Source organism: Pseudomonas sp. GM102, assembly GCF_000282555.1.
GTDB lineage: Bacteria > Pseudomonadota > Gammaproteobacteria > Pseudomonadales > Pseudomonadaceae > Aquipseudomonas.
On sequence record NZ_AKJB01000020.1, the window covers coordinates 1 to 57,671 of the forward strand.

Here is a 57,671-nt window from a genome sequence, read left to right on the forward strand (position 1 = left end):
ACGCCCATGGCCGGCAGGTGCAATTCGGGTACGACAGCTACGGGCGGCTGCAAACTCTGATCAATGAGAACGGCGAAAGTTATCGGTTTGCCTGGGATGCCGGCGATCGGCTGACCGAACAACAGGATCTGGATGGCAGCGCCAAGCGCTACACCTATGACCTGCTGGATAACGTCGCGGCGGTGACGGCTGTTCCGGCGCCTTTCGGCAACGGTTTGGCCATCGTCCCCGAGACGCCTCTGGCCCCCATCGTTCATCGAATGGAACGCGACGCCGTCGGCCGGCTGATCGCCAAAATCACCGACGATGGCCGCACCGACTACACCTACGACCCATTAGACCAGCTCACCGCCGTCACCTTCACCGACCACCACGGCAACGCACAAACCCTGAGCTTCGCCTACGATGCCCTCGGCCAATTGCTCGAAGAACAAAGCGCGGTCGGGAGCCTGCACTACCACTACGACGAACTCGGCAACCTGATCCAGACCCAACTGCCCGACGGCCGCTGGATCAATCGCCTCTACTACGGCAGCGGCCACCTGCATCAGATCAACCTCGACGGCCAGGTCATCAGTGACTTCGAACGCGACCGCCTGCACCGCGAAGTGCTGCGCACCCAAGGCCAGATCAGCACCCGCAGCGAATACGACCGCAGCGGACGTTTACGCTCACGCCAACGCCGACACAGCAGCCAGCCCTCGCTGATGCCGGCCGCCGTGCAAAAACATTTCGAGTACGACCCCGCCGACAACCTGATCGGCAAACTCGACCAACAACCCGCCGGGCAACACCGCCAACTGCTGCACTACGACGCCACCGGCCGCATCATCGCCAGTCAGGACAGCCTGCACGGCCAGCGCGAAACCTTCGCCTACGACGCCGCCGCCAACCTGCTGGACGGCCCGCAACCCGGCGCCGGGCTGGTGGTGCACAACAAACTGCTGACCTTCCAGGACAAGCGTTACCGCTACGACGCGTTTGGCCGGATGATCGAAAAACGCAGCGCCAAACGGGGCCTGCAACGCTTTGCCTACGACGCCGAAAGCCGGTTGATTGAAGTGCGCAACGAAAACGGTGCGCGGGAAACGGTTGTGCGCATGACCTACGATCCGTTGGGGCGGCGAATCGGCAAGACCGAGCACGACAACAACGGCTATCCGCTGGGTGAAACGCGCTTTACCTGGGATGGCTTGCGCTTGTTGCAGGAACACCGCAATAGCCAGACCAGCCTGTATCTGTATGCCGATAACGGTTATGAACCGCTGGCGCGGGTCGATGGCAGCGGCGGCTTGCAGAAGGTCCGTTACTACCACAACGACCTAAGCGACCTGCCCGAGCAACTGACGGAAGCCAACGGCGCCATGGTGTGGCAGGCCTGGTATCAAGTCTGGGGCAACACCCTCCAGGAGATACGCGAACCGTATTACATCGAGGAACAGAACCTGCGGTTCCAGGGTCAGTACCTGGACCGGGAGACCGGGCTGCACTACAACACGTTTCGGTTCTATGATCCGGATGTGGGGCGTTTTACGACGCCGGATCCGATTGGCTTGGCGGGCGGCCTGAACCTCTATGGTTATGGGCCCAACCCCATTGGCTGGACAGACCCGTGGGGCTGGAGCCCCAGCTCTGTCCTCGATACATCTCTGGGAGGCGTCGTTGGTGACAACATGCAAGCCCAACATGTCATCCCGGTAGCGGTATGGAAGCGGCATGACAAATTCATGAACTCCATTGGTCTGGGCGGCACACGGGACACAGCCCCCAACGGCCTGCTGATGCCCGATAGCCAAGCAAAGGCCGCGGCCATTGGCAGACCGGTTTACCACAATGGTTCACACAAGGACTATTCGGACCTGGTGGACAGAAAACTGGGCAGGATCAAAGCACGCTATAACGCAAAACTTATTACCAAGGCACAGGCACAGCAACAGGTTTCATCACTACAAAGCAGCCTTCGCAAGAAGACTGTTTCAGGAAGAATACGAACCAAATCCAGTACCGGTCGACTTTGCTGACAAGAGGCTTTCATGTTCTATACCCTTGCATTCAAGAAAGACAAAAACTGCCCCACCTTCATTGATGGCGTCATTCATGAGTCGTTCAGCCCTGGCGCCTATGACGATGCGATGGATGCCGACTGGCACGACGCGGGCCCCGACGAAGCTCTCGCTCCCCTCCCGAAAAAGCTGGTGCTGATTACCAAGGACAAGCGCTATGACTTTGACTTTTGCACAGCCTTTGAGGGGCATATTGTCAGTGAGCGCTTCCTGAAAGCCTTCCAGACCCTCAAGACTTCCCGATGGGAGATCGCAGAACTGGAGATCGTCAACCCGAAGGGCGTTTCGGTCGCACAGCGCCAATATTTTTTTATGCGCCAGCAACGAATAGACAAGGAGCCTGTGGACGTGATCGATAAGACACAGTCGAAGATTAATTTTCGAGCGAGCGGCGAAATCAAAAATATCATCAGCCTGACAATCAAAGAAAATGTCAGCACAGATTTTTTTAGTATCGATGAAATTACTTTACTTGGATTCGTATTTCTTTCGCCTCACGCCGCCACTGCACTTAAAGAACTAAATCTGATGGGTGCAGAAGTGGTCGATACGGAGAAGGTCGGCTCAATTGATAGAGCCTAGGTCTCACTCAACATCTGGTAGAGGGACTTCGTTAAAAATTCATCTCTGCGTCCAACAAAAAATGGGCACCCGATTCAATCGGTGTGCCCATTTTTCAATACGGTTCTCCCCGTTTTTCAGGGAGTTCGCCGCAATTATGGATTAACGCTGTCTTTCAAAGACTTGCCCGGCTTGAACGCAACAGTATTACTGGCCTTGATTTTGACTGGCTCACCGGTCTGCGGGTTTTTGCCTGTACGTGCCCCGCGATGGCGTTGCAGGAAAGTCCCGAAGCCCACCAGCGTGACGCTGTCTTTGCGGTGCAGAGCGCCGGTGATTTCTTCGAGAACGGCGTTGAGGACGCGGTTGGCCTGTTCTTTGGTGAGGTCTGCTTTTTCCGCAATTGCAGCGGCGAGTTCTGGTTTACGCATTAGTGAAGCCCCTTTGACGGTTTTTTGTTGTTATGTCCGTGCTGTTCTCGTTGGAACAGCGCCCAAGGCGCCGCAGGTGCTCTACTCTGCGGCAGACGGGAGTGAGGATGGCACGCGCTTCAGAGCGGCGCCAGTCTTCCCGCGACCTTTGTGGGGGCAAAAGCGGGGTGATTCCGACAGAACGACCGCTATTTACGCCAGCAAGGCGGGAAGCTCTTTGTTCAGGGCGAGTTTTTCCATCACCGCCGCGCCTGTCAGGGCATAGCCCAGCAATTTGCCGGCGCTGTCGCGGCATAGCACCTTGATGTCCGCGCCCTGCCCTTCGACCGTCCAGACGCCTTCCGCGCCCCGTGGTGGCGGCGAAACCACCAATGGGCAGACCGGTGTTTTCACGGTGATCGGCATCGGGCCATAACTCACCGCTGTAGGGTTTCCGGCGAGGGTCTGGGCCAGTGCTCTCGCACAGCTCATGAGGGGCATGACGTACAACAGATTCAGCCCGTCGACCTCGGCGCAGTCGCCCAAGGCGTAGATATTGGCGTGAGAGGTTTTCAGATGACGGTCAACTACCACGCCACGGTTGACTTGCAGCCCGGCAGCGGCTGCCAGGTCGATACGCGGGCGCAGGCCGATGGCCGACACCACCACATCGCAAGGAATGACCTGACCATCGGACAGATGCGCTTCCAGGCCGTCCGCCACTCGCTGCAAGCGATTGAGCACCGGCCCGAGGTGGAAGCGCGCGCCCAAGCCTTCTAGCCCGGCCTGGACCGCAGCGGCCGCTGCCGGATGAAGCAAGGTCGGCATGACCTGCTCGCACGGTGCAACCAGTTGCACCTCGTAACCACCGAGGATGAGATCGTTGGCGAATTCGCAGCCGATCAAACCGGCGCCCAGCAGCAATACCCGACGCTTGCCGGCCGCGGCCGCGCGAAAGCGTGCGTAGTCTTCAAGATCATTGATCGGGAAAACGGCATCCGCCGCGTCGCCTTCGATCGGCACCCGCACGGTTTCTGCCCCCCACGCCAGGATCAGGTCACGGTAGATCACCGCTTCTTCGCCGATCCACAGGCGTTTATGGCCCGGATCGATACCGCTAATGCGTGTGTGGGTGCGCACTTCGGCCTTCAATTGCTCGGCCATGGCGCCCGGTTCGGCCATGCTCAGGCCGTCGGCGTCTTTATTCTTGCCGAAGCCGGTAGAGAGCATCGGCTTGGAGTAGGAGCGCCCATCATCTGCGGTAATCAGCAGCAGCGGGGTTTCGCCATCGAGTTTGCGAAACTCCCGGGCCAGGTTGTAGCCAGCCAGCCCAGTGCCGACGATCACGACAGGTGCGTTCATTCCTTGCTCCTTGCTTGTCTTAGTTGATTTCAATCATTTCGAAATCCATCTTGCCCACGCCGCAGTCCGGGCACAGCCAGTCTTCCGGCACGTCCTGCCACGGCGTGCCCGCTGCAATACCGTCGTCCGGCCAGCCCTCGGCTTCGTTATAGATCAGGCCGCAGACCACACATTGCCACTTTTTCATTCAGGTACTTCCTCAGGATTCAGGCTTTTGCCGGCGCGAACGGTCGATAGGTGGAGCGCTGCCGTCCGGCTCAGGGCGTTTTGTACTGATCGCGCCCGGCAGATGCAAGCCTGTTCGGCGCAACGGCAGGCCGGATCAATCAAAATCGCCGTGTGACATGGTAAGCTCGCCGCCTCATTTGCTGCCAATAATGACTCACTGTGCCGCACTCAAAATTCCCCTCCCCGACGCCGCTCTGGCTCTCTCGAAGCCAACTGACGCCCCTCCCCGACACGTCTACGCTCGATTGGTTGTTCGATGAAGGATCGCTGACCCGGCGCCTGATCCGCTTGTCGAATGACGGTTTCAGCGTCACGCCGCTGTTCGAAGGCTGGCAATCGCTGCGCGCCGACGAATGTGCAGCGCTGGAGCTGGCCGAAGGCAGTGAAGGCTGGGTGCGCGAGGTGTATTTGCGCGGCCACGGTGAAGCCTGGGTGTTTGCCCGCAGCGTGGCGGCGCGTAGCGCGCTACAGGGCGACGGGTTGCATATGGATGAATTGGGCAGCCGCTCTCTGGGTGAATTGCTGTTTTGCGATCAGGCGTTTCAGCGCCGGGCCATTGAGGTTTGTCACTATCCTCAAGCATGGCTACCGATGGATGCTCAGGCGCCTGAACTGTGGGGCCGGCGCTCGCGTTTCGATCGCGGCGCCCTGAGCGTGCTGGTGGCCGAGATCTTCCTGCCGACCTTGTGGAACGCCGCCCGCGCCCATCCGGAGAATTGCTGATGTACCAGAGCCTGCTCAAGTCCCTGAACCGCTTGAATCCTCGGGCCTGGGATTTCATTCAGCTGACCCGCATGGACAAGCCGATCGGTATTTATCTGCTGCTGTGGCCAACGTTGTGGGCGCTCTGGATTGCCGGTGAAGGTTCGCCTTCATTGGCCAATATCGTGATTTTCGTGCTCGGCGTGGTACTGACCCGTGCCGGCGGTTGTGTGATCAACGATTGGGCGGACCGTAAGGTCGATGGCCACGTGAAACGCACCGAACAGCGGCCACTGGTGAGCGGCAAAATCAGCTCGAAAGAAGCCCTGGTGTTCTTCGCGGTCCTGATGGGCGTGAGTTTCTTGCTGGTGCTGTGTACTAACGCGAAGACCGTGTGGCTGTCGCTGGGCGGCTTGGCTCTGGCATTCAGTTATCCATTTATGAAGCGCTACACCTACTACCCGCAAGTGGTGCTGGGCGCAGCGTTTTCCTGGGGCATGCCGATGGCGTTCACCGCCGAAACCGGTGAACTGCCGGCAGCGGCCTGGTTGTTGTGGATCGCCAACCTGTTGTGGACCGTGGGCTACGACACCTATTACGCCATGACCGACCGCGACGACGACCTGAAGATTGGGGTGAAATCCACGGCGATTCTGTTTGGCGACGCCGACAGGGCGATTATTCTGACCCTGCAGGGCTTGGCGTTGGGGTGTTTGTTGCTGGCGGGTTCGAAATTCCAGCTCGGCGACTGGTTCCACCTTGGATTGCTGGCGGCGGCCGGTTGTTTTGCGTGGGAGTTCTGGTACACCCGCAGCAAGGACCGGATGCGCTGCTTCCAGGCGTTTTTGCACAATCACTGGGCGGGATTGGCGATTTTCGTGGGGATTGTGCTGGATTACGCGTTGCGCTGACTGATCTGTAGCAGCTGCCGCAGGCTGCGTTCGGCTGCGCAGCAGTCGTGAAATCTGTCTCTGCGGTGTAACAGGTAAACCGCGTGCACAGGATTTCACGACTGCTGCACAGACGCCTCGGCTTGGGCGAGTCCATTCAATTACAGGTGCAATCTTGCGTGCCAATCAGTGCCGATACATGTGCCAGAAGCCGCCTTTACCATCACCCATGGCATCCCCTGGCTTCGTGTCCATTTTGTAGCCATACATTGGCTTGCCTTTATAAGCCCATTGCATCGTGCCGTCGTCACGCTTGATCGGCGTCCAGTCACCTGTGGACTTGGCATCCATCGGCGCCATCAAAGGCGGCCAATTCGTCGCACACTCACCTGTGCACATCGACTTGCCATCTTTGTCCTTATCGAAGGTATAGAGCGTCATACCTTTGTGATCGACCATCATTCCGTCTTTCATCATGGCCGGGTCTGCCGCGAAGGCCAGGGACGGCAGCGTTAGCGCAGCCGTGACCAGCAGGGCCTTCCAGGATTGAGCAATGTGATTCATGGAAACCTTCCTCTTGTGGTTGTCAGGATTCGGACTTAGAGCTTAGTTCAGGATCACGCCAATCGCAGGACGGCTAAAATACTGTCACACGACTGCAATAATTCCGTTATCTAATGCGGCGCAAGACAGTTAAATGACAAGAGGATTAACGCATGGTTGGCAGGAGCATTCTGATCGTCGACGACGAAGCGCCCATTCGTGAAATGATCGCCGTTGCGTTGGAAATGGCCGGCTATGACTGCCTGGAGGCAGAGAACTCGCAGCAGGCCCATGCCATTATCGTCGACCGCAAACCGGACCTGATCCTGCTCGACTGGATGCTGCCCGGCACCTCCGGCATTGAACTGGCCCGCCGTCTCAAGCGCGATGAGCTGACCGGGGATATCCCGATCATCATGCTCACCGCCAAGGGCGAAGAGGACAACAAGATCCAGGGCCTGGAAGTCGGCGCTGATGACTACATCACCAAACCGTTTTCCCCGCGAGAGCTGGTGGCGCGCCTGAAGGCCGTGCTGCGCCGCGCCGGCCCGACCGATGGCGAAGCGCCGATCGAAGTTGGCGGCTTGCTGCTGGACCCGATCAGCCACCGCGTGACCATCGACGGCAAACCCGCCGAGATGGGCCCGACCGAGTACCGTTTGCTGCAGTTTTTCATGACCCACCAGGAACGTGCCTACACTCGCGGGCAGTTGCTGGATCAGGTCTGGGGCGGCAATGTCTATGTCGAAGAGCGCACCGTCGACGTGCACATCCGTCGCCTGCGCAAAGCCCTCGGCGATGCCTACGAAAATCTGGTACAAACCGTGCGCGGCACCGGCTACCGGTTTTCCACCAAGGCCTGAGCCGACCGCCAGACTCGCTGACAAGGACGCATATTTTCCGTGAACCAAAACTGGCATGGCACCCTGATTCGCCACATGCTGTTGCTGGTCACCGCCTGCCTGGTGATCGGCCTGATTTCCGGCTACTACGGCTGGAGCCTCGCCGTGGGCCTGGGCCTTTACCTGGCGTGGACCCTCAAGCAGTTGCTGCGCCTGCATGAATGGCTGCGCCTGCACAAACCCGATGAAGCACCGCCCGATGGCTATGGCCTGTGGGGCGAAGTGTTCGACAGCATCTACCACCTGCAACGTCGCGACCAACGGGTGCGCGGGCGCCTGCAAGCGGTGATCGACCGGGTCCAGGAATCCACCGCCGCGCTCAAAGACGCGGTGATCATGCTCGACAGCGACGGCAACCTGGAATGGTGGAACCGCGCCGCCGAAACCCTGCTGGGCCTCAAGACCCCACAGGACAGTGGCCAGCCCGTGACTAACCTGGTGCGCCATCCGCGCTTCAAGGAATACTTCGAGCAGGACAGCTACGCCGAACCGCTGGAAATTCCTTCGCCGATCAATGATCGCCTGCGCATTCAGCTGTACATCACCCGTTATGGCAACAACGAACACTTGATGCTGGTGCGCGACGTGACGCGTATTCATCAGCTGGAACAGATGCGCAAAGACTTCATCGCCAACGTGTCTCACGAGCTGCGCACACCGCTGACGGTGATCTGCGGCTACCTTGAAACCCTGCTCGACAACGTCGAGGAAGTGAACCCGCGCTGGACCCGCGCCCTGCAGCAGATGCAGCAGCAAGGCGGACGCATGCAGACCTTGCTTAACGATTTGCTGCTGCTGGCCAAACTGGAAGCCACCGATTACCCGTCGGACAATCAACCGGTGTCCATCGACAGCCTGCTGCAATCGATCAAGGGCGACGCTCAGCAACTGTCCGGCCAACGCAATCAGCACATCACCCTGGAAGCCGATCCGACGATTCTGCTCAAGGGCAGCGAAGCCGAATTGCGTAGCGCGTTTTCCAATCTGGTGTTTAACGCAGTGAAATACACCCCGGCCGATGGCAACATCCGCATTCGCTGGTGGGGTGATGATCAAGGCGCACACCTGAGCGTGCAGGATTCGGGGATCGGCATCGACAGCAAACACTTGCCGCGCCTGACCGAACGCTTCTACCGCGTCGACTCCAGCCGCAACTCCAACACCGGCGGCACCGGGCTGGGGTTGGCCATCGTCAAACATGTGTTGTTGCGCCACCGGGCACGCATGGAAATCAGCAGTGTGCCGGGTCACGGCAGCACGTTTACCTGCCATTTTGCGCCAGCCCAAGTCACCAAATCCCGCGTCATTAGCGCCGCCGATTGATACCGGCCAGCACCCGCCACTAGGCAAGTCAAGAGTCAGCCGCTACATTGGCTGACTTGTGCCTGCCCTTCAGGCGCACTTTTTTCTTTCCTTTCGAATACACGGAACCCGCAAACCCCCATCATGGACCCTTCCCCTGGCTTGACCCTCGCGACACTCTTCGCCGATTTCGGCATGATTCTTTTTGCTCTGATCCTGGTTTTGCTCAACGGCTTTTTCGTTGCGGCGGAATTTGCCATGGTCAAACTGCGCTCGACCCGGGTCGAAGCCATCGCTGAACAACACGGCTGGCGCGGACATATCCTGCGCACCGTGCACAATCAGCTCGATGCTTACCTCTCGGCCTGCCAGCTGGGTATCACCCTCGCCTCCCTCGGCCTGGGCTGGGTCGGTGAACCGGCGTTCGCCCATATTCTCGAGCCGGTGCTGAGCGCCGTTGGCGTAGAGTCCGCCGAAGTGGTCAAAGGCGTGTCGTTCTTCACGGCGTTCTTCATCATTTCGTACTTGCACATCGTGGTCGGCGAACTGGCCCCGAAATCCTGGGCCATCCGCAAACCCGAGCTGCTGTCGCTCTGGACGGCGGTGCCGCTGTACCTGTTCTACTGGGCCATGTACCCGGCCATCTACTTGCTCAACGCCAGCGCCAACCAGATCCTGCGGATCGCCGGCCAGGGTGAACCCGGCCCGCATCACGAGCACCATTACAGCCGTGAAGAACTGAAATTGATCCTGCACTCCAGCCGTGGCCAGGACCCGAGTGACCAAGGCATGCGCGTTTTGGCCTCGGCGGTGGAAATGGGCGAGCTGGAAGTGGTCGACTGGGCCAACTCCCGGGAAGACCTGGTGACGCTGGAGTTCAACGCGCCGCTCAAGGAAATTCTGGCGATGTTCCGTCGCCACAAGTTCAGCCGCTACCCGGTGTATGACAGCGAGCGCCAGGAGTTCGTCGGCCTGCTGCACATCAAGGATTTGCTGCTTGAATTGGCCGCACTGGATCACATTCCCGAGTCGTTCAACCTCGCCGAGCTGACCCGCCCGCTGGAGCGCGTGTCTCGCCACATGCCGCTGTCGCAGTTGCTGGAACAGTTCCGCAAGGGCGGTTCGCATTTCGCTGTGGTCGAGGAAGCCGACGGTAACATCATCGGCTACCTGACCATGGAAGACGTGCTGGAAGTGCTGGTGGGCGACATTCAGGACGAACACCGCAAGGCCGAACGCGGGATCCTCGCGTATCAGCCGGGCAAACTGCTCGTGCGGGGTGATACACCGCTGTTCAAGGTCGAACGCCTGTTGGGCATCGATCTGGACCACATCGAAGCGGAAACCCTCGCCGGGCTAGTCTACGAAACCCTGAAACGGGTGCCGGAAGAGGAAGAAGTGCTGGAAGTCGAAGGCTTGCGGATCATCATCAAGAAGATGAAAGGGCCGAAGATCATTTTGGCCAAGGTGTTGATGCTGGATTGAGCATCACATTCGCAGGGTGAAGGGCTGTTTGTGGCGAGGGAGCTTGCTCCCGCTCGGCTGCGCAGCAGTCGCTAACCGGTGAATGCGGTAATGCTCGAGTGACCGCGATTGCGAGCGCGGGGGCCGCTTCGCAGCCCAACGGGAGCAAGCTCCCTCGCCACAAAAGCCCCGTCGCCACATTAGATATCCATCTCCATCGTCTTCACTGCTTGCCCAACGCAAAGTTGGGCAACGCGCCTACCGGTTGATTGAACTGGTACGGAATCGATACCAGCCCCAACCCGGTATTGCGCTGCACCACGAAGTGCAGGTGCGGGCCGCTGCTGTTGCCGGTGTTGCCCGATAGCGCCAGCGCACTGCCCACCGTCACTCGCTGACCTTCCCGTACGCTGACCGAACCTTTCTTGAGGTGCAGGTACACGCCCATGGTCCCGTCATCGTGCAATACCCGCACGAAATTGCCCGACGGATCGTTGCCGCGCCCGGTCTGGCCATTCTCGGTTTTCACCACCATCCCGCCGCGCGCCGCGATGATCGGCGTGCCTTCGGGCATGGCGATGTCCATCGCATAACGGTTCTTCGGTCCGTAGTGGCTGTATTGGCCATTGGCGCCCTGACTCAACCGAAACGGCCCGCCACGCCAAGGCAGCGGGTATCGATAGGCCATGGCAGCCCCTGAGGGGTCACCCAGTGAATATTCGAACCTTGGGATGTAGACCAACGGCTTTCCGGCCTTTGTCGCCTTGAGCAAGGCCAGACGAAGGTTGCTGCGCGCCGGCATGACCCGACGGATCGGTCGGCTCGGTGCACCGCTGACGTTCTTCAGCCCGGCGAAACTCAGCTCGATCTCGACCGGCGCATACAGATCATTGCGCACGAACACACTGTCCATGCCCCTCTGCTTCTTGATATCGAGGTACACCTGCCGCTCAAGGCGCTCGACCATCCGGTCGCGAAAAACGAACACCTTCGCGCCTTTGGTGGGGCGATCGCTGTAAGAGACCACGCCACTGGCGTCGGTGGACCGATAAATCGTCATGGCCACAGCCGAGGTGGAGGCCATGAACAGACCACAGAAAAACAGCAGGCGCGCGAGCATGGGCAAGATTCTGTCGAGTAAGGCCTGGAAAGGAGCCTAGCAGCTGAAATGGACCAGCGTAGTCGACAGATGTTTCAAAATGGACGGTTCAGGGGATGTGCGGTGAATTCGATGGCCCCCTTCGCGGGCAAGCCTCGCTCCTACAGGTAAACGGTGAACCTGTAGGAGCGAGGCTTGCCCGCGAAGACGGGCTGTCAGGCGGCGAAGATTACGCGCCCGGTACGAAATGCTTCTGCGCGGTGCCACGGGCGATCAGGCGGGAGATGTAGTCGAGCTTCTGCGCATCCTGATCGACAAAGCGGAAGGTCAGTTGCAGCCACTCGCTATCAGGCTTTGGCTCGTGGGCAACGATGGCGTGCAGGTAACCGTTGAGACGGGCGATTTCGGCGTTGTCGCCCTGCTCCAGGTCCAGTACGGCGCTGTCGAGGACTTGCGGCAGGGTGTCGGTGCGTTTCACCACCAGCAATGCTTCCTTGATGCTCAAGGCCTTGATCACACATTGTTGAATGCCGCTCGGCAAGCGCAGCTGGCCTTGACCGCGCCCGCTGGCAGGCGCGGAAGCAGCGACCGGTGCCTTGACCGGCGGGCTGTTGAGCAAACCGCGAGACGGCGCGGCAGCCGGGGCTGGCGCGACGACAGCGGCCTTGCCACCGGTCAACGCGCTCAGGGAATCGTTGCCGAACGCCGAGTTTATTTTGGTCGGCGCACCGCTCATCAAGGCGTCAAGTTTGCCGACCTTGTTCAGGGCCTGCTTGACCTTGGTCAGCAGTTGCTCGTTGGTGAACGGCTTGCTGACGTAGCCGGAAACGCCGGCCTGAATCGCCTGGACGACGTTCTCCTTGTCGCCACGGCTGGTCACCATCACGAAGGGCATGGTTTTGAGGTTGTCCTGCTCGCGGCACCAGGTCAGCAGTTCCAGACCAGACATTTCCGGCATTTCCCAGTCGCACAGGACGAGGTCGAACGCTTCCTTGGCCAGCATGGCCTGGGCCTTTTTGCCATTGATGGCATCTTCGGTCCGGATACCCGGGAAATAGTTACGCAGGCACTTCTTTACCAGGTCACGAATGAACGCTGCATCGTCCACGACCAACACACTGATCTTGCTCATCCAACACCCCTTTAAAAATCCCGGCAAGCATAACGCTGGCTGATGGCACTTTGCCAAAACTCTTCAGTCACGCCGGGACTTTTCGTTCGCGGGTGCTGCTTTTCTATTCAAAAGCCACACAAACAAAAACGCCCGGCCAAAGGGCCGGGCGCTTTCCTAGGGGCAATCTTACTTATCGTCAGCTTTGCCCGGAACATTAGCGGTTTCGGCACTTGTGCCTTCAACTTCTTCCTTCATGCGCTTGAGGCCCAAGTGACGCACGTCGGTGCCGCGCACCAGGTAAATCACCAGTTCCGAGATATTGCGTGCATGGTCACCGATCCGCTCCAGGGAACGCAGTACCCAGATAATGCTCAAGACCCGCGAGATAGAGCGCGGATCTTCCATCATGTAGGTGGCAAGTTCACGCAGCGCGGTCTTGTATTCGCGGTCGATGATCTTGTCGTACTGCGCCACCGACAACGCCAGGTCGGCGTCGAAGCGGGCAAACGCGTCCAGGGCATCGCGAACCATATTGCGCACTTGGTCACCGATGTGGCGAACCTCAACGTAACCGCGTGGGGCTTCGCCTTCTTCGCACAACTGAATGGCACGACGGGCGATCTTGGTGGCTTCATCACCAATGCGCTCAAGGTCGATCACCGACTTGGAGATGCTGATGATCAGACGCAAGTCTGACGCCGCCGGCTGACGACGGGCCAAAATGCGCAGGCATTCTTCGTCGATGTTGCGTTCCATCTGGTTGATCTGGTCGTCGATCTCGCGCACTTGCTGGGCCAGGCCGGAGTCGGCCTCGATCAGCGCGGTGACCGCGTCGTTGACCTGCTTCTCGACCAGCCCGCCCATGGCCAGGAGGTGGCTGCGCACTTCCTCGAGCTCAGCGTTGAACTGCGCGGAGATGTGATGGGTAAGGCCTTCTTTACTAATCATGTTGGCGTCCTTGGAGCGTCCGGTAAGGTGCGGTGGGCCGCAGCGACAGTTCAGTGAGCAACCACGGCTTCCTAGCCGTAACGACCGGTAATGTAGTCTTCGGTCTGCTTCTTCGCCGGATTGGTGAACAGAGTATCGGTGTCGCCGAACTCCACCAGTTTGCCCATGTACATGAACGCCGTGTAGTCGGAAACCCGCGCGGCCTGCTGCATGTTGTGGGTCACGATAACAATGGTGAACTTGGATTTCAGTTCGTAGATCAGCTCTTCGACTTTCAGCGTGGAGATCGGGTCGAGTGCCGAGCACGGTTCGTCGAGCAGCAGCACTTCCGGCTCCACGGCGATGGTGCGGGCAATCACCAGACGTTGCTGCTGACCACCGGACAGGCCGAGTGCCGACTCGTGCAGACGGTCTTTGACCTCATCCCACAGCGCCGCACCTTTCAACGCCCACTCGACGGCTTCGTCGAGAATGCGTTTCTTGTTGATACCCTGGATGCGCAGACCGTAAACCACGTTTTCGTAGATGGTTTTCGGGAACGGGTTCGGCTTCTGGAACACCATGCCGACCCGGCGACGCAACTCGGCCACGTCCTCGCCCTTGCGGTAGATGTTGTTGCCGTAGAGGTTGATCGCGCCTTCGACACGGCAACCGTCAACCAGGTCGTTCATGCGGTTGAAGGTGCGCAGCAGCGTGGACTTGCCGCAGCCGGACGGGCCGATGAAGGCCGTCACGCGCTGTTTCGGGATGTTCATGCTGACGTCGAACAGTGCCTGTTTGTCGCCGTAGAACAGGCTCAGCCCCGGCACTTCGATGGCCACGGTTTCCTGCTCGAGGCTCAGGCTCTGTTTGTCGCGGCCCAAGGCCGACATGTTGATGCCGTGAGTGTGTGCTTCGTGCTGCATGGGAGGCTCCCTGTGCTAACAAATTCGGTTCGGTTTTTGTGGGAGCCAGCCTGCTGGCGATTCAGGCAACGCGGTCAATCTGTAAACCGCGGTGATGCCATCGCCAGCAGGCTGGCTCCCACATAAGAAATCAGCTATCCAGCGCTTTGTATTTTTCGCGCAGATGGTTACGGATATAAACCGCCGACAAGTTGAGCGTGGCGATCACCAGTACCAGCAGCAAGGCGGTGGCGTACACCAGTGGCCGCGCGGCTTCGACGTTCGGGCTCTGGAAGCCGACGTCATAAATGTGGAAGCCCAAGTGCATGATCTTCTGGTCCAGGTGCAAGTACGGGTAGTTGCCATCCAGCGGCAGCGATGGCGCCAGTTTCACCACGCCCACCAGCATCAGCGGCGCCACTTCACCGGCGGCACGGGCCACGGCGAGGATCATGCCGGTCATCATCGCCGGGCTGGCCATCGGCAGCACGATCTTCCACAAGGTTTCGGCCTTGGTCGCGCCGAGGGCCAACGAGCCTTCACGCACGGTGCGAGGAATCCGCGCCAGGCCTTCTTCGGTGGCCACGATCACCACCGGCACGGCCAGCAGCGCCAGGGTCAGCGAAGCCCAAAGCAGGCCAGGCGTACCGAAGGTCGGCGCCGGCATTGCTTCAGGGAAGAACAACCGGTCGACCGAACCGCCGAGCACGTAGACGAAGAAACCCAGACCGAACACACCGTAAACGATGGCCGGAACACCCGCCAGGTTGTTCACCGCGATGCGGATCAGGCGAGTCATCGGCCCCTGACGTGCATATTCACGCAGGTAGACCGCCGCCAGCACGCCGAACGGCGTCACGATCATCGCCATGATCAGGGTCATCATCACAGTGCCGAAAATCGCCGGGAAAATCCCGCCTTCGGTGTTGGCTTCACGCGGGTCGTCACTGAGGAATTCCCAGACCTTGCTGAAGTAGAAGCCGATCTTGGTGAAGGTGCCCATGGCGTTCGGCTGGTAGGCGTGAACCACTTTACCGATGCCGATTTCGACTTCTTTACCGTTGGCATCGCGAGCGGTCAGGCTGTCGCGGTTGAACTGAGCGTGCAGATCATTCAGACGCGCTTCGATGTCCTGATAACGGGCATTCAGTTCGGCGCGCTCAGACTCCAGGTCCGCTTGCGCGGCAGCGTCGAGACGGCCGGCCAGTTCCAGTTTGCGACCGTGCAGACGCACGCGTTCGAGACCCGCGTTGATCGCGCCAATGTCGACCTTTTCCAGGGTCTTGAGCTGTGCGGCGAGCTGGTTGACACGCTCGACACGCGCCTGCAACTCAGGCCATGCGGCCTCGCCTTCAGCGATGACCTTGCCATCCTGTTTGACGTTGACCAGATAGCCATAGAAGTTGCCCCACTCGCGACGCTCGATGGCCATCAGCTCAGGCGGGGTTTTCTGGTTGGTCAGCCACTCGCCGACAATCCAGGTGAAGTCGGTGCCATTCAGATCACGGTTGCCGACCTTGATCAGCTCGCGGGTCATGAACTCCGGGCCTTGATCGGGCACCGGCAGGCCAGCACTTTTCAGGCGCTCGCGTGGCACTTCTTCCTTCTGCACCACTTCGCCGATGACGAGGTGGTTGGCTTGGCCCGGCACGTCGTAACTGGCGTGGATCAGGTCCGCCGGCCAGAAGTGACCCAAGCCGCGCACGGCAATCACCGCCAGCAGGCCAATGGTCATGATGACCGCAATGGACACCGCGCCACCGCTGATCCAGACGCCGGGGGCGCCGCTCTTGAACCATCCATTCAGGGAGTTCTGTTTCACAGACTTCTACCTTTCTTAAAGCGACGAGTATTTCTTGCGCAGACGCTGACGAATCAGTTCCGCGAGGGTGTTCATGATGAAGGTGAACAACAGCAGCACCAGCGCCGAGAGGAACAGCACGCGGTAGTGGCTGCCGCCGACTTCCGATTCGGGCATTTCCACCGCAACGTTGGCCGCCAGGGTGCGCAGGCCTTCGAACAGGTTCATTTCCATGACCGGGGTGTTACCGGTGGCCATCAGCACAATCATGGTTTCACCCACCGCGCGGCCCATGCCGATCATCAGTGCAGAGAAGATGCCCGGGCTGGCGGTGAGGATCACCACGCGGGTCATGGTCTGCCACGGTGTGGCACCGAGGGCCAGGGAGCCCAGGGTCAGGCCGCGAGGCACGCTGAACACGGCATCTTCGGCGATGGAATAGATGTTCGGAATGACCGCGAAGCCCATGGCCAGGCCAACCACCAGAGCGTTGCGCTGGTCGTAGGTGATGCCCAGATCGTGAGAGATCCACATGCGCATGTCGCCGCCGAAGAACCAGGTTTCCATGTATGGGCTCATGTACAGCGACAGCCAGCCCACAAACAGAATCACCGGGATCAGGATCGCGCTTTCCCAGCCGTCCGGCACTTTCAGGCGGATGGACTCAGGCAGGCGACTGAAGACGAAACCCGCCACCAGAATGCCAATCGGCAGGAGCATCAGCAGGCTGAAGATGCCGGGCAAATGCCCTTCCACATACGGCGCCAGGAACAGGCCGGCGAAGAAGCCGAGGATCACCGTCGGCATCGCTTCCATCAGCTCGATCACCGGCTTGACCTTGCGACGCATGCCCGGAGCCATGAAGTACGCGGTGTAGATCGCCGCGGCGACGGCCAGTGGCGCGGCCAGCAGCATCGCGTAGAACGCAGCTTTCAAGGTACCGAAAGTCAACGGCGAGAGGCTCAGCTTGGGTTCGAAGTCGGTGTTGGCCGCGGTCGATTGCCAGACGTATTTAGGCTCGTCGTAGTTCTCGTACCAGACCTTGCTCCACAACGCGCTCCACGAGACTTCCGGGTGCGGGTTGTCGAGCAGCAACGGTTGCAGCTTTCCGCCCTGCTCCACGATCACGCGGTTGGCCCGTGGCGACATGCCGAAAAGGCCTTGGCCGTCGACCACCTGATCCACCAGCAAAGTGCGGTGAGCGGTGCTGTGGAACACGCCCAGCTTGCCGGACGCATCGAGGGCAACGAAGCCTTTGCGGCGTTCTTCGGCGGTGATTTCAACGATCGGCGCAGTGCCCATCTGGAAAGTACGAATCTGCTTCAGACGCTGCTCGCCATCCGGGTCGCGAGCCATGAACCATTGGGCCAGACCACCCTTGGAGTCACCGACGATCAGCGAGATGCCGCCCAGCAATTGGGTAATAGCGGTGACTTCGGTATTGCCGTCTTCAAGCAGTTTGTAGCGCCCGTTAAGGCTCTTGTCGCGCAGACTGAAAACGTCGGCCTGAGCGCGACCATTGACCACGTACAACCACTGCTGACGCGGGTCGATGAAGATGTTCTTCACCGGCTCGGTCATTTGCGGCAGCTCAATGCGCTTCTGCTCGTTGGTGACTTCACCGGTCATCATGTTTTCTTCGCTGGTCAGCGACAGGACATGCAACTGCGCACCGGTGGAGCCGGCCAGCAGCAGGGTCGAATCGGCAGCGTTTAGGCTGACGTGCTCCAGAGCGCCGCCCGCCTCGTTCAGCACAATTGGCGTTTCGCCGTACGGGTATTCAATGGCCGGCGAGATGGTTTTCTTGCCTTCCGGGTAGCTGACTTTATAGGAGTGACGGAACACCAGCGCCTGACCGTTGGACAAGCCCACCGCCACCAATGGCTGGCCAGGTTGATCTTCACCGATGGAGGTCACGCTGGTGCCGGCCGGAATCGGCAGGTCGACGCGGCGCAGCTCAGTGCCCGTGTCGATATCAAAGAACAATGCCTGGCCCTTGTCGGAAACCCGCATGGCGACCTGGTTCTGTTCTTCGAGCGAAATCATCAGTGGCTTGCCGGCGTCTTGCATCCAGGCGGGCGTGATGGCGTCTTTGGCGGTCAGGTCGGCCCCCTGGAACAGCGGCGCGACGACGTAACCGAGGAAGAAAAAGATCAGGGTGATCGCGGCAAGAACGGCGAGGCCGCCGACGAGGACGTACCAGCGGGTCAGGCGATCTTTCAGCGCACGAATACGGCGCTTGCGTTGCAGCTCAGGCGTATTGAAGTCAATTCGCTTGGGGGGATTTGTAGTCATGGTGGAATTGGCCAGATCATTCATGCGCACACCCTAGCGATCCTGTATGACAGAAAGATGACAATGCAGTGACGCAACAAATCCGCCGCCAGCGGGAACTGGCAGTGGATTGGAAATTTGGGGGCCGGTATTTACCGGCATTTGTAGGAGCGAGGCTTGCCCGCGAAGGGGTCGTTACATTCAACATCAATGTTGACTGACCCACCGCTTTCGCGGGCAAGCCTCGCTCCTACACAGGTCCGGGTTTAACCCGGACCTAGGGTTTTACTTTTTTGCGACGTTGCCGCCTTCTTGCAGACCCAGGTCAGCCAGTGCTTTTGCAGCAACCTTGGCTGGCAGCGGGATGTAGCCGTCTTTCACAACCACTTCCTGACCCTGTTTGGACAGAATCAGTTTCACGAACTCGGCTTCCAGCGGGGCCAGAGGCTTGTTCGGAGCCTTGTTGACGTAAACGTAGAGGAAACGCGACAGCGGATACTTGCCGTTCAGGGCGTTTTCTTCAGTGTCTTCAACGAACTCGGTGCTGCCTTTCTTGGCCAGGGCCACGGTTTTCACGCTGGCGGTCTTGTAGCCGATGCCCGAGTAACCCACGCCGTTCAGCGAAGAGCTGATCGATTGCACGACCGAAGCCGAGCCTGGTTGTTCGTTGACGTTCGGCTTGAAGTCGCCTTTGCACAGGGCTTCTTCCTTGAAGTAGCCGTAAGTGCCGGATACCGAGTTACGACCGAACAGTTGCACCGGCTTGTTGGCCAGATCGCCGGTCACACCCAGATCGCCCCAGGTTTTCACATCGGTTTTACCGCCGCACAGACGCGTCGAGGAGAAGATCGCATCGACCTGTTCCATGGTCAGGTGCTGGATCGGGTTGTCTTTGTGTACGAACACCGCCAAGGCATCCACAGCAACCGGGATAGCGGTAGGCTTGTAGCCGTACTTGGTTTCGAAGGCTTGCAGTTCGTTGTCCTTCATCTTGCGGCTCATCGGGCCCAGGTTAGCGGTGCCTTCAGTCAACGCAGGTGGCGCAGTAGAAGAACCGGCAGCCTGAATCTGGATGTTTACGTTCGGGTATTCTTTTTTGTAGTTCTCAGCCCACAGGGTCATGAGGTTGGCCAGGGTATCGGAGCCGACGCTGGACAGGTTGCCCGACACACCAGTGGTCTTGGTGTAGCTCGGGATCGACGGGTCAACAGCGGCAACCGCGTTGGCAGTCGCAACGCCAGCAGCGACAAAAGTCATTGCCGCCATCAAACGCTTCAGTTTCATGCCTTACTCCTAGCAGATAGGTGTGTTAAGTCGGGGCCAAGTATCAGCAGGCCGTGTGAACACTCTATGGCTGAAATATGACAATTGGATGAAAGGCCAGTATTTGGTTTTTTCGCAGGCAGACCGCGTTATCGTTCTTCGCGGGCAAGCCTCGCTCCTACAGGTCATGCATCAATTTTGAAATGAGGCTAATCCTGTAGGAGCGAGGCTTGCCCGCGAAGGCGTCGGTGCAGACGTTGCAAAAAGTCGGCTTAGCGACCTTTCTTCCAGAGATATCCACCCACCAAAATCCCGACACCACAAATGATCGCCACATAATAGGCCGGCCCCATCGGGCTTTCCTTCAAGAGCAACGTCACCACCATCGGCGTCAGCCCACCGAAAATCGCGTAAGCCAGGTTGTAGGAAAACGACAACCCGCTGAACCGCACCACCGCCGGGAAGGCTTTGACCATCACGTACGGCACCGCACCGATAGTGCCGACCAGCAGACCGGTCAGGGCATACATCGGGAACAGCCAGTCGGGATGGTTGAACAGGCTGTGATAGAACGTCCACGAACTGATCAGCAGCGCGGCGCTACCGAACACGAACACCCGGCCAGCGCCGAAGCGGTCAGCCAATGCACCGGAGGCCACACAGCCCAGGCTCAGGAACACGATCGCCAGGCTGTTGGCCTGCAACGCGGTAGTCGGTGCGAAGTGGTAAACGGTCTGCAACACGGTCGGGGTCATGAGAATGACCACGATGATGCCGGCGGACAGCAGCCAGGTCAGCAGCATGGAAATCAGAATCGCCCCGCGATGGTCACGTAATACGGCACGCAGCGGCACTTCCTCGGCCAGGGCTTTGCGCAATTGCAGCTCGGCGAACACCGGGGTTTCGTGGAGCCAGCGGCGCAGGTAGACCGAGAACAGGCCAAACACGCCGCCCAGCAGGAACGGGATCCGCCAGGCGTAATCCGAGACTTCAATCGGTGTGTAAATGCTGTTGATCGCGGTGGCGACCAATGAGCCCAAAAGAATACCGGCGGTCAGACCGCAGGTCAGCGTGCCGCAGGCATAACCGATGTGCCGCTGCGGCACGTGCTCGGAAACGAACACCCAAGCCCCAGGCACCTCACCGCCAATCGCCGCGCCCTGAATTACCCGCATCAGCAGCAACAGGATCGGCGCCCACATACCTATCTGCGCATAAGTTGGCAGCAAGCCCATGATCAGGGTCGGCACTGCCATCATGAAAATGCTCAAGGTGAACATCTTCTTGCGCCCCAGCAGGTCACCGAAGTGCGCCATGACGATGCCGCCCAGCGGCCGCGCCAGGTAGCCGGCGGCGAAGATGCCGAACGTCTGCATCAGGCGCAGCCACTCGGGCATGTCGGCGGGGAAGAACAGTTTGCCGACCACCGTGGCGAAGAACACAAAGATGATGAAGTCGTAAAACTCCAGCGCGCCGCCCAAGGCAGACAGCGATAACGTCTTATAGTCGTTGCGGGTCAGCGGACGTGTGGATTGGGTAGGCTGCGCGATGCTCGAGGGCGCTGTGGTCATGGCAAGGGCTTCTCTTATAGTCGGATCTGCAACCTCAACAACGCTGGCGGAGGCTTGGGCAGGTTCGGCACGATAGCAAATTGTTCGAAAAAGCACATAGAGGCGCGTATTTGACGGTCGAAATGAGAACCGGACGGTCGTCTCGGAGTCTACCGATCGATATACTCCCAACATTGCAACGGCTTGTAAGGGTTGCTGTGCGAAACCGTCGTTGGCATCCGTCAGCCGATTTCGCAGAGTTTCCCTTTAGGCGCCTTACGAAAAACGTGACGAACGTAGTATGTTCGGGGCTGAATCGTTTTTCTTAGAGACGGCTATTCAACCTGAAGTACCAATGAAGAGTCACGGGTCAGAGGCACCCCCGGCATGATAGAGCTCGAACAAGAAGATCCAATCCCGCAAGGCGACCTGGCCCTGCAAATCACCGCGCTTCCACGCGAAACCAATGGCTTTGGCGATATTTTCGGCGGCTGGCTGGTGGCGCAGATGGATTTGGCCGGTACCGCAATGGCCAGCAAAGTTGCCGGTGGTCGCGTAGCCACCGTTGCGATCGATCGCATGGCGTTCCTGGTGCCGGTAGCGGTGGGTGCTCAGCTCTCCTTCTATACCCAGGCCCTGGAAATCGGCCGCAGCTCGATTCAGATGATGGTCGAAGTCTGGAGCGACGATCCACTGTCCAGCGAATGGCGTAAAGTCACCGAAGCCGTCTTCGTGTTCGTCGCCATCGACGGTAGCGGCCGCACTCGTTCGGTTCCGCCTAGAGCTCGTTAAACCAGAGCGGGTAAAAACGGTGCGTTAAACCCGGCGACCGTTTTGCGGTCCATTGCAGTCATTGTTCCTGATCGAGAGTTGCCCCATGAGCACGCCCAACGTTGAAGCCGTGAAACTGGATGAACTGAACTGCTGGCGCATCCGCCACGGTCAGGCCGAATTGCTGGTAGCCCAGCAAGGCGCGCACATCCTCAGTTATCAACTGGCTGGCGAGCCGCCGCTGATCTGGCTCAACGACGAGGCGGTGTTCAAAGCTGGCAAAAGCATCCGCGCCGGCGTGCCGGTGTGCTGGCCGTGGTTCGGCAACCTGTCGCGCAACCCGCAGAGTGTCCAGGCCATGCGCGTCAGCCAGGAACCGCCGACCGCCCACGGGCTGGTGCGAGCGATGGACTGGGAACTGGGTAGCATCGAAACCGAGGGCGAAAGCCTGAAAGTGGAATTCGTCCTGCCCTACCCCGAAGGCGGCTTGCCAGGCTGGCCGCATCAGGTGGGATTGAGGCTGGGCATTCGTCTGGATGAGCAGTTGCACATCAGCCTGACCAGCGAGAACAAGGGCGCCGAACACGTCTCCATCAGCCAGGCATTGCACAGCTATTTCGCGGTCAGCGATGTGCGCAACGTGCATGTCGAAGGGGTGGATGGCTTGAGCTATATCGAAACCCTGGACGACTGGAAAACCGTCACCCAGACCGGTGATCTGCATTTTACCGGCGAGACTGACCGCATCTATCTCAATACCCCGCCGAAGCTGAGCATTGTTGACCCACACTGGGAACGACGCATTGAACTGACCAGCAGCGGTTCGCGCTCGGCGGTAATCTGGAACCCCTGGATCGACCGCGCCGCGGCATTCAGCGACATGGCCGACGATGGCTGGCAGCGCATGCTGTGCATTGAAACGGCGAATGTGATGGGTGATGTGGTGACACTGGCACCGGGGGCAAGTCATACCTTGGGCGTCAGCATCGGCGCAAAACCGCTCTAAGCCATACCGCAATGAAATGTGGGAGCCAGCCTGCTGGCGATGGCGTCGTGTCAGTCAACTTGAAAGTATCTGACGGACCGCTATCGCCAGCAGGCTGGCTCCCACAGTTATTCGGTGGCTGCTAGAGATCAGACTCCTGCACCACCCGCACCTGCGCCGCGTCCAGCGCATACGCCGCATCCGCCAGGTCGTTGTTGACCTTCTCGATCTTCAACGTGCCCGTCACCCACAGCGGCGTGTAGATATCGTTCAGCTTCAAGCCTTTTGGATAACGCACCAGCACCAACTGGTTTGGTGGCGGTGGCGGCACGTGGATGCAAGCGCCCGGGTACGGCACAAGGAAGAACAGCGTGCTGTGGCCCTTGGCGTCGGATTCCAGCGGCACCGGATAACCGCCAATGCGGATGTGCTTGTCGTTCATCGACGGCACGGTTTTGGTCGAGTACATCACCGCCGGCAAGCCCTTGCTCTGCTTCATGCCACCCTTTTGGGTAAAGGTGCCGTTGGCTTCCGGGGAGTTGTGGTCGATTTCGGGCATGGCCTCGAGGGCTTTCTGGTCCGACTTGGGCATCAGTTCGAGCCAGTCGGTTTCCGGCAGTTCGCCGGCATGGGCCAAGCCACTGCCCAGGAAGAGAAGAGTCAACAGAAGACGGCGCATGAAAGTGCTCGGCAAAGGATAGGACAATGTGACGATGGCAGCGCCGAGCATTCTAGCCCTCTCCGGTCATGGCGCAGAGAGGGCTTTGTCACTTCAATCAGGTTCTTTTTTTGATCAGACCGTAGATCACCAGCAATACCACCGCGCCCACCAGCGCACCGATGAAACCTGCGCCTTCGCCAGCGCGGTAAATGCCCAAGGCCTGGCCGCCGTAAGTGGCCGCCAGCGAACCGCCGATACCGAGCAGGATGGTCATGATCCAGCCCATGCTGTCATCGCCCGGTTTCAGAAACCGAGCCAGCAGGCCGACGATCAAGCCAATAAAGATGGTTCCGATAATTCCCATGGCATTTCCCTCTGATTAATTGGCTATAGCCTAGACAGACTTTGGCATCCTGCCATCAGAGAACGGCGGCCCCTGAAGGTTCCGCCGTTGCCACATGAAACTATTCGGCGATCAGCGCTTCGACCTTGAGGATCTGCGCAGCCAACGTCTCACGGTCTGCACAGCGCAGACTCGCGTGACCGACTTTGCGGCCGACCTTGAAAGCCTTGCCGTAGTGATGCAAATGACAGTCGTCGATCGCGATCACTTTTTCTACTGGCGGCACGACACCGATGAAGTTGAGCATCGCGCTCTCGCCGACCTTGGCCGTCGAACCCAGCGGCAGACCAGCGACGGCCCGCAGGTGGTTTTCGAACTGGCTGCACTCGGCGCCTTCGGTGGTCCAGTGTCCGGAGTTGTGCACACGCGGGGCGATTTCGTTGGCCTTGAGGCCGCCGTCGACTTCGAAGAACTCGAACGCCATCACGCCGACGTACTCCAGCTGCTTGAGCACCCGGCTGGAGTAATCTTCAGCCAACGCTTGCAGCGGGTGATCGGTGCTGGCCACGGACAGCTTGAGAATGCCGCTGTCGTGGGTGTTGTGAACCAGTGGATAGAACCTGGTCTCACCATCGCGGGCGCGCACGGCGATCAGCGAGACTTCGCCAGTGAACGGCACGAAGCCTTCCAGCAGGCAGGCAACGCTGCCCAGCTCAGCGAAAGTGCCGACCACGTCTTCAGGCTTGCGCAGGACTTTCTGGCCCTTGCCGTCGTAACCCAGGGTGCGGGTTTTCAGCACGGCCGGCAGACCGATCGAAGCCACGGCGGCGTCCAGGTCGGCTTGCGACTGGATGTCTGCGAACGCGGGGGTAGGAATCCCCAGGTCCTTGAACATGCTCTTTTCGAACCAGCGATCACGAGCGATGCGCAGGGCTTCGGCGCTCGGGTACACCGGGACGAATTGCGACAGGAATGCCACGGTTTCGGCCGGGACGCTTTCGAACTCGAAGGTTACCAGGTCGACTTCATCGGCCAGTTGACGCAGGTGATCCTGATCGCCGTAATCGGCCCGCAGATGTTCACCCAACGCGGCTGCGCAAGCATCCGGCGCCGGGTCCAGGAAAGCGAAGTTCATGCCCAGCGGAGTGCCCGCCAGCGCCAACATGCGACCCAACTGGCCGCCACCGATTACACCGATTTTCATCGTCAACAACCTCAGGCGATGCGTGGGTCTGGATTGTCCAGGACGCTGTCTGTCTGCTCAGCGCGGAATTTCTTCAACACGGTATGAAATTGCGGATGCTTGGCGCCCAGGATGCTCGCCGAGAGCAGCGCTGCGTTGATCGCGCCAGCTTTGCCGATGGCCAGGGTGGCGACCGGAATGCCCGCGGGCATCTGCACGATAGACAGCAGCGAATCGACGCCCGAGAGCATCGAAGACTGCACCGGTACGCCCAGCACCGGCAGGTGGGTCTTGGCCGCACACATGCCTGGCAGGTGGGCCGCGCCACCGGCACCGGCGATGATCACCTCGATGCCACGGGCCTCAGCCTCTTCGGCGTACTGGAACAGCAGGTCCGGGGTGCGGTGGGCAGAGACCACTTTCACCTCGTAAGGGATGCCGAGCTTTTCCAGCATATCGGCGGTGTGGCTAAGGGTGGACCAATCGGACTTGGAGCCCATGATCACGCCAACCAGTGCGCTCATCGTCGTGCCTCTTCTCTCTGGGCGCCCGCAGGCGCGTCAAAAAACAACAAGCCACGCAGAATGCGTGGCTTGATTGTACGAATTAAGGCCAGGTAAAACCGGCCGAAGGCCGCGCAGTATACCTCAAAGAAGCAGATAAACAGCCCCCGATACGACCATCTGTCATACGGCGCAAAGTGCCGGTTTTATTGACCCGCAGGTCAATCAAATCCACCACAAATCCCTGTGGGAGCTGGCTTGCCTGCGATGAGGCCGGCATAGCAAACAATGATGTTGCCTGAAACGCCGCAATCGCGGGCAAGCCCGCTCCCACAGGGTTTTCATTGTTCTCAGGAACCCGTTGTGCCTTGGGCCGTGCCGCCCTCCAGTTTGCGCCACAACAACCGCACATTGGCCTTGCGCACCAGTGCGCAGCGATACAGACGAATCTCCAGTGGCACATGCCATTGCGGACCGCCGCAGACCACCAACTCACCGCGAGCCAGTTCGGCGCGCACGCTCAGTTGCGGTACCCAGGCGATGCCCAGGCCTTCCAGCGCCATGCTTTTCAGGCTGTCGGCCATGGCGGTTTCGTAAATAGTGGTGAATCGCAGCGCCCGCTGGCGCAACAGCATGTTCACCGAACGCCCAAGAAACGCACCGGCGCTGTAGGCCAATAGCGGCACACTGGCCTCGCCTTCCAGGTCGAACAACGGTTTGCCATCGGCATCGGCGGCGCAGACCGGAAGCATTTCGGTATCCCCCAGGTGCAGCGACGGGAAAATCTCCGGGTCCATTTGCATGGCCGCATCCGGGTCGTAAAACGCCAGCATCAGATCGCAGCCGCCTTCGCGCAACGCGTGCACCGCATCGCCGACGTTGGTCGCCACCAGTCGCGTGGCGATGTTCAGCCCTTCGTTGCGCAATTGTGCGATCCAGCGCGGGAAGAAACCCAGCGCCAGGGAATGAGCGGCGGCAACCTGCATCACCTCGCCCTGCCCGCCTTCCAGGTGATGAAGATGACGCAGTACTTCGCCCAGCTGTTCGACCACGGTTCGCGCGGTGACGAGAAACAGCTGCCCCGCCGCCGTCAACTCGACCGGCGTACGGGAGCGATTGACCAAGGTTAGCCCCAGCGCAGCTTCAAGGCTGCGGATCCGCCGGCTGAATGCAGGCTGGGTCACGAAGCGGCGCTCAGCCGCCTGGGAGAAGCTGCGGGTGGCGGCCAGAGCACTGAAGTCCTCGAGCCATTTGCTTTCCAGATTCATCACGCCCTCCCGGACACGCACCAATTTAGGTCACACGTTCGCCGCGCACGCGGCGTCACATGGGCATTATGCCGAATGTGCATAGGCTAGTGTTTAACAGCATTGGCTCAAAACTCTTCACAAGCCTAGCATTTGCAGTGTTCCGGCATAGACCGGGTCCATATCGAGATGATTTCTATCATGTCCTCCGCTGCATCTTTCCGCACAGAAAAAGACCTGCTTGGCGTACTCGAAGTACCTGCTCAAGCGTATTACGGTATCCAAACCCTGCGAGCGGTGAACAACTTCCGTCTCTCCGGTGTTCCGATTTCGCATTACCCGAAACTGGTTGTCGGTCTGGCGATGGTCAAACAGGCCGCCGCTGACGCCAACCGCGAGCTGGGTCACCTGAGCGAAGCCAAGCACGCTGCCATCAGCGAAGCCTGTGCCCGATTGATCCGCGGCGATTTCCACGAAGAATTCGTGGTGGACATGATTCAAGGCGGCGCTGGCACTTCGACCAACATGAATGCCAACGAAGTCATCGCCAACATCGCGCTGGAGGCCATGGGCCACAGCAAAGGCGAATACCAATACCTGCACCCGAACAACGACGTGAACATGGCGCAGTCGACCAACGACGCCTACCCGACCGCGATCCGCCTGGGTCTGCTGCTGGGTCACGACGCATTGCTGGCCAGCCTCGACAGCCTGATCCAGTCGTTCGCCGCCAAAGGTGAAGAATTCAGCCACGTTCTGAAGATGGGTCGTACCCAACTGCAAGACGCCGTGCCGATGACCCTGGGCCAGGAATTCCGCGCCTTCGCCACCACCCTGAGCGAAGACTTGGCGCGTCTGAAGACCCTGGCACCTGAGCTGCTGACCGAAGTGAACCTGGGCGGCACCGCGATTGGTACTGGCATCAACGCCGACCCGCGTTACCAGGCCCTGGCCGTTCAGCGCCTGGCAACTATCAGCGGTCAACCGCTGGTACCGGCCGCCGACCTGATCGAAGCCACCTCCGACATGGGCGCCTTCGTGCTGTTCTCCGGCATGCTCAAGCGCACCGCGGTCAAGCTGTCGAAGATCTGCAACGACCTGCGTCTGCTGTCCAGCGGCCCACGCACCGGCATCAACGAAATCAACCTGCCAGCGCGTCAGCCAGGCAGCTCGATCATGCCAGGCAAGGTCAACCCGGTAATTCCGGAAGCCGTTAACCAGGTTGCGTTCCAGATCATCGGCAACGACCTGGCCCTGACCATCGCGGCCGAAGGCGGCCAGTTGCAACTGAACGTGATGGAGCCGCTGATCGCTTTCAAGATCTTCGACTCGATCCGCCTGCTGCAGCGCGCCATGGACATGCTGCGCGAGCACTGCATCGTCGGCATCACCGCCAACGAAGAGCGCTGCCGTGAACTGGTCGAACACTCGATCGGCCTGGTCACCGCACTGAACCCGTACATCGGCTATGAAAACGCCACCCGTATTGCCCGTGTCGCCCTTGAAAGCGGCCGCGGTGTGCTGGAACTGGTGCGTGAAGAAGGCTTGCTCGACGAAGAAATGCTCGCCGACATCCTGCGCCCGGAAAACATGATTGCTCCGCGTCTGGTGCCTTTGAAGGCTTAACCAAACGCTGGCTCTTTTGAAGAGCACGCTCACCAGGTCGAGGGACTAGACACCTCTCACCTTTTGAGGGCTTGGGGATTTACTCCCTCAAGCCCTTTTTTTTAACTCTTTGGCAGCCACAACAGAATGTCTGGAAGCTGAAAAATGTGGGAGCGGGTTTGCTCGCGAAGGCGGTGCGTCAGTCACCCTGAGTGGTGGATATCAGACCGCATTCGCGAGCAATCCCGCTCCCACAAAAGAGCAGCTTCTACATAAGCCCGACGCCGGTAACGTCGGGTGTTTCAAAGCTTCGTTTCGTCGCTTGCACCACAACCGTGCAGACGGATGGCACTCTCCTATGTATAGTGCCGGCCCTCTTCGCGTGAGCGGTCGTCGGTAACGAGGCCCAAACCCATGCGAACCCGAACTAATAACAAACCCGCGAAATGGAACCGGGACGAACCTTCGCCTAACCTGTTGTGCCGAGCACAATCGGGTGTAACGCGATGTGTCAACCACCCAGCATTCGCACACACAAAAAATAGCGAGGAATAATCCATGCTCGAAGTCATCAACGACTTCCTCTCAGGGAAAGTACTGATCGTGCTCATTGTCGGGCTCGGTAGCTACTTCACGATCCGCTCGCGTTTCGTCCAGTTCCGTCATTTCTTCCACATGTTCGCGGTGTTCCGTGACAGCCTGCGCAGCAGCGCCGGTCAACTCAGCTCGTTCCAGGCCCTGATGCTCAGCCTCGCCGGCCGCGTCGGTGCGGGTAACATCGCCGGTGTCGGCATCGCCGTGACCCTTGGTGGCCCCGGTGCCGTGTTCTGGATGTGGGTGACCGCGCTGGTCGGCATGTCCAGCAGCTTCTTCGAATGCTCCCTCGGCCAGCTCTACAAGCGCTGCGACTCCGAAGGCCAGTTCCGTGGCGGCCCGTCCTTCTACATTCAGCACGGCCTGCAGAAACGCTGGCTGGGCATGATCATGGCGTTCCTGCTGCTGATCACCTTCGGCTTCGCCTTCAATGGCCTGCAAGCCCACGCCGTAACCCACTCGCTGAACAATGCCTTCGGCCTCGACACCACTTACACCGGGCTGGGCCTGGCGGTATTGCTGGGTCTGGTGTTCATCGGCGGCATCAAGCGGATCGCCAAGGTCGCTGACCTGCTGGTACCGGTGAAAACCCTGGTGTACATCGGCGTGACCATCTACGTGATCGTGCTGCAGTTCGATCACGTTCCGGGCATGTTGATGACCATCGTCAAAAGCGCCTTCGGTCTGGACCAGGCGTTCGGCGGCCTGATCGGCAGCGCCATCGTCATGGGCGTGAAGCGCGGCGTGTTCGCCAACGAAGCAGGCCTGGGCAGTGCGCCGAACGTGGCCGCGGTGGCCTCGGTCGAGCACCCGGTCTCGCAAGGCGTGGTTCAAGCGTTCAGCGTGTTCCTCGACACCTTCGTGATCTGCACCTGCACCGCGTTGCTGATCCTGCTGTCGGGCTTCTACACCCCGGGTTTCGAAGGCGACGGCATTGCCCTGACCCAAAACTCCCTGGCTGCCGTGGTCGGTGACTGGGGCCGGATGTTCATCTCCGTAGCCTTGGCGCTGTTCGTATTCACCTCGATTCTCTACAACTACTATCTGGGGGAGAACAACCTGCGCTTCATGATCGGTGAAAACCGCAAGGCGCTGATCGCCTACCGCGCATTGGTACTGGTATTGATCTTCTGGGGTGCCATCGAGAACCTGAGCACGGTGTTCGCCTTCGCTGACATCACCATGACTCTGCTGGCGTTCGTGAACCTGATCGCGCTGTTCCTGCTGTTCAAGGTCGGCATGCGCATCCTGCGTGACTACGATGACCAGCGCGCTGCCGGCATCAAGACCCCGGTGTTCGATTCGAGCAAGTTCCCGGATCTGGACCTGGACCTGAAAGCCTGGCCAGCCAATCCACAAGCCGCCGCTCCTACGGCCGCAGCCGAGCCGCAAGGCGTGACCGCAGCGCAACGCTGATCGGTAAAAAACCGGGCGCACCCTCTGCGCCCGGCGTGACACAGCTTGCGACCGGCGTCATGCTCGGTCGTAGGTTGTGGCAGCTTTTTTGATGCTGCCGTTTTGGTTCGAGCTTGAGACCACGTCGCTGCCATCGCGAGCAGGCTCGCTCCCACATCGTTTTCGGAGAACCTCCATGAATTCCTCGACTTTTCCTGCCGCCCAGCACGTCATGGTGCTCTACACCGGCGGCACCATCGGCATGCAAGCCAGTGCCCACGGCCTGGCGCCGGCGTCCGGTTTCGAAGCGCGGATGCGCGAGTATCTGCACAGCCAACCCGAACTGGTGGTACCGCAGTGGCGCTTTCGCGAGATGTCGCCGCTGATCGACAGCGCCAACATGACGCCCGCCTACTGGCAGCAACTGCGTGAAGCGGTGGTCGACGCCGTTGATGTCCAGGGCTGCGACAGCGTGTTGATCCTGCATGGCACCGATACCCTGGCCTACAGCGCTGCGGCCATGAGCTTTCAGTTGCTCGGCCTGCATGCCCGCGTGGTGTTCACCGGCTCCATGCTGCCGGCCGGCGTGACCGACAGCGATGCCTGGGAAAACCTCAGCGGCGCGCTGGTTGCCCTTGGCCAAGGCCTGGCACCGGGCGTTCATCTGTACTTCCACGGTGAACTGCTCGACCCGACCCGCTGCGCCAAGGTTCGCAGTTTCGGCCGTCATCCGTTCAAACGGCTGGAGCGTCAGGGCGGCGGCGTGAAAGCGACTTCCGTGCCGGCGCAATTGAACTACAACCAGCCTAAACAACTGGCGACGGTCGCAGCGCTCCCCCTGTTCCCCGGCATCGGCGCCGAGCAACTGGATGGCCTGCTCAACAGCGGTATTCAGGGTCTGGTGCTGGAATGTTATGGCAGCGGCACCGGGCCAAGCGACAACCCCGCGTTTCTCGCCAGCCTGGAACGGGCGCAGGACAAAGGTGTGGTGGTGGTCGCGGTTACACAATGCCATGAAGGTGGCGTGCAGCTCGACGTGTACGAGGCGGGCAGCCGCTTGCGTGACGCCGGTGTGTTGTCCGGTGGCGGCATGACTCGCGAGGCGGCGTTTGGCAAGTTGCATGGGCTGCTGGGTGCAGGACTTGAAACCGCTGAAGTTCGACGGCTGGTTGAGCTCGATCTGTGCGGCGAACTAAACAACCGCTTGAGCCAAAACTGAACTAGTTTTGTTGAGCCTTACTTTAGCGATAATGTCATCCTCCCTCTATTTCTTTGAGGGAGGATGATAAAAACTACACCCTATTACTCTTTACTTACACTGAAAATGCCGTCCGTCAGCGTTTTTTTAACCGGAGTCTCAGTGAACTCAGCGCTCAGACTTCCAAAATATAAATCCCCAACACTATCGTGGCTTACTTTTAACTTACTGCCAGACGAAGAATAAATCTCACCGTCCTCCCAGTAAAATATGGATCCATCCGAAGGCCCCACTTCTGTTCCAAGATGATCTTTTAAAAGTATAAAAGATACACCCGTAAAATTCTCCCCAAGTCCGGAACCAAAGTATGCCAATAAGAAGAGTCCAGCATCATCAACCGCCGCAGCAGGAAGGATTTCCTGCACTCCATTTACGTTGACCTTGAGTTCTCCTTTTGCTGCCTTGGCCTTCTTAAGATTGGCTTTATGCTGTAAAATATTCATAAGCGAAGTCCTTATCATTCAATAAAATTACTAGACGGTCGAATATGACCACACTTTATGCTAGTAAAAAAATATACATAGTCAACTAAGAAGTGCAAGATTTTATAATTAATTCATAACTTGTCGATAAAACGATGAATGGCATAGTTTCTTTCGAAAACCTACTATTTTTGATAGTAGCCTCATACTTTATTTCGTATTAATCTGTTCAGACGCAAGTCTCTGCATCCCAGTAATCAATACTTTTTATTCGAAGTTATCTTTAGAAAAAGTTAAAGCGGCATGTAACTTGCTATTTATTCTCCCCCACGCTGGAACCGCTTATGCTCCACTCCCATCTCACCACCCTCAATGCCGTTTCCCTGGTGCTTAACACCTTCAAGGCCGAAGGCCTGTCCAGCGAAGCATTGCTGGCCGGCAGCGGCATCAGCGCGGCGGATCTGAGCCGGGCGGACACGCGCATCACCACCAACCAGGAGATGCTTGTTTGCGCCAATGCCGTCGCGTTACGCCGCGATATCGGCCTGGAACTGGGCCGGCGAATGCACGTTTCGTCCTACGGCATGCTCGGGTACGCCTTACTCACCAGCGCCACTTTAGGTGACGCCTTGCGGTTGGCGCTGCACTATCCGGCGCTATTGGGAACACTGTTCGAGTTGAGCCTGGAGGAAGAGGACGAGCGCATCTGGCTCACCGCGGGCGACTATCGGGAAAACCTGGCGCTGGCGCCGTTCAATGTCGAGTTTTGCCTGGTCTCGATGAAAGTCACCTGCGAAGACTTGCTCGGCCACCCTCTGCCTCTGCTCGGCGCCCGCTTCGAACACCCGGCGCCGGATTATCAGGCGCGCTACGCCGAGCGTTTCGACTGCCCCTTGCAGTTCGATGCTGTGTCCAATGCCTTTGCTTTCGACAAACGCTGGCTCGAACAACCCCTGCCTCTGGCCGACGCCATCACGCACCAGGCCATGGCCGAGCGTTGTCGCAAGCAAAACACCGAATTCACCGGGCGTCAGGCCTGGCTCGGGCGTATCCGCCAACTACTCGCTGCGCAACTGAGCGCGGCGCCGGGCCTGGATGGGCTGGCCAAACAGTTGAACTGCTCGGCGCGCACCCTGCGCCGACATCTGAAGGACCTGGGCTGCAGCTATCAGGAACTGCTCGATGAGTTGCGCTTCGAGCAGGCCAAGCGAATGCTCTGCGAAGATCAACTGCCGATCTATCGGATTGCCGAGGCGTTGGGGTTCAGCGAGACCGCAAGTTTCCGCCATGCATTTGTGCGCTGGAGTGGTGTGGCGCCCAGTCAGTTCAGGCCTTGAGGATGACGGCCTCCTGAATGCCGCCATCGCGAGCAGGCTCGCTCCCACATTGGATCTTCAGCGAACCCCGTATTTGTGTGCGGCGCAAAACTACTGTGGGAGCGAGCCTGCTCGCGATGGCGACTTCAAGTACGCCAAAAGCTTCGCGGGCAAGCCTCGCTCCTACAGGGGACAGGTGCGTCATTCGAGGGCGTCGATGTGCAATTAAGGGGCGAATTTCGGTCAAATCTTTTGGCCATATCGATCCCCTTTTGGCCTTTCCTGCCGTTCTCCCAAACGCCGCCCGCCGCAAGACTGTGTGCAACCGAATCAGCCTGCGGAGAACAAGAATGCTGACGATCTACTCGGACGATCACCACTTGCATCACGGCCGTTGCGAATTGATGGACGGGCAATTGATGCCCTGCTTCGAAATGCCCTCGCGGGCCGACCATGTGTTGGCACGCGTACAGTCCCGCCATCTGGGCCCGGTCGAGGCGCCGCAGGATTTCGGTCTCGGACCGATCGAGCGTATCCACAGCCGCGACTACCTCGACTTCTTCAAAGGGGCCTGGGCGCGCTGGACCGAATTCAATACCGACGGCGACTTGCTGCCCTACACTTGGCCTGCCCGCACCTTACGCCGGATCATGCCCACCAGCCTGCACGGTCAGCTCGGCTATTACAGCTTCGACGGCGGCGCACCGATTACCGCCGGCACATGGCAAGCGGCATATAGCGCAGCGCAAGTTGCCCTCACGGCGCAAGCCGCGATTCAGCGCGGTGCCCGCAGTGCTTTCGCCTTGTGTCGTCCACCGGGGCACCATGCCGCCAGCGACTTGATGGGCGGCTATTGCTACCTCAACAACGCCGCCATCGCCGCTCAGGCATTCCTCGATCAGGGCCACAAAAAGGTCGCGATCCTCGATGTCGATTACCACCACGGCAACGGCACCCAATCGATTTTCTACGAGCGCAGCGACGTGCTGTTCACCTCGATCCACGGCCATCCGGAAGCCGAGTTTCCGTTCTTCCTCGGTTATGAAGAAGAACACGGTGAAGGCCCGGGCGAAGGGTTCAACTTCAACTACCCTTTGCCCGCCGGCTCAGGCTGGGACCGCTGGAGCGCAGCCCTGGAGCAGGCCTGCAAAGAGATTGAAAAGTACGGCGCCGACATCGTCGTCGTATCCCTGGGCGTCGATACGTTCAAGGACGACCCGATCTCCCAGTTCAAACTCGACAGCCCGGATTACCTGGCGATGGGCGCGCGCATCGCGGGTCTCGGCAAGCCGACGCTGTTCGTGATGGAAGGCGGTTACGCGGTAGAAGAAATCGGCATCAATGCCGTGAACGTTCTCGAAGGTTTTGAAAGCGCCCAATGAGGAATTAGAACAAATGAACCGACTCAAGCGTTTTATCGCTCCAGTGTTATGCGCCACCGTATTCAGTGGTGCCGTTCACGCTGAAGAACGGACTTTGCGGGTGTACAACTGGTTCGACTACATCACCCCCAAAGCACTGGAAGATTTCAAGGCTCAGAACACTCAGACCAAACTGGTCTACGACATCTTCGACACCAACGAAGCGCTGGAGGCCAAGCTGCTGACCGGTAACTCCGGCTACGACGTGGTGGTGCCGTCCAATGTGTTCCTCGCCAAGCAGATTGAGGCCGGGGTGTTCCAGCCGCTGGACCGCAGCAAACTGCCGAACTGGAATCATCTCGACCCCAAGCTGATGAAGCTGATCGAAGCCAACGACCCGGGCAACAAGTTCGCCGTGCCATACATGTACGGGACCATCCTGATCGGATTCAACCCGGACAAGGTCAAAGCCGCGCTGGGCGATAACGCACCAGTGGACAGCTGGGACCTGATCTTCAAGGAAGAGAACATCAGCAAACTCAAGCAGTGCGGCGTGGCCCTGCTCGACTCGCCGTCAGAGATCCTGCCGCTGGCCCTGCAACACCTGGGCCTGGACCCCAACAGCAAGAAGCCGGCGGACTACGCCAAGGCTGAAGCGCTGCTGATGAAGATCCGTCCGTACATCACCTACTTCCATTCGTCCAAGTACATGGCCGACATCGCCAACGGTGACATCTGCGTGGCAGTCGGTTACTCCGGCAGCTTCTCCCAGGCCGCCAACCGCGCCAAGGAAGCCAAGAACGGTGTGATCGTCGACATGCGCCTGCCCAAAGAAGGCGCACCGATCTGGTTCGACATGCTGGCGATCCCCAAAGGAGCGAAAAACCCGCAAGACGCCTACACCTTCATTAACTACCTGCTGCAACCCCAGGTCATCGCGCCGGTCAGCGATTTCGTCGGTTACCCGAACCCGAACAAGGACGCCACGGAAATGGTCGACCCGGCGATTCGCAACAACCCGAACCTGTACCCGACCGAAGCGGCGATGAGCACGCTCTATACCCTGCAACCGTTGCCTCGTGATGCCGAACGTGCGCGCACCCGCGCCTGGACCAAGATCAAGTCCGGCACTTGAAACACCGCGCAAACCGAAGACCCGCGCCATCGCGGGTCTTTTTTTGTCTGCGATATTTATCTACCACCTGGCCCGGTTTGCGCCTGGGTACTGTCGGTTCGAGACGGCAATACCTGCCCCCCATCCGCCAACCGGTTCCTGTCCATGACTGAAAACATCCGAACAAACACTTCATCACTGCTGCTGAAAAAAAGTCGCCTGATCGATCAAACCAGCGGCGGCCCTACACTCCATGATGCCGCCGCGCAGCTTCTGCAAAAAGCCTTGAAGAAACGCTTTCCCAAACAAGACATCGACCCCGACAAAGCCATGCTCGCGTCGCCGGTATGGCACCCACACGGAGGGGCTCTGGTCACCCATGGCAATCACTTCGAATCGCTGACCCACGCACTGGCACGTTTAGGCTTCACGAAAACAACAGCCAACTATATCGAAGGCGAACATTTCCTGACCCTGACGTCCCATGCCAGCGACCCCATCCACTTACCGGTCAGCATGGATGCGATCACCAGCCTGCTCAATGAACACGCGCCGTTACTGTTTGTGGCCTTCGAACAAAGCCAGCTGGACTACTGGAATGAAACCGTCGGCCCACTGCCGCGCTGGCAGATTCTGTCCGACACCCTGAAGGAGGCGCTCAACGTTCAGTCGGTCACTGGCTGGGACGCGGATCAGTGCACCCTTGGACGGCTCGTTTCGCTATACCCCGACAAGGCGCTGCGTCAGAGCAGCGGCAGTGGGCTATCGGCTGTTCGCGCCTGCCTGCTCGATCTCGACCTCAACTTCGAGATGGCCGAGAGCAATATCACCCGGCACTTGATACTGCCGGGCGCGCTGGTGCTGACTGCGACCGTTGGTACCCGTGAACTGATCGTGATGTACACCATCACCGGCGGCTACGAATCGTTCAATTCCCTGGAGCAACTGGGCGCAGCCCTCCCCGGGCGAATCGACATCGATCTGAGAGGCCAGAGCCTGAAGTGGCGACTCTACGAACCCGAGGAAAACATTTTCGATGCCATGGTCTGGGCATTGGTGGGCTCTCAGCTCGACGCCATCGATGCACTCGACCCGGTCAGCCGCTCTCCATTGGCCCACACCGCCCCTCGACAAGGCGCGAGTGGCGCTATCAGCGCCAAAGATCGTGCGCATGTGGAACAACTGACAAACGCCATACCCGAGTGGCTATCGACAGGATCGCTTGACGATATTCAAGCCTACGGCCGCTACCTGACCGATCTGGGAACCCTCAGAGGCGAGGCCGACAGTGACGTCTTCAATGTCGAAGACATCCCCCTCATTCATACTTACGCCCAGCAGCAAATGCGCGATGCCATCGTCGCCGACAAAACCGATGAAGGCGCCGCCTTACTGCCACTGAACGATATTCGGATCACCATTACCCACAGCTTCGAAGCCGGTGGCTTTACCCTGCCCGACCCGCGCAACCCCAGCGTCGAAACCCTGGCCGAATTTGCGCTGTGCAATACCCGCCCGTACAGCGCAACGGTGGCCTACGCCGATGGCACAGCTGTACCAGACTGGATGACTGTCACTTTTCTGTTGCGCATGGCCAACGAGGTCAACATCGGCGAAACCTATCCGCAGTTGATCAAGCGCACACTCATCGACGACCCGGTGCAGGCCCTGCGCCACAAGGCCCGCTACTGCCGTCAGCTGCCATTGCTGCTGCCGTTGCTGGCGCTGGAGTACAAGCTCAAGCGTCAGGGTGGTGTCGATGAGCAGGGCTACCGCCAGGTCTGCCAACTGATGGAGTCGATCGAAAACAAATCGCCACCCGCAGAGTGGTCGGTGCAGATTCGCCCGCTGGCGTTCATGCCCCGCTATCGTCTCGGCAGCACGCCGGACACTGTCGCGAACATGTACATCATCGGTCCGCGCGAGGGCTTGAGCGGCCCTTGCCTGCTTTATCAACCCTTGCTGGATCAACCGCTGCGCCAGTTTCCTTCCGAGCAGAACATGCTGTACGCGTTTTACCAGTCGGGCGAACTGCGCGACTCGATTCTGGCCTGGCTGCCCACCAGCGCGTTGAGTTTCGAATACGCCCAGTATGTGTTTTCCAACGGAATACCTTCGCCCTGGACGATTACCGAACTGGCTTTCGAGCCGTTTATCCATCTCGACCTGACCGCTTCCGTCGACCTGGCGAATACCCCCCTGAGCGGCGACATTCTCTCGGCCCTGTTCACCCACAACAGCCAGGCCATGACCAGGCTCGCCGACCGACAATCCACCTCCAACGCCGAGCGTCGCTGGGCGCTGCTGGCCGACAGCGGCTGGGCGGTGTTCAGCGTGGCCACCAATTTTCTCAGCGGCTCGGCGGGCAGCGCAGTCTGGGTCTGGCAAAGCATCAACCAGATCCAGCAGGCGCTGGATGCCCATGAGCGCGGCGACATAATCATCGAGTGGTCCTCGACCGGTGATGTCCTGTTGACTCTGGGCATACTGCTCACGCAACGGGTCGCGACACGGCGCATTCGGCTCTCAAGCCCATTCGGCGAAAACGCCTCGCCAGAACGGCTGCCCATGGATGAGCCTTTGTTCATTACACCCTCCTCTACAAAGCCGCCGACGGTCACACATGACACGACCCCGCTGAGCGCCGAACTGCCCGAGACTCATCTCTCGAGCCTGGCGCCCGTCCCGCCAGGCCGTATCAATGCAGGGGCGCAATTTCTACAACAGATCAATCGATTCCAGGTACCGGCGCCGAATCTGCCGGACGGCGCGCAGCCCAATGCCAATCATCTCCATGAACTGGCGGGAAAGCTGTACGCCAAGGTCGGTGAGCGATGGTTTCAGGTCAGTGCCGAAACGGACGAACCGGTGCTCATCGTTGACCCGAACGATCCGTTGCGGTCCGGCTTTAGTGTGCAGTTCGACGAGGGCGAAGGTCGATGGCACTGGGATCTGAAACTGCGGTTACGCGGCGGCGGCCCGACCGGCCGGATCGCAGCCCTGCAGCGTGAAAAAACCAAAAGAAGGGATGCTGCGTGGGCTGCACTGCGTCAGTTCATTGCACAGGAAGCTACTCGAAAAGCCACTCTGGACGAGGCCTTGAAACGCTTGGAGACCAACGACGTATCGGCCACGATGTCCGACGAAGCCATAGCCACTTACCTCTCAAAGTCCGAGGAGCTGGCCAACGGATATCGCCAGGCACTGGAAGACCTCGAAAAGTGGCGCGAAGCGGGGGGCGCAGGCGTTTTTTATCAGTCTCAGCTGATGCGGTTCACCGTTGAGCAGCATCGTTACCTCAGCGGCTGGCTGAGAATGAAGTTGCGCGAATACGCGCAAATCGTCGTGCCCTTGGTCAGCCCGTCGGAATCTGCGACAGCGATGCCTCGGGCCGTGCAAATGGAAGCTGCACAAAAGGCCATCGCCGTGAGCGATGAAATGATTGACTGCCTCGCTCACCTGCACACCTCATTGAACAGGTTGATGACCAATACCGGCGTTGCCCGCAAGGTCGCCGGCGATCTGAGAAAGTTACTGCCGTCATTCTCCCGCTACGACCTTGAAGCCAATGAAATCGGCCTGTCCACCGAGCTTTGCCTGCGTGAAGTGCCCGACAGCGACATGAGTCAGGTACGTGAGCTTGTCGAACAGATTGTCGACAATGCGGCTGACGCAGGCCATACCCTGACGTCTGCTGACTCCGAGGCAGCGAATGTCGATCAGCTCACCGCCCTCGTCGATCACCTGGCAGACTCCGAACGACGTCTGCAGGAGCTCTCCGTCGCCTGGCCCAATCATTTGGAGCCGGTCCGATTCAAGCGCATTCAGACGCTGGTCGCGGATTTACATCAACTGGCGCGCAACCGTCTGCTCAACTTGCTTCCGGAACCTGAAGACGTACCGGTCACCGCGATGGCCAGGCTTGAGCCGGCGCCCTCCACTTCACGAGCCATCATCAAGGTGAGCAAATCCCGGCCACGGGGAGGTGAGGCGCAAAAGACCCCGTCTACCGAAAAACCGGAGCCTGTCGAAGAAGTCCCCATCGTCAAGGCGGCGACCAGGCGTGCGACGCAACCGCCGGCACTGGACGATGAAGGTATCGTCGCCAACGGGCTTTCTCTGGCCGCTGAACTCAATGCGTTCATTAAACGTCTGCGCACGGACGCACAGCGTCCCTCGCGCATTCCGGCGGACATGAAAGACCTGTTCGATCAACAGGCGACCCGCCTCGAACAAGCCGCCAATGACGTTGATGCGGTATTTGCTCGCAGAAGCGGCGATTTTCCAGTGGGGAGCTTGGGTACCGAACTGCGCGAGGGTGCCGCAAGAGTGCGGCGCGCAGGCATCAGCGTCTACGGCACCATGCTCATGGGGCGCAAACCCAGGGAGGCTTATCTGAAATGGCTGCAGGAACACAGCCAGGTCGAGATCATCAAAGACCAGCGCGGCCGCATCAAGACCAAACAGCGCAAGGACTACTTCCAGGAATACAAAATCGTCGACAAGACACGCCACAACAGACCGTTGTGGGTCGCACACTTTCACTACGACAAATTGACCGATCCGGATGATCAGTTCACGGCGGCCCATCTCAAGTTCGCCGATGAGTACCTGCAAGAACTGCCTGCCAAGACACGTCAGGAACTGAACACGTTTGATGCGGTGGACAACGCGCTGCGCCGGGTCGTCAATCCGTTGGTTCTGGATCTGTTTCTCAAGCCTGAACCGCAAAAGTAGTCAACCGCCCCAGACCTTGCGCAAACGGGCCAGAGCCGCTTCGATCGCTGGCTCTGGTACGGCAGCAAAACCCAACACCAACCCGGCTCGCTGATCCAGCGGCGTCTGCGAGTCGGGCAACCAGTAGCTGCTCAAACCGTTGACCTCGACCCCGACGCTTTCCGCTTGTTCGATCAACTCGCGCTCACGAGCCACGCCGCTCACCGGGACTGTCAGATGCAGCCCCGCAGCCACACTCGGCACGCTTCCAACGCCCTCAATGTTCGTCGGCCAATGAGCCAACAGACAATTGCGTCGACTCAGGGCGGCGCGGCGCATGCGGCGGATATGGCGCTGGAAATGCCCGGTCGCCATGAACTCGGCCATCACCGCTTGGGTGCTCACCTCCGAATGGCGTACATCCACCGCTCGACGTTGGGCGAACGCCTCCACCAGTCCCGGTGGCAGTACCAGATAACCCAGTCGCAACGCTGGAAAAGCGACCTTGCCGAAGGTACCGACATACAGCACTCGCCCATGGCGATCGAGTGCCGCCAACGGCGCCAGCGGTGCGCCGCTGTAACGGTACTCGCCATCGTAATCGTCCTCGATGATCCAGCCCTGGTTGCGCTCGGCCCAGGCGAGCAGGTCCAGACGTCGGGCCAGGCTCATGACCACACCGGTCGGGTACTGATGGGAAGGCGTGACGTAAGCCAGCCGGCAATCGCTCAACTGCGCGAGCGTGTTGCAATCGATTCCCTCCTCGTCCACCGGCACACCATGCAACCGTGCACCGGCTACCGCAAAGGCATGACCGGCGGCGCGATAACCCGGATTTTCGATCCCCACCCCATCACCAGGCTCCACCAGCAACTGTGCACAAAGGCTGATCCCCTGCTGCGCGCCACTGGTGATCACAATTTGCTCAGCCGTGCACTGCATGCCCCTCGAGCTGCGCAAGTAGGCCGCAATCAATCCACGCAATCGTTCATCACCCGCCGGATTGCCATAACACAGTTGCTGCAAATCCGGCTTACGCCAGAAAGCCGCATTTAGCTTGGCCCAGACCTCGAAAGGAAACAGATCGAAGGCTGGAACGCCGACCCGAAATGCCCGAGGCGGACCACTGGGAGGCAAGGCCAGATGGTTCTTTTCAACGCGCCCCAAAGCGCTGCTGTGGATAACTTTACTGGATGAAACCACAGGCAAATCCAGCCAATTTGTGGATAAGGCTGTGGGTAACCCTGTTGAAAACCCTGTGGATATTTTTGTGGATAATTTTTTCACCGGCAACGCGGCTTGAGGCAATTGCGCGACGTAAGTCCCGTCGCCAACACGCCCCTCGATGAAGCCTTCGGCGTAAAGCTGATCGTAGGCCCGGACCACGCTGTTGCGGGAAATCGATAACGCCGCCGCCAGATCGCGACTGGCCGGCAGTCGTGTGCCGCTGGCCAATCGTCCGTCGAGCACTCGCACCCGCAGCGCTTGATAGAGCTGACGACTCAGGCCCTGACGGCGGTCGAGTTCGATACCCGCCGGATTGAACGACGAGGGAAGCGGCGGATTCGGCATGGTAATGGACCTATGAAATTGGTCATTAATGGCTCTTACAACAGACCAATAGCCTGCCTAGGATGAACGCATTCGCCAAGGAAAATTTCCATGTACACGCCCAGCAATTTCGCCATCGATGATTTGAATGAACTGCATCAGCAGATACTCGGCACTCGCCTTGGCGTTTTGGTCACCCACGGTGAGCAAGGCCTGCAAGCCAGTCATTTGCCACTACTGCTGAATGTCGACCATGGCACCCATGGAACCCTCTACGGCCACTTCGCCAAAGCCAATCCGCAATGGAAGGAATTGCAGAACGGCGCCGAGGCGCTAGTGATTTTTGCCGGTGCCGATGCTTACGTCAGCCCGGGGTTCTACCCGAGCAAAGCCGAGCACGGCAAAGTCGTGCCGACCTGGAACTACGTCGCCGTGCATGCCTATGGCACGGCCGAAGTTTTCACCGACGCTGATCGCCTGCGCAATCTGGTCAGCGCTCTGACTGATCGTCATGAAGCGGGTCGCATCAATCCATGGAAAGTCGCTGATGCCCCCACCGACTACATTGATGGCATGCTCAAGGCCATCGTCGGTTTTGCCCTGCCTATCCAGCGTCTGGAGGGCAAGCGCAAGCTCAGCCAGAACCGCAATGCTGCAGACATCGCCGGTGTGCGCGAGGGGCTGGCCGCCAGCCCTGATGTGCACGACCAGGCCCTCGCCCACTTGATGCGTTAAGGAATCAATATGAGTCAGATCGACATCCGCCAGGTCACCGCCGACGATCACGCGGCCTGGCTGCCGCTGTGGCAAGCCTACCTGCGCTTCTACAACACCGAACTGCCCGAGGCGGTGACCCAAAGCACCTGGCAGCGCCTGCTCGATCCAAGCGAACCGACCCATGGGGCGCTGGCCTGGGCCGATGGCAAAGCGGTGGGCATGGTGCATTTCATCTACCACCGCTCGAACTGGAGCATCGAAAACTCCTGTTACCTGCAAGACTTGCTGGTGACACCAGAAACCCGCGGCACCGGTGTCGGTCGGCAACTGATCGAATTCGTCTACACCACGGCCAAGGCCGATGGCTGCTGCAAGGTTCATTGGCTGACCCACGAAACCAACGCCACCGCGATCCAGCTCTATGAGCGCATCGCCGAACGCCCCGGTTTCATCCAGTTTCGCAAAGGCCTTTAAGGTTCAAGGAGAGCAGCATGTCGACTTCACTCGCGGACTGGAAAGGTGTTCCGCCGCCTTCGGTCCAACTGATCGAAGGGCGTTTCATCCGCCTGGAAAAACTTGACCCGGTGCGTCACGCCGACGGTTTGTGGGAAGCCCTGGAAGGCCCTGGCGCGGACCCGAAGCTCTGGGATTATTTGCCTTATGGGCCTTTCCCGGAACGCAGCGCTTTCAACGATTGGCTGAACAATCACGCGGCCAACAGCGATCCGTATTTCTTCACGGTGATCGACCGTGCCAGCGGCAACGTCCAGGGCATCCTCAGCCTGATGTCGATTGTCCCTGCTCAGGGTCGCATCGAGATCGGCCATGTGACCTTCGGCGCACCGATGCAGCGTTCGCCAAAAAGCACCGAGGCGGTTTACCTGCTGGCCAGGGAATCCTTTGCGCTGGGTTACCGGCGTCTGGAATGGAAATGCAACAACGGCAATGCCCGCTCCAAGTATGCGGCGCAGCGGTTGGGGTTCAGTTTTGAAGGGGTGTTCCGTCAGCACATGGTGGTCAAGGGGCAGAACCGTGACACGGCGTGGTATTCGATTCTGGATTCGGAATGGCCAGCGATTGGCGCGGGGTTCGAGCGGTGGCTTTCCGATGAGAACCAGACGGAAACGGGGCAGGTGAAAACGTTGGCGGAGTGCCGCCAGTAATCCTCGGCGTCTGGCAGGACGCCTTCGCGGGCAAGCCTCGCTCCTACAGGGGTTTTGCGTCGATCACCATTTTATGGTCAATCGAAAACCTGTAGGAGCGAGGCTTGCCCGCGAATGGCATCACGCTAACTTTTGCGCCAACACCGCAATATGCTCCGGCCCGATCCCGCAGCACCCACCCAAATGACTGGCCCCACGCTTCTGCCAATCAGCCGCCCATTGCAAATAACCCGGCGGGTCGAGATCGTCGCGCAACGGGTCCAGACCGTCATTGGCCGTGGCCTCTTTCGGCTGCGGCGGGAAGGCATTGGCATACGCGCCAATGTGAATCTTCACCCCCAAGCGTTCGAAGGTTTCCCGTGCCGCATCAATCGCAGCGCCAATCACTTCTGGCTGGCTGCAATTGAACAGCAAAGTCTGGACGCCCAACTCCGCCGCCACCGCGGCAGCCTCAGCCACAGGCTCTCCGGAGCGCAAACGCGGCACTTCGTCGGTGTCCTCATCCTTCAGAGTAAAGGACAGCCAGAACGGCTTGCCGTCCTTCGGCAAACCGGCATGGATCGCCCGTGCCTCGACGATCGAGCTCTGGGTTTCCGCCAGCCACAGGTCGACATGCGGCGACAGGCCATTGACCAGAGGCGTCAGCAGCTCAGTCACCCGCGCTGCATCGAACAGGTCCGGGCGATAGGAGCCGAACAACGGCGGCAATGAACCGGCCACACGCACCGGTTTGCCCGCCGCATCGACTGCACGCCGAGCCAGCTCACCGGCCAACGCCGCAAGGGCCTGACCTTCAGCCGCGAAACGCTCTTCGCCAATATGGAACGGCACCACCGCATAACTGTTGCTGGTGATCACGTTGGCGCCGCTCTCTATATAAGCCACGTGCACCGCCTCCACCGCTTGCGGCAATTCGCTCAAGGCCAGCGCCGACCATTCAGGCTGCCTGAACGGCGCCCCTCGGCGTTGCAGCTCACGACCCATGCCGCCATCCAGAATTACCGTGCTGCCTGCGCCCATATTCTTTTCACTCATAAGCTTATGAAAATAACTCACTATCAGAGTCTTTCTTATAACTATTTAATACGCACCACCCGGTTAATAACAACCTCTTTTTTTCAGGGATCAACTGTGAAATTTCAACCACTGCTGGCCCTGGGCCTGACGATTTTGGCTGCCTCTACCCAAGCCTTTGCGGGCGCTACTCTGGATCGCATCGAGCAAAAGAAAGAACTGGTGGGCGTGTTGATGGAAAGCTATCCACCCTTCTCATTCCTCAACGATCAAAACCAGCTCGACGGTTTCGACGTCGACGTGGCCAAGGCCGTGGCGAACAAGCTGGGCGTCAAGCTGCGCCTCGAAACGCCGTCCTGGGACGTAATCGCCGCCGGTCGCTGGAGCGGGCGTTACGACATCTGCATCTGCTCCATGACCCCGAGCAAGGCCCGCGCCGAAGTCTTCGACTTCCCGGTGGAGTATTACGCCTCCCCTGCGGTGATTGTGGTCAACGCCAAGAACGACAGCATTCACGGCGCCAAGGACCTTAGCGGCAAGAAAGTCGGTCTCACCAGCGCCTCCAGCTATGAAAGCTACCTGAACAAAAACCTGGTGATCGAAGGCGCCGAAGACACCCGACTGCAATACCCGTTCGAGAATGTGCAGATCGCTCCGTATGACACCGACAACGTCGCGTTCCAGGATTTGGGCCTGGGCGCTGGCGTGCGTCTGGACGCGATTCTCACCAACCTGGTGACCGCGCAACCGCGCCTGAACGAAGACAAGCGTTTCAAGCTCGCCGGTGAGCCGCTGTACTCGGAGCCGAACTCGGTGGCCATCGAAAAAGGCGACGCCCAGTGGGACGCCAAAGTACGTGATGTGTTTGCCCAGCTGAAACAGGACGGCACCTTGAGCAAGCTGTCGCAAAAATGGATCGGTGCCGACATCAGCAAATGACTTCTTTCCCCAAACCACCTCAGCCGCCGCAACCGGTGGCTGAGTCGATGCTGCAACGGATTTTCGGTTTCCGCACACGGCTGTACCTGACCTGGGCAGCGATGTTCGGTTTGTTCGCGAGTTTTTTCCTGAGCTTCGACCTGAAGTTCTCGATCATCCTCGACAAACTGCCGAACCTGATCGGCCTGCACCTGGCGCCCAACGGCTTTCTGCAAGGCGCGGCGCTGACGCTGTTTTTGTGCCTGTGCTCAATCGTGGCGTCATCGCTGCTGGGCTTCATCACCGCCCTGGCCCGGTTGTCGAAAAGCGCCGTGGCGTTCGGCATCGCGAGCTTCTATGCCTCGTTCTTTCGCGGCACGCCGCTGCTGATCCAGATTCTGCTGATCTACCTCGGCCTGCCACAACTCGGCATCGTGCCGGGCGCCATCGCCGCCGGCATCATTGCCCTGTCGCTGAACTACGGCGCCTACCTGAGCGAAATCTTCCGCGCCGGCATCCTCGGCGTCCCCCATGGCCAACGCGAAGCATCATTGGCCCTGGGCATGCGCGAAACCGTGATCTTCTGGCGCGTCACCCTGCCCCAGGCCATGCGCACCATCATCCCGCCCACCACCAACCAGTTCATCTCCATGCTCAAAGACTCGTCCCTGATTTCGGTGATGGGGGTTTGGGAAGTGATGTTCCTGGCGCAATCGTATGGGCGCTCGAGCTATCGCTATATCGAAATGCTGACGACGGCAGCGGTGATTTATTGGGTGATGTCGATTGGGCTGGAGCTGATTCAGGCGCGGATGGAACGGCATTATGGGAAGGCGTATTTGAAGCGGGGTTAGCGAAAAGATCGCGTTTTTGATATTTCGCCAATGGAAGCTTCCGGGATTGCTGTAAGGAAAGACGCCTGATGGGCAGGTGAATTCGTAGATGCTCGAAGCCCACCGTTGATTCGGCTACAAGCGAAGTCTCCGTGCCTTGCGGAACACCCGGAAATGCCCGGCATCCGGGCATTGGCATCGATTTTAGAGTTTGGTCTCCTTCCACGAGAGACTGAACCCGATGCCCATCCGACGCACTTTTCGACCCCATTCCATGGCGCTGGCGATTTCCCTCGCCCTCGGCCATGCAGGCTCTGCAATTGCTCAACAGCCAGCCAGCATCCCCCCGACATCCGCCGACCAGATGGCATGGATCGAGGCATTCATCAAGGATCCGGATACCGTCACAACCAAGGTCACCAAGGCAGAATCCGGACCTGAAGGTATCGCATTAAAACTGGGTGACGCCCATGACCTTGTCACCGTCAGCGGACGTGGTCGCTTCAATGGACTGGTTGACGGGGGCGGCGGCACAAACGTACTGCAACTTGATGTCGCGAGCGGCGGTGGACTCGGGGAAAGCCGGAACTTCAACGTACTGCATATCAAGCGAGGCCAGTGGACGCTGACGGGAACAGATGACTTCCGGGACGGCGCCGTGTTGATGGGCAACGCAGTGTTGACCAATCGCGGACGTATCGCCGGCCCAGTGTCGATTGATACACGAGCGACCTTTCGCGGCAACGGTCATGTCGGCCAGCTGACAGTAGCAGGCCGCCTTGAGGTCAATGCGTTGTACGGAGCACCACAGGTGAGTGGCAATCTTGAACTGCACGACAGCGCCGAACTGGCCTATGAGGTCAATGCCGATGGCCGCAGTGAAACGATTAAAGTCGACGGCACCGCCAGTCTCGGCGATGCCACCCTGAAAATCGTCGCAGCACCGGGCGACTACCCGGTTACCAGCGAATACCGCGTCATCGAAGCCGGAAAGGTGCAAGGCCAGTTCGGTAAGGTGCTCAATGACCTGGCCTTCATGACCCCTACCCTGCATTACGACGACGGAAAAAGTGTCGACCTGACCTACGCCCGCAATGATGTACCAATCGAGAGACTCGCAATCACTGAAAACGGTCGGGAACTTGCTCAAAGCATCGAAGAGTCAACGTATATCCCGCAACCACAGGCTCCCTCCGTTACAGCTGCGAAACCTTCCACCCAATTGAACGCCGCTGTCACCGCCCTGCTGGGTTCAAGCAAAGCCACCGCCACCTACGCCATCGAACAACTGGCCGGCGGCAGCAATGCCAATCTGGCCAATGCCACCCTGAGCAGTGTCAAACCGGTGAGCGGAAGCATGCTGTCAGCCATGCGCCAATTGGACAGCAGCGACCTCAACGGACAGAGCGGAGCCCCACGTTTGGCGGCGGGTGGTGAAGCCACTGGCAGGGTCTGGTTACAAGCACTGGGTCACGGCGGCACACTGGATCGCGGCCATGGCAGCAGCGCCCTGCAACACTCCACCAAAGGTCTGGTACTGGGCGCGGATTGGGCACTCGATGAACAGTGGCGTGTGGGCGTGATCGGCGGACAATCGCAGACGCGCCTGGACGGCAGCCAACTGGATGGCGAACTCGACAGCTGGCACCTGGGCGCCTACGCCCTGCGCCAAAGTGGTCCGCTGGCATTGCGCCTGGGCGCGACTCACAGCAACCATGATGGCAGCACCAAACGGCGGGTAGCTTTCAACGGTTTCAGCGATCGCCCAAAGGGCAGTTACAACGCCAGCACTCAGCAAGCCTTTACAGAGGTCGGTTACAACCTCGGCAGGGGCAACCTCAGCGCCGAGCCCTTTGCCAATATTGGCTACCAGCGCTATCAACGCGACAGCTACACCGAAAAGGGCGGCGCGGCGGCACTGCAGGTCCATGGGCAAACACAGAACAATTTCAGCACCACCTTCGGCCTGCGCCTCGCACAGCTCAAGACACTGGATAACGGCATGCAACTGACGCCGCGATTCAGCGCTGGCTGGAAACACACTTATGGTGATGTCGACAGCAAGACTCAACAGCGACTGGCTACCGGCGGAAAGAATTACATCGTCGAAGGCGCCGCTCTGGATCGCGACAGCCTGATGCTTGATGCAGGGCTGGAGCTGGCGGTTTCGACTCGGCATACGTTCGGTGTCGGTTACAACGGCGAGATCGGCAATGACGGCCGCAGTCATGGCGTAATGGGGCAGTGGCGGATGGCATTCTGATAAACCCACTGACTTGATGCAGAACCTGCGAGCCTGCTCGCGAATGCGATGTGACATTCAGCATCATGGTTGGCTGATACTCCGCTATCGCGAGCAGGCTCGCTCCCACATTTGGCAGGTGGAATATCGGGCAAAAAAAAGGGGAGCACATGCCCCCCCGAGGTTTAAAACGGTATATCGAGGCTGTTAACTCAGCCTTCGATCTCGATCAGTATTTCGCCCGGGTTCACCCGGTCGCCCTTGGCCACGTGGATGGCGGTGACTTTGCCGGCGATGGCCGATTGGACTTCGGTTTCCATCTTCATCGCTTCGGTGATCAGCACGGCTTGGCCGGCTTTCACAGTGTCGCCTTCCTTGACCAGAACATCGACGATGTTGCCCGGCATGGTGGTGCTGACGTGGCCCGGTGCAGTGGCTTGCTTGCGCTTGCTGCTGCCACCGCTGACGAACTCGTTGAGTGGTTCGAACACCACTTCTTCCGGCATGCCGTCGATGGACAGATAGAAGTGGCGCTTGCCTTCCGACTTGACGCCGACACCGGTGATGTCGACGCGGTAGGTTTCGCCGTGAACGTCGATGACGAACTCGGTCGGCACGCCTTCGCCGCCGGCCGACGCCACGCCGCCCGCTTCCGGAATCGGCAACAGCACTTCTGGCGTGAGGGTGCCGGCTGCGCGCTCTTCGAGGAACTTGCGGCCGATGTCCGGGAACATGGCGTAGGTCAGCACGTCTTCTTCAGACTTGGCCACGGCGCCGATTTCGGCACGCAGTTTGGTCATTTCCGGCTTGAGCAGGTCAGCTGGACGGACGTCGATGACTTCTTCGCTGCCGATCGCCTGACGACGCAGTTTTTCGTTCACGGTGCCCGGTGCTTTGCCGTAGCCGCCTTGCAGGTAGAGCTTCACTTCGTTGGTGATGGTCTTGTAGCGCTCGCCGGCCAGCACGTTGAAGAACGCCTGGGTGCCGACGATTTGCGAGGTCGGGGTCACCAGCGGCGGGAAGCCGAGGTCTTCACGAACGCGCGGGATTTCCGCCAGCACTTCGCTCATGCGGTTCAGCGCGCCCTGCTCTTTCAACTGGTTGGCCAGGTTGGAAATCATCCCGCCCGGTACCTGGTTGACTTGAACGCGAGTGTCGACGGCGGTGAACTCGCTTTCGAACTGGTGGTACTTCTTGCGCACGGCGTAGAAGTACAGGCCGATCTCTTGCAGCAGTTCCAGGTTCAAGCCGGTGTCGAACTCGCTGCCTTTAAGGGCGGCGACCATCGACTCGGTACCCGGGTGGCTGGTGCCCCAAGCGAAGCTGGAGATTGCGGTGTCGATGTGGTCGGCGCCGTTTTCGATGGCCTTGAGTTGGCACATCGCGGCCAGACCGGCGGTGTCGTGGGAGTGAATGAACACGGGCAGCGATTGCTCGCTTTTTAGCGCCTTGACCAATTCGCCCGTGGCGTACGGGGTCAACAGGCCAGCCATGTCCTTGATCGCCACAGAGTCGCAACCCATGGCTTCCATTTGTTTGGCTTGGGCCACGAATGCCTCGATGGTGTGCACCGGGCTGGTGGTGTAGGCGATGGTGCCTTGAGCGTGTTTGCCAGCGGCTTTCACGGCTTCGATGGCGACTCGCAGGTTACGCACGTCGTTCATCGCATCGAAAATGCGGAACACGTCGATGCCGTTGACTGCGGCCTTGGCAACGAAGGCTTTGACCACGTCGTCGCTGTAATGGCGGTAGCCCAGCAGGTTCTGGCCACGCAGGAGCATTTGCAGACGCGTGTTAGGCAAGGCCGCGCGCAGTTGGCGCAGACGCTCCCACGGGTCTTCTTTGAGGAAGCGGACGCAAGCGTCGAAGGTCGCGCCGCCCCAGCATTCCAGCGACCAGTAGCCGACTTTGTCGAGCTTGTCGCAGATCGGCAGCATGTCTTCGGTGCGCATGCGGGTGGCGAGCAGCGATTGGTGGGCGTCGCGCAGGATTGTGTCGGTAACGTGGATTTGCTTGCTCATTGTTCTATTCCTCACAGGCCTGCGTGGGCGGCGATGGCGGCGGCGATGGCCAGGGCCAGCTCTTCGGGTTTGCGCTTGATCGAGTAATTGGTCAGTTCAGGGTGGCTTTCAACGAAGCTGGTGTTGAACTGGCCGCTACGGAATTCCGGGTTACGCAGGATTTCCTGGTAATACGCGGCGGTGGTCTTGACCCCTTGCAGACGCATGTCGTCCAGGGCACGCAAGCCACGGTCCATCGCCTCTTCCCAGGTCAGCGCCCAGACCACCAGTTTCAGGCACATCGAATCGTAGAACGGCGGAATGGTGTAGCCGGTATAGATCGCTGTGTCGGTACGCACGCCGGGACCGCCGGGCGCGTAGTAACGGGTGATCTTGCCGAAGCTCGGCAGGAAGTTGTTTTTCGGGTCTTCGGCGTTGATCCGGAACTGCAGCGCGAAACCGCGGTGCTGGATGTCTTCCTGTTTCACCGAAAGCGGCAGGCCGGACGCGATGCGGATCTGCTCGCGAACAATATCGATGCCGGTAATTTCTTCGGTGATGGTGTGTTCCACCTGCACCCGGGTGTTCATCTCCATGAAGTACACCTCGCCCTCGGCGAGCAGGAACTCCACAGTGCCGGCGTTCTCGTAACCCACGGCCTTGGCCGCACGCACCGACAGGTCGCCGATATAGGCACGCTGTTCCGGGGTCAGTTGCGGGCTCGGAGCGATCTCGATCAGCTTCTGGTTGCGACGCTGGATCGAGCAATCACGCTCGAACAGGTGCACCACGTTGCCAAAGCTGTCACCGAGTATCTGCGCTTCGATGTGTTTCGGGTTGACGATGCATTTTTCCAGGAACACTTCTGCCGAACCGAAAGCCTTGGTGGCTTCGGAAATCACCCGTGGAAAGGCTTGTTCGAGTTCTTCGCGGCTGTTGCAACGACGAATGCCGCGGCCGCCACCACCGGAGGTGGCCTTGAGCATCACCGGGTAACCGATGCGGTCGCCTTCGGTCAGGGCTTCTTCGATGCCCGACACGTTGCCTTCGGTGCCCGGGGTGACCGGTACGCCAGCCTTGATCATGCTGCGGCGCGCTTCGGTCTTGTCGCCCATGCGGCGAATCACTTCAGCCGATGGACCAATGAATTTGATACCGCGTTCGGCGCAGATATCTGCCAGCTCGGCATTTTCCGAAAGGAAGCCGTAGCCAGGGTGCAATGCATCGCAACCGGTTTCCACCGCCAGGTTCACCAGCTTGCGCGGGTTCAGGTAGCCGGCCAGTGGCTCGGCACCGATGCTGTGGGCCTCGTCCGCACGCTTCACATGCAAGGCATGGCGGTCGGCGTCGGAATAGATCGCGACGGAGCGAATGCCCATCTCGGCGCAGGCACGCACGATTCGTACGGCAATCTCACCACGGTTGGCGATCAGGATCTTTTTTATCACTTGGAGGTTCCCTTGAGCCGGTGGTACCCACGACCTGTCACACCAGGTCGACGCGTGACCAAATGTTTCAATTCAGTCGCAGCTCCACACTAGCCTTCGCAAGGGATTAACAAAAATGAATAATAATTGGGTTACACATAAGCAAAGACTTATAGTTGAGGCATCAGCCTCCGCTCAGGATCTCTAGAAAATGCGTAAGTCATTGATGCGTATGACCTTGCGTCAATTGCAGATCTTCAATGAGGTGTGCGACTTAAGGTCCTACAGCCGCGCCGCCGACGAAATGTCTCTCACACAACCTGCCGTGAGCCTACAGATTCGTCAACTCGAAGAGCTGATCGGCCAACCCTTGTTCGATTATGTCGGCAAAAAACTCTACATGACCGAGGCGGCCGAAGCACTGCAGCGCGCCAGCCGGGACATTTTCGGGCGCCTGGAAAACCTCGACATGCAGCTTTCGGACATGCAGGGATCGTTGCAGGGTCAGCTGAAACTGGCGGTGGAATCGAGCGCCAAATACTTTGTGCCGCACCTGTTTGCCGCGTTCAAGCGCCAACATCCAGAAGTGAACCTGCAACTGACAGTGGTCAATCGCGGGCAGGTCATCCGGCGACTGTCGGACAACCGCGACGACCTGGTGATCATGTCCATGGTGCCACAGGACATGGGGCTGGAGTTCTTGCCATTCCTCAACAACCCGATCGTTGCCGTGGCGCCACCGGATCATCCGCTGTGCCACATGGGCCCGCTGCGTTTGCAGGATCTTGAACCCTACACACTGCTGATGCGCGAATCCGGCTCCGGGACGCGGCTGGCTTGCGAAGAATATTTTAAAGAGAAGCGCGTGCACTTCAACCAGACCCAGGAAGTCTCGTCAGCCGAAGCACAGCGTGAATGTGTGCTGGCGGGTCTGGGCGTGGCGCTGTTGACGCGTCACGCCCTGAACCTTGAGTTGGCGACCGGCGGATTGATCGAGTTGCCGGTCGAAGAGCTGCCGTTGTACCGCAGCTGGTGCCTGGTGCAAGCCAAGGCGAAACGGCTGTCACCGGTGGCGCACGCGTTCCTTGCGTTTATTCGCAGCGAGCGGGTGCAGATCAGCGCGCTGGTTGAGCGTTTCGACGGGAAGCTGTCGGTGCCGCCTGCCAGTAGTTGAGTTCGAGATCGTCAGGAAAATCGCCAATTTCGGCCAGTAGCTGGCGGCGTTCGCAGCGATCTTCGATGGCGCGGCGAAATTCCATGCGGCGCTGATCTTCTTGCTGACGACGGGTTTTGACGGCGCTGTTGCGTTCTTCGTAGGGCTGAGCCATTTCGAGTCTCCCAAGGCGAGTACGGGAGTTACAAGATAGGTGCGAGGGATGACGGTTTGGCTGCTTGTAGGTTACAAACTGATGAAATTCATCAGGCGACGCTGTACCTGTGGCGAGGGGGCTTGCCCCCGTTGGGTCGCGTAGCGGCCCCAAAGCGTTTGCGACTGCTGCGCAGCCGAACGGGGGCAAGCCCCCTCGCCACAAGGTCCGTGACAGTTTTGAGTTAATCGTCCAGCGCTTTCACCGATTTGGGCGACAGCCGCAAGCTGCGAAGGCTGCGTTTGACGCTTTTCAGGTGATTGACCAGGCTCGGACCGCGGGCCATGGCGACGCCCATCGCCAGCACATCGATCACTACCAGGTGCGCAATGCGCGACGTCAGCGGCGTATAGATTTCGGTATCTTCGTGGACATCGATCGCCAAGTTGACGGTCGACAATTCGGCCAGCGGAGTCTGGCTCGGGCACAACGTGATCAGAGAAGCACCGCTCTCTCGCACCAGATTGGCCGTGATCAACAGGTCCTTGGAACGTCCGGACTGGGAAATACAGATCGCCACGTCGCTCGGCTTCAGCGTGACCGCCGACATCGCCTGCATGTGCGGGTCAGAATACGCCGCTGCAGTCAGCAACAAACGGAAGAACTTGTGCTGGGCATCCGCCGCCACTGCGCCGGAAGCACCGAATCCATAGAACTCGACGCGCTGGGCCTGAGACATGAGCGACACAGCCCTCTGCAATTCCACCGGATCGAGTTTCTCGCGAACCTCCATCAGCGTATGCAGGGTGGTGTCGAAGATTTTCAGGCTGTAATCGGCGACTGAATCGTCTTCATGGATCGCGAACTGCCCGAAGCTCGCGCCAGCCGCCAGGCTCTGCGCCAGTTTCAATTTCAAATCCTGGAACCCGGAGCAACCAATGGCGCGGCAAAACCGCACGATGGTCGGCTCGCTGATGCCCACGCTGTGGGCCAGGTCGGCCATGGAGCTGTGCATCACCGCCGCAGGGTCAAGCAGCACGTGGTCGGCGACTTTGAGCTCCGACTTGCGTAACAGGTGGCGGGACTGGGCGATGTGTTGCAGCAGATTCAAGGGGCTGGACTCTTTGTTATTGGCAGGTGCCGGGGATGTAGCACGCTTGTAGTTATACTACATGAATCGGCTTTTTGCCTGCTCAATGCGTAACTCAATGTCCCCATTTCATGCGACATGCGCTCCATGTAGCCCTCTCGGTCCTTGTAGCGGCTGGCGAAGCCTGCGTTCGGCTGCGAAGCCGTCGTGAAGATGAATACGCTTTAACAGGAAAAATCCGGCAAGCAGGTTTTACGACTGCTTCGCAGCCGAACGCAGCCTTCGGCAGCTGCTACAAAGGATCGGCATCGCGACGTAAAAGCTCGCCCAGGTCGGCCGCCTCGACCGGACGACTGATCAAATAGCCCTGCACTTCATCGCAGCGCTCGGCTTTCAGAAACGCCAACTGCTCCGGCCGCTCCACCCCTTCAGCCACCACCTTCAACGACAGGCCATGGGCCATGGCGATGATCGCCCGGGTGATCGCCGCATCCTCGCTGCTCTCCCCCAGACCGCGGATAAAGGCCTGATCGATTTTCACGTAGTCCACGGGGATGCGCTTGAGGTAACTCAAGGACGAATAGCCAGTGCCAAAATCATCAATCGCCAGTTTCACGCCGAGATCGCGCAATTGCTGAAAGGTCGCAATGATGTGCTCGACGCTGTCCAGCAACTGGCTTTCGGTGAGTTCCAGTTCCAGGTAGTGCGGCGCCAGGCCGGTTTCCTCCAGCACCTGACGCACCAGGCTGACCAGTTTCCCTGAACGCAATTGATGCACCGACAGGTTGACCGACACCCGAATCGGCTCCAGTCCCTGACGTTGCCACTCGCAGGCTTGCCAACAGGCCTGGCGCAAAACGAACTCTCCGATGGCGCCGATCAGCCCGGTTTCCTCGGCCAGGCCGATGAAATTCCCCGGCGGCACTTGGCCCAGGGTCGGGTGATTCCAGCGTACCAACGCCTCGGCGGCATTCAGTCGGCCGGTGGCCAGACAGAGTTTCGGTTGATAGAACACCCGCAACTGCTTTTCTTCGATGGCTTTGCGCAACTGGTTCTCGAGCTGCAGGCGCTCGATCGTGCTGGCTTGCAGGCTGTCGGTGTAAAACTGGAAGTTGTTGCCGCCCAAGTGTTTGGCATGCTGCATGGCCATGTTCGACTGGCTGACCAGCGCGGAAATCTCCCGCGCGGTGTCCGGCAACAAGCTGATACCCATGGACGCACTCACCACCAGTTCATGACCCTCGACAGTGACTGGCAAACGCAGCTTGGCCGACAATCGGGTCGCTACGCGCGCCAGGCTCGACAGGTTGCCGTAGGCATCGAACAGGACCGCGAATTCATCGCCGGACAATCGGGCGATGGTGTCCGCTTCCGGCAGCGCATTGACCAGGCGTCGAGCCATTTTCTGCAACAGTTGATCGGCGATTTCGTGGCCTAGGCTGTCGTTGAGCAGCTTGAATCGGTCCAGATTGATGTGCAGCAACGCCAGGCTGCGCCGACCGCCCTGGCGCACCCGCTGATGAGCCTCGCGCAGTCGTTCGTGGAACAACGAACGGTTGGCCAGTCCTGTGAGTTCGTCGTAATGGGTGAGGTAGCGCATACGCTCTTCGGATTCACGCCGAGCAGACAGATCGGCGAAGAAGCCGACAATATGACTCACATTTCCCCGCGCATCGCGCACGGCATTCAATTGCAGCCATTGCGGATACAACTCGCCATTCTTGCGCGTTTCGACCAGCTCGCCCTGCCAACTACCGTGCTGCTCCAGCGCCTGATGAATCGCGGCGTAATGTCGGCGAGCGTCGCGGCTGCAGGGCAAATCGACCACGTTGCGCCCGAGCATGTCGTCGATGTCGTAGCCAGTCACCCGACTGAAGGCTTGATTGACGGCGATGAGCGCGTAATTCGGGTCGAAAATCACAATGCCTTCGCTGGCCGCCTCGAACACCGTCGCTGCCAGTTGACGCTGTTCTTCCAGGCCCTTGCTGGCGCTGATATCGCGGCGAGTGCCGACCATGCGAATCACCCGACCGTTCTCGGCGCGTTCAACCGCTCGGCCACGGTCCTCAATCCAGACCCAATGACCATCGCCATGCCGTACCCGATACTCGATCTGATAATCCTCGCTGCGCCCTTTCAAGTGTTCGACCAGCGCCCGCTTCAGCGATGGCAAGTCGTCGGGGTGCAGCCGCGGTTTGAGGTGGCGGAGCATCGCCGTTACGTATTCCGGCTCCAGCCCGAACAACTCCTGAAGCTGAGTGTGATGGACTTCGTCGGTCTGCAGGTTCCAGTCCCACAACCCGAGTTCGCTCGCCTTCAACGCCAGCGCCAACCGCGCTTCGCTCTTGCTCAAGGCCTGGTTGGCGGCGTCCAGTTCCAGACTGCGTTGGGCGACTCGGTGTTCGAGGTCGACTTGGGTTTCGCGTAACTCGTCTTCGGCACGGCGGCGCTGATCGATTTCCCTGGCCAGCTCGTGGTTGAGCTGGTCGCTGCGGCTTTGCGCCTGCTGCAAGTGCTCGATCAGGGCCTGATTTTGAAAGCGCCGCAGCAGCCCCTGGTTGATCAGCCGATTGAC

Annotated in this window: 48 protein-coding genes (1 of these 48 running past the window's edge); 23 read left to right on the plus strand and 25 right to left on the minus strand. The window is 59.4% G+C overall.

Features of this window, described 5'->3' with window-relative positions:
- Nucleotides 1-2,021 (plus strand): RHS repeat-associated core domain-containing protein (locus tag PMI18_RS23990; protein WP_007896443.1); only part of this gene is annotated, 2,021 nt, incomplete at its 5' end.
- Between the two features lie 12 nt (nt 2,022-2,033).
- The gene (locus PMI18_RS23985; protein WP_007896445.1) at nt 2,034-2,645 is read left to right on the plus strand and encodes an Imm43 family immunity protein; all 612 of its coding nucleotides are present in this window, start codon (nt 2,034-2,036) and stop codon (nt 2,643-2,645) included.
- Between the two features lie 134 nt (nt 2,646-2,779).
- Here the strand turns inward: PMI18_RS23985 and PMI18_RS23980 are convergent, their stop codons facing one another.
- The 3 genes from PMI18_RS23980 to PMI18_RS23970 form a co-directional block, all read right to left on the minus strand.
- The gene (locus tag PMI18_RS23980; protein ID WP_003213368.1) at nt 2,780-3,055 is read right to left on the minus strand and encodes an HU family DNA-binding protein; all 276 of its coding nucleotides are present in this window, start codon (nt 3,053-3,055) and stop codon (nt 2,780-2,782) included.
- A gap of 192 nt (nt 3,056-3,247) precedes the next feature.
- Complete coding sequence (locus tag PMI18_RS23975) at nt 3,248-4,396, minus strand: NAD(P)/FAD-dependent oxidoreductase (RefSeq protein ID WP_007896463.1); 1,149 nt, start codon at nt 4,394-4,396, stop codon at nt 3,248-3,250.
- Nucleotides 4,397-4,415: 19 nt separating this feature from the next.
- On the minus strand, nt 4,416-4,583 hold the full coding sequence (locus PMI18_RS23970; RefSeq protein WP_007896465.1) for a rubredoxin: 168 nt from the start codon (nt 4,581-4,583) through the stop codon (nt 4,416-4,418).
- A 200-nt stretch (nt 4,584-4,783) separates the two neighbouring features.
- Between PMI18_RS23970 and PMI18_RS23965 the strand changes: the two genes are divergently transcribed.
- On the plus strand, nt 4,784-5,347 hold the full coding sequence (locus tag PMI18_RS23965; RefSeq protein WP_007896469.1) for a chorismate--pyruvate lyase family protein: 564 nt from the start codon (nt 4,784-4,786) through the stop codon (nt 5,345-5,347).
- The gene (gene ubiA / locus PMI18_RS23960) at nt 5,347-6,237 is read left to right on the plus strand and encodes a 4-hydroxybenzoate octaprenyltransferase (protein WP_007896472.1); all 891 of its coding nucleotides are present in this window, start codon (nt 5,347-5,349) and stop codon (nt 6,235-6,237) included. Before PMI18_RS23965 ends, ubiA begins: the two co-directional genes overlap by 1 nt.
- A 165-nt stretch (nt 6,238-6,402) precedes the next feature.
- Here the strand turns inward: ubiA and PMI18_RS23955 are convergent, their stop codons facing one another.
- A complete protein-coding gene (locus tag PMI18_RS23955; RefSeq protein WP_007896473.1) occupies nt 6,403-6,780 on the minus strand; it encodes a COG4315 family predicted lipoprotein in 378 nt (125 codons plus the stop codon).
- 152 nt (nt 6,781-6,932) lie between these two features.
- Between PMI18_RS23955 and phoB the strand changes: the two genes are divergently transcribed.
- From phoB to PMI18_RS23940, 3 genes are all read left to right on the plus strand, one after another.
- Nucleotides 6,933-7,622, plus strand: coding sequence for a phosphate regulon transcriptional regulator PhoB (gene phoB, locus PMI18_RS23950; protein ID WP_007896474.1), 690 nt, complete (start codon nt 6,933-6,935; stop codon nt 7,620-7,622).
- A 75-nt stretch (nt 7,623-7,697) separates the two neighbouring features.
- A complete protein-coding gene (gene phoR, locus PMI18_RS23945; protein ID WP_238542588.1) occupies nt 7,698-8,984 on the plus strand; it encodes a phosphate regulon sensor histidine kinase PhoR in 1,287 nt (428 codons plus the stop codon).
- Between the two features lie 123 nt (nt 8,985-9,107).
- A complete protein-coding gene (locus PMI18_RS23940; RefSeq protein ID WP_007896477.1) occupies nt 9,108-10,448 on the plus strand; it encodes a hemolysin family protein in 1,341 nt (446 codons plus the stop codon).
- A gap of 202 nt (nt 10,449-10,650) precedes the next feature.
- On the opposite strand, the gene PMI18_RS23935 is transcribed toward PMI18_RS23940, so the two are convergent.
- The 8 genes from PMI18_RS23935 to PMI18_RS23900 all read right to left on the minus strand — a co-directional run bounded on the left by PMI18_RS23935 (nt 10,651) and on the right by PMI18_RS23900 (nt 21,381).
- Nucleotides 10,651-11,547: a peptidoglycan DD-metalloendopeptidase family protein gene (locus PMI18_RS23935; protein ID WP_007896480.1), complete on the minus strand. Its 897-nt coding sequence runs from the start codon at nt 11,545-11,547 to the stop codon at nt 10,651-10,653.
- 208 nt (nt 11,548-11,755) lie between these two features.
- Complete coding sequence (locus PMI18_RS23930; protein ID WP_007896481.1) at nt 11,756-12,658, minus strand: response regulator; 903 nt, start codon at nt 12,656-12,658, stop codon at nt 11,756-11,758.
- A gap of 168 nt (nt 12,659-12,826) precedes the next feature.
- A complete protein-coding gene (phoU, locus tag PMI18_RS23925) occupies nt 12,827-13,588 on the minus strand; it encodes a phosphate signaling complex protein PhoU (protein WP_007896483.1) in 762 nt (253 codons plus the stop codon).
- 71 nt (nt 13,589-13,659) lie between these two features.
- Nucleotides 13,660-14,493 (minus strand): phosphate ABC transporter ATP-binding protein PstB, encoded by an 834-nt coding sequence (gene pstB / locus PMI18_RS23920; RefSeq protein WP_007896484.1) that lies wholly within the window; start codon nt 14,491-14,493, stop codon nt 13,660-13,662.
- A 130-nt stretch (nt 14,494-14,623) separates the two neighbouring features.
- On the minus strand, nt 14,624-16,294 hold the full coding sequence (gene pstA / locus PMI18_RS23915; RefSeq protein WP_007896485.1) for a phosphate ABC transporter permease PstA: 1,671 nt from the start codon (nt 16,292-16,294) through the stop codon (nt 14,624-14,626).
- A gap of 15 nt (nt 16,295-16,309) precedes the next feature.
- Nucleotides 16,310-18,343, minus strand: a complete 2,034-nt coding sequence (locus PMI18_RS23910; protein WP_177319013.1) for an ABC transporter permease subunit — start codon at nt 18,341-18,343, stop codon at nt 16,310-16,312.
- A 489-nt stretch (nt 18,344-18,832) separates the two neighbouring features.
- Nucleotides 18,833-19,831 (minus strand): phosphate ABC transporter substrate-binding protein PstS, encoded by a 999-nt coding sequence (locus PMI18_RS23905; RefSeq protein WP_007896487.1) that lies wholly within the window; start codon nt 19,829-19,831, stop codon nt 18,833-18,835.
- A 251-nt stretch (nt 19,832-20,082) separates the two neighbouring features.
- The gene (locus tag PMI18_RS23900; protein WP_007896488.1) at nt 20,083-21,381 is read right to left on the minus strand and encodes an MFS transporter; all 1,299 of its coding nucleotides are present in this window, start codon (nt 21,379-21,381) and stop codon (nt 20,083-20,085) included.
- Nucleotides 21,382-21,747: 366 nt separating this feature from the next.
- Between PMI18_RS23900 and PMI18_RS23895 the strand changes: the two genes are divergently transcribed.
- Both PMI18_RS23895 and PMI18_RS23890 read left to right on the plus strand, forming a co-directional pair.
- The gene (locus PMI18_RS23895) at nt 21,748-22,152 is read left to right on the plus strand and encodes an acyl-CoA thioesterase (RefSeq protein ID WP_007896491.1); all 405 of its coding nucleotides are present in this window, start codon (nt 21,748-21,750) and stop codon (nt 22,150-22,152) included.
- 85 nt (nt 22,153-22,237) lie between these two features.
- Nucleotides 22,238-23,137 (plus strand): D-hexose-6-phosphate mutarotase, encoded by a 900-nt coding sequence (locus tag PMI18_RS23890; protein WP_007896492.1) that lies wholly within the window; start codon nt 22,238-22,240, stop codon nt 23,135-23,137.
- A 121-nt stretch (nt 23,138-23,258) separates the two neighbouring features.
- Here PMI18_RS23890 and PMI18_RS23885 read toward each other — a convergent pair whose 3' ends face one another.
- The 5 genes from PMI18_RS23885 to PMI18_RS23865 all read right to left on the minus strand — a co-directional run bounded on the left by PMI18_RS23885 (nt 23,259) and on the right by PMI18_RS23865 (nt 27,074).
- Nucleotides 23,259-23,795 (minus strand): DUF3299 domain-containing protein, encoded by a 537-nt coding sequence (locus PMI18_RS23885; protein ID WP_033035947.1) that lies wholly within the window; start codon nt 23,793-23,795, stop codon nt 23,259-23,261.
- 97 nt (nt 23,796-23,892) lie between these two features.
- Complete coding sequence (locus PMI18_RS23880; protein ID WP_007896499.1) at nt 23,893-24,141, minus strand: GlsB/YeaQ/YmgE family stress response membrane protein; 249 nt, start codon at nt 24,139-24,141, stop codon at nt 23,893-23,895.
- Between the two features lie 100 nt (nt 24,142-24,241).
- On the minus strand, nt 24,242-25,324 hold the full coding sequence (locus PMI18_RS23875) for a 5-(carboxyamino)imidazole ribonucleotide synthase (RefSeq protein ID WP_007896500.1): 1,083 nt from the start codon (nt 25,322-25,324) through the stop codon (nt 24,242-24,244).
- Nucleotides 25,325-25,335: 11 nt separating this feature from the next.
- The gene (purE, locus tag PMI18_RS23870) at nt 25,336-25,827 is read right to left on the minus strand and encodes a 5-(carboxyamino)imidazole ribonucleotide mutase (RefSeq protein WP_003196369.1); all 492 of its coding nucleotides are present in this window, start codon (nt 25,825-25,827) and stop codon (nt 25,336-25,338) included.
- A 329-nt stretch (nt 25,828-26,156) separates the two neighbouring features.
- The gene (locus tag PMI18_RS23865) at nt 26,157-27,074 is read right to left on the minus strand and encodes a LysR substrate-binding domain-containing protein (protein ID WP_007896502.1); all 918 of its coding nucleotides are present in this window, start codon (nt 27,072-27,074) and stop codon (nt 26,157-26,159) included.
- A 180-nt stretch (nt 27,075-27,254) separates the two neighbouring features.
- Between PMI18_RS23865 and aspA the strand changes: the two genes are divergently transcribed.
- The 3 genes from aspA (at nt 27,255) to PMI18_RS23850 (ending at nt 31,866) form a co-directional block, all read left to right on the plus strand.
- Nucleotides 27,255-28,679: an aspartate ammonia-lyase gene (aspA, locus tag PMI18_RS23860; RefSeq protein WP_007896503.1), complete on the plus strand. Its 1,425-nt coding sequence runs from the start codon at nt 27,255-27,257 to the stop codon at nt 28,677-28,679.
- Nucleotides 28,680-29,216: 537 nt separating this feature from the next.
- On the plus strand, nt 29,217-30,668 hold the full coding sequence (locus tag PMI18_RS23855; protein ID WP_007896504.1) for an alanine/glycine:cation symporter family protein: 1,452 nt from the start codon (nt 29,217-29,219) through the stop codon (nt 30,666-30,668).
- Nucleotides 30,669-30,843: 175 nt separating this feature from the next.
- Nucleotides 30,844-31,866, plus strand: a complete 1,023-nt coding sequence (locus PMI18_RS23850; protein ID WP_007896505.1) for an asparaginase — start codon at nt 30,844-30,846, stop codon at nt 31,864-31,866.
- A gap of 83 nt (nt 31,867-31,949) precedes the next feature.
- Here PMI18_RS23850 and PMI18_RS23845 read toward each other — a convergent pair whose 3' ends face one another.
- Nucleotides 31,950-32,348, minus strand: coding sequence for a hypothetical protein (locus PMI18_RS23845; protein ID WP_007896506.1), 399 nt, complete (start codon nt 32,346-32,348; stop codon nt 31,950-31,952).
- Between the two features lie 323 nt (nt 32,349-32,671).
- Here PMI18_RS23845 and PMI18_RS23840 point away from each other — a divergent pair, with 323 nt between their 5' ends.
- The 4 genes from PMI18_RS23840 to PMI18_RS23825 all read left to right on the plus strand — a co-directional run bounded on the left by PMI18_RS23840 (nt 32,672) and on the right by PMI18_RS23825 (nt 40,855).
- Nucleotides 32,672-33,664: an AraC family transcriptional regulator gene (locus tag PMI18_RS23840; protein ID WP_007896508.1), complete on the plus strand. Its 993-nt coding sequence runs from the start codon at nt 32,672-32,674 to the stop codon at nt 33,662-33,664.
- Nucleotides 33,665-33,993: 329 nt separating this feature from the next.
- Nucleotides 33,994-35,025 carry a histone deacetylase family protein gene (locus tag PMI18_RS23835; protein ID WP_007896509.1) on the plus strand — a complete coding sequence of 344 codons (1,032 nt, stop codon included), beginning with the start codon at nt 33,994-33,996 and terminating at the stop codon, nt 35,023-35,025.
- Nucleotides 35,026-35,038: 13 nt separating this feature from the next.
- Nucleotides 35,039-36,139: a polyamine ABC transporter substrate-binding protein gene (locus PMI18_RS23830; RefSeq protein WP_007896510.1), complete on the plus strand. Its 1,101-nt coding sequence runs from the start codon at nt 35,039-35,041 to the stop codon at nt 36,137-36,139.
- A 144-nt stretch (nt 36,140-36,283) separates the two neighbouring features.
- On the plus strand, nt 36,284-40,855 hold the full coding sequence (locus PMI18_RS23825; protein WP_007896511.1) for a dermonecrotic toxin domain-containing protein: 4,572 nt from the start codon (nt 36,284-36,286) through the stop codon (nt 40,853-40,855).
- Here the strand turns inward: PMI18_RS23825 and pdxR are convergent, their stop codons facing one another.
- A complete protein-coding gene (gene pdxR / locus PMI18_RS23820) occupies nt 40,856-42,406 on the minus strand; it encodes a MocR-like pyridoxine biosynthesis transcription factor PdxR (RefSeq protein WP_007896514.1) in 1,551 nt (516 codons plus the stop codon).
- A 90-nt stretch (nt 42,407-42,496) separates the two neighbouring features.
- Between pdxR and PMI18_RS23815 the strand changes: the two genes are divergently transcribed.
- From PMI18_RS23815 to PMI18_RS23805, 3 genes are read left to right on the plus strand one after another with little or no spacing between them, the layout of a single operon-like run.
- A complete protein-coding gene (locus PMI18_RS23815) occupies nt 42,497-43,120 on the plus strand; it encodes an FMN-binding negative transcriptional regulator (protein WP_007896515.1) in 624 nt (207 codons plus the stop codon).
- Nucleotides 43,121-43,129: 9 nt separating this feature from the next.
- Entirely contained in the window at nt 43,130-43,576 is a 447-nt protein-coding gene (locus tag PMI18_RS23810; protein ID WP_007896516.1) for a GNAT family N-acetyltransferase, read from the plus strand.
- A 17-nt stretch (nt 43,577-43,593) separates the two neighbouring features.
- Nucleotides 43,594-44,265 carry a GNAT family N-acetyltransferase gene (locus PMI18_RS23805; RefSeq protein ID WP_007896517.1) on the plus strand — a complete coding sequence of 224 codons (672 nt, stop codon included), beginning with the start codon at nt 43,594-43,596 and terminating at the stop codon, nt 44,263-44,265.
- A gap of 120 nt (nt 44,266-44,385) precedes the next feature.
- Here PMI18_RS23805 and PMI18_RS23800 read toward each other — a convergent pair whose 3' ends face one another.
- Complete coding sequence (locus PMI18_RS23800; protein WP_007896518.1) at nt 44,386-45,285, minus strand: homocysteine S-methyltransferase family protein; 900 nt, start codon at nt 45,283-45,285, stop codon at nt 44,386-44,388.
- A gap of 111 nt (nt 45,286-45,396) precedes the next feature.
- Between PMI18_RS23800 and PMI18_RS23795 the strand changes: the two genes are divergently transcribed.
- The 3 genes from PMI18_RS23795 (at nt 45,397) to PMI18_RS23785 (ending at nt 49,293) form a co-directional block, all read left to right on the plus strand.
- Nucleotides 45,397-46,218, plus strand: a complete 822-nt coding sequence (locus tag PMI18_RS23795) for an ABC transporter substrate-binding protein (RefSeq protein WP_007896519.1) — start codon at nt 45,397-45,399, stop codon at nt 46,216-46,218.
- A complete protein-coding gene (locus PMI18_RS23790; RefSeq protein WP_007896520.1) occupies nt 46,215-47,051 on the plus strand; it encodes an amino acid ABC transporter permease in 837 nt (278 codons plus the stop codon). The genes PMI18_RS23795 and PMI18_RS23790 overlap by 4 nt, the downstream gene beginning before the upstream one ends.
- A gap of 220 nt (nt 47,052-47,271) precedes the next feature.
- Nucleotides 47,272-49,293, plus strand: a complete 2,022-nt coding sequence (locus tag PMI18_RS23785) for an autotransporter outer membrane beta-barrel domain-containing protein (protein ID WP_007896521.1) — start codon at nt 47,272-47,274, stop codon at nt 49,291-49,293.
- 191 nt (nt 49,294-49,484) lie between these two features.
- On the opposite strand, the gene oadA is transcribed toward PMI18_RS23785, so the two are convergent.
- Entirely contained in the window at nt 49,485-51,293 is a 1,809-nt protein-coding gene (gene oadA / locus PMI18_RS23780) for a sodium-extruding oxaloacetate decarboxylase subunit alpha (protein WP_007896522.1), read from the minus strand.
- Between the two features lie 11 nt (nt 51,294-51,304).
- Nucleotides 51,305-52,720, minus strand: coding sequence for an acetyl-CoA carboxylase biotin carboxylase subunit (locus PMI18_RS23775; RefSeq protein ID WP_007896523.1), 1,416 nt, complete (start codon nt 52,718-52,720; stop codon nt 51,305-51,307).
- Between the two features lie 190 nt (nt 52,721-52,910).
- On the opposite strand from PMI18_RS23775, the gene PMI18_RS23770 reads away from it, so the two are divergent.
- Nucleotides 52,911-53,873 carry a LysR family transcriptional regulator gene (locus PMI18_RS23770; protein WP_007896524.1) on the plus strand — a complete coding sequence of 321 codons (963 nt, stop codon included), beginning with the start codon at nt 52,911-52,913 and terminating at the stop codon, nt 53,871-53,873.
- On the opposite strand, the gene PMI18_RS23765 is transcribed toward PMI18_RS23770, so the two are convergent.
- The 3 genes from PMI18_RS23765 to PMI18_RS23755 form a co-directional block, all read right to left on the minus strand.
- Nucleotides 53,815-54,027 carry a PA3496 family putative envelope integrity protein gene (locus PMI18_RS23765; RefSeq protein WP_007896525.1) on the minus strand — a complete coding sequence of 71 codons (213 nt, stop codon included), beginning with the start codon at nt 54,025-54,027 and terminating at the stop codon, nt 53,815-53,817. The genes PMI18_RS23770 and PMI18_RS23765 overlap by 59 nt on opposite strands.
- Before the next feature lie 223 nt (nt 54,028-54,250).
- Complete coding sequence (gene hexR, locus PMI18_RS23760) at nt 54,251-55,117, minus strand: transcriptional regulator HexR (protein WP_007896526.1); 867 nt, start codon at nt 55,115-55,117, stop codon at nt 54,251-54,253.
- 271 nt (nt 55,118-55,388) lie between these two features.
- On the minus strand, nt 55,389-57,671 hold the 3' portion of the coding sequence (locus tag PMI18_RS23755; RefSeq protein ID WP_007896528.1) for an EAL domain-containing protein. Its footprint extends 591 nt past the window's final position; only the last 2,283 of its 2,874 coding nucleotides appear in the window; its start codon lies beyond the right edge, outside the window; it ends in the stop codon at nt 55,389-55,391.

Bases quoted from the DNA above. Each gene is read 5' to 3' on its own strand.
- PMI18_RS23985 (WP_007896445.1), top strand. From the start codon at position 2,034: ATGTTCTATACCCTTGCATTCAAGAAAGACAAAAACTGCCCCACCTTC.
- PMI18_RS23980 (WP_003213368.1), bottom strand. From the start codon at position 3,055: ATGCGTAAACCAGAACTCGCCGCTGCAATTGCGGAAAAAGCAGACCTC.
- PMI18_RS23975 (WP_007896463.1), bottom strand. From the start codon at position 4,396: ATGAACGCACCTGTCGTGATCGTCGGCACTGGGCTGGCTGGCTACAAC.
- PMI18_RS23970 (WP_007896465.1), bottom strand. From the start codon at position 4,583: ATGAAAAAGTGGCAATGTGTGGTCTGCGGCCTGATCTATAACGAAGCC.
- ubiA (WP_007896472.1), top strand. From the start codon at position 5,347: ATGTACCAGAGCCTGCTCAAGTCCCTGAACCGCTTGAATCCTCGGGCC.
- PMI18_RS23955 (WP_007896473.1), bottom strand. From the start codon at position 6,780: ATGAATCACATTGCTCAATCCTGGAAGGCCCTGCTGGTCACGGCTGCG.
- phoB (WP_007896474.1), top strand. From the start codon at position 6,933: ATGGTTGGCAGGAGCATTCTGATCGTCGACGACGAAGCGCCCATTCGT.
- phoR (WP_238542588.1), top strand. From the start codon at position 7,698: ATGCTGTTGCTGGTCACCGCCTGCCTGGTGATCGGCCTGATTTCCGGC.
- PMI18_RS23940 (WP_007896477.1), top strand. From the start codon at position 9,108: ATGGACCCTTCCCCTGGCTTGACCCTCGCGACACTCTTCGCCGATTTC.
- PMI18_RS23935 (WP_007896480.1), bottom strand. From the start codon at position 11,547: ATGCTCGCGCGCCTGCTGTTTTTCTGTGGTCTGTTCATGGCCTCCACC.
- PMI18_RS23930 (WP_007896481.1), bottom strand. From the start codon at position 12,658: ATGAGCAAGATCAGTGTGTTGGTCGTGGACGATGCAGCGTTCATTCGT.
- phoU (WP_007896483.1), bottom strand. From the start codon at position 13,588: ATGATTAGTAAAGAAGGCCTTACCCATCACATCTCCGCGCAGTTCAAC.
- pstB (WP_007896484.1), bottom strand. From the start codon at position 14,493: ATGCAGCACGAAGCACACACTCACGGCATCAACATGTCGGCCTTGGGC.
- PMI18_RS23910 (WP_177319013.1), bottom strand. From the start codon at position 18,343: ATGCAAGACGCCGGCAAGCCACTGATGATTTCGCTCGAAGAACAGAAC.
- PMI18_RS23905 (WP_007896487.1), bottom strand. From the start codon at position 19,831: ATGAAACTGAAGCGTTTGATGGCGGCAATGACTTTTGTCGCTGCTGGC.
- PMI18_RS23900 (WP_007896488.1), bottom strand. From the start codon at position 21,381: ATGACCACAGCGCCCTCGAGCATCGCGCAGCCTACCCAATCCACACGT.
- PMI18_RS23895 (WP_007896491.1), top strand. From the start codon at position 21,748: ATGATAGAGCTCGAACAAGAAGATCCAATCCCGCAAGGCGACCTGGCC.
- PMI18_RS23890 (WP_007896492.1), top strand. From the start codon at position 22,238: ATGAGCACGCCCAACGTTGAAGCCGTGAAACTGGATGAACTGAACTGC.
- PMI18_RS23885 (WP_033035947.1), bottom strand. From the start codon at position 23,795: ATGCGCCGTCTTCTGTTGACTCTTCTCTTCCTGGGCAGTGGCTTGGCC.
- PMI18_RS23880 (WP_007896499.1), bottom strand. From the start codon at position 24,141: ATGGGAATTATCGGAACCATCTTTATTGGCTTGATCGTCGGCCTGCTG.
- PMI18_RS23875 (WP_007896500.1), bottom strand. From the start codon at position 25,324: ATGAAAATCGGTGTAATCGGTGGCGGCCAGTTGGGTCGCATGTTGGCG.
- purE (WP_003196369.1), bottom strand. From the start codon at position 25,827: ATGAGCGCACTGGTTGGCGTGATCATGGGCTCCAAGTCCGATTGGTCC.
- PMI18_RS23865 (WP_007896502.1), bottom strand. From the start codon at position 27,074: ATGAATCTGGAAAGCAAATGGCTCGAGGACTTCAGTGCTCTGGCCGCC.
- aspA (WP_007896503.1), top strand. From the start codon at position 27,255: ATGTCCTCCGCTGCATCTTTCCGCACAGAAAAAGACCTGCTTGGCGTA.
- PMI18_RS23855 (WP_007896504.1), top strand. From the start codon at position 29,217: ATGCTCGAAGTCATCAACGACTTCCTCTCAGGGAAAGTACTGATCGTG.
- PMI18_RS23850 (WP_007896505.1), top strand. From the start codon at position 30,844: ATGAATTCCTCGACTTTTCCTGCCGCCCAGCACGTCATGGTGCTCTAC.
- PMI18_RS23845 (WP_007896506.1), bottom strand. From the start codon at position 32,348: ATGAATATTTTACAGCATAAAGCCAATCTTAAGAAGGCCAAGGCAGCA.
- PMI18_RS23840 (WP_007896508.1), top strand. From the start codon at position 32,672: ATGCTCCACTCCCATCTCACCACCCTCAATGCCGTTTCCCTGGTGCTT.
- PMI18_RS23835 (WP_007896509.1), top strand. From the start codon at position 33,994: ATGCTGACGATCTACTCGGACGATCACCACTTGCATCACGGCCGTTGC.
- PMI18_RS23830 (WP_007896510.1), top strand. From the start codon at position 35,039: ATGAACCGACTCAAGCGTTTTATCGCTCCAGTGTTATGCGCCACCGTA.
- PMI18_RS23825 (WP_007896511.1), top strand. From the start codon at position 36,284: ATGACTGAAAACATCCGAACAAACACTTCATCACTGCTGCTGAAAAAA.
- pdxR (WP_007896514.1), bottom strand. From the start codon at position 42,406: ATGCCGAATCCGCCGCTTCCCTCGTCGTTCAATCCGGCGGGTATCGAA.
- PMI18_RS23815 (WP_007896515.1), top strand. From the start codon at position 42,497: ATGTACACGCCCAGCAATTTCGCCATCGATGATTTGAATGAACTGCAT.
- PMI18_RS23810 (WP_007896516.1), top strand. From the start codon at position 43,130: ATGAGTCAGATCGACATCCGCCAGGTCACCGCCGACGATCACGCGGCC.
- PMI18_RS23805 (WP_007896517.1), top strand. From the start codon at position 43,594: ATGTCGACTTCACTCGCGGACTGGAAAGGTGTTCCGCCGCCTTCGGTC.
- PMI18_RS23800 (WP_007896518.1), bottom strand. From the start codon at position 45,285: ATGGGCGCAGGCAGCACGGTAATTCTGGATGGCGGCATGGGTCGTGAG.
- PMI18_RS23790 (WP_007896520.1), top strand. From the start codon at position 46,215: ATGACTTCTTTCCCCAAACCACCTCAGCCGCCGCAACCGGTGGCTGAG.
- PMI18_RS23785 (WP_007896521.1), top strand. From the start codon at position 47,272: ATGCCCATCCGACGCACTTTTCGACCCCATTCCATGGCGCTGGCGATT.
- oadA (WP_007896522.1), bottom strand. From the start codon at position 51,293: ATGAGCAAGCAAATCCACGTTACCGACACAATCCTGCGCGACGCCCAC.
- PMI18_RS23770 (WP_007896524.1), top strand. From the start codon at position 52,911: ATGCGTAAGTCATTGATGCGTATGACCTTGCGTCAATTGCAGATCTTC.
- PMI18_RS23765 (WP_007896525.1), bottom strand. From the start codon at position 54,027: ATGGCTCAGCCCTACGAAGAACGCAACAGCGCCGTCAAAACCCGTCGT.